The organism is Marmoricola sp. URHB0036, from assembly GCF_000426045.1.
Lineage (GTDB): Bacteria > Actinomycetota > Actinomycetes > Propionibacteriales > Nocardioidaceae > Marmoricola.
In genome coordinates this window covers 1-55437 of the sequence record NZ_AUEP01000006.1, presented here as the reverse complement: position 1 = coordinate 55437, position 55437 = coordinate 1, and the positions used below count along the sequence as shown (strand labels likewise).

58 protein-coding genes, 1 tRNA gene and 1 pseudogene are annotated in these 55437 nt (G+C 70.2%); 32 read left to right on the top strand and 28 right to left on the bottom strand.

Annotation, left to right across the window (positions count from 1 at the left end; all coding sequences use genetic code 11):
- Positions 1–91: 91 nt before the first annotated feature.
- Both H976_RS0107140 and H976_RS0107135 read left to right on the top strand, forming a co-directional pair.
- Entirely contained in the window at positions 92–2209 is a 2118-nt protein-coding gene (locus H976_RS0107140; RefSeq protein ID WP_231388820.1) for a UvrD-helicase domain-containing protein, read from the top strand.
- A gap of 2 nt (positions 2210–2211) precedes the next feature.
- Complete coding sequence (locus H976_RS0107135) at positions 2212–2841, top strand: FMN-binding negative transcriptional regulator (protein ID WP_027860979.1); 630 nt, start codon at positions 2212–2214, stop codon at positions 2839–2841.
- 9 nt (positions 2842–2850) lie between these two features.
- Here the strand turns inward: H976_RS0107135 and H976_RS0107130 are convergent, their stop codons facing one another.
- Complete coding sequence (locus H976_RS0107130; protein ID WP_027860978.1) at positions 2851–3327, bottom strand: cupin domain-containing protein; 477 nt, start codon at positions 3325–3327, stop codon at positions 2851–2853.
- 66 nt (positions 3328–3393) lie between these two features.
- Between H976_RS0107130 and H976_RS0107125 the strand changes: the two genes are divergently transcribed.
- Genes H976_RS0107125 through H976_RS25035 form a run of 4 tightly spaced genes read left to right on the top strand, consistent with a single transcriptional unit; the run spans position 3394 to position 7703 of the window.
- Positions 3394–4002 carry a TetR/AcrR family transcriptional regulator gene (locus tag H976_RS0107125; protein WP_036225290.1) on the top strand — a complete coding sequence of 203 codons (609 nt, stop codon included), beginning with the start codon at positions 3394–3396 and terminating at the stop codon, positions 4000–4002.
- Positions 4003–4015: 13 nt separating this feature from the next.
- Entirely contained in the window at positions 4016–5908 is a 1893-nt protein-coding gene (locus H976_RS0107120; protein ID WP_027860976.1) for a chorismate-binding protein, read from the top strand.
- Positions 5905–6465, top strand: a complete 561-nt coding sequence (locus tag H976_RS0107115; protein ID WP_027860975.1) for an aminodeoxychorismate/anthranilate synthase component II — start codon at positions 5905–5907, stop codon at positions 6463–6465. Before H976_RS0107120 ends, H976_RS0107115 begins: the two co-directional genes overlap by 4 nt.
- Positions 6462–7703 carry an anthranilate synthase component I family protein gene (locus H976_RS25035; RefSeq protein WP_051276385.1) on the top strand — a complete coding sequence of 414 codons (1242 nt, stop codon included), beginning with the start codon at positions 6462–6464 and terminating at the stop codon, positions 7701–7703. The genes H976_RS0107115 and H976_RS25035 overlap by 4 nt, the downstream gene beginning before the upstream one ends.
- An 18-nt stretch (positions 7704–7721) precedes the next feature.
- Here H976_RS25035 and H976_RS0107105 read toward each other — a convergent pair whose 3' ends face one another.
- The 10 genes from H976_RS0107105 to H976_RS0107060 form a co-directional block, all read right to left on the bottom strand.
- Positions 7722–8345: a hypothetical protein gene (locus H976_RS0107105; protein WP_027860974.1), complete on the bottom strand. Its 624-nt coding sequence runs from the start codon at positions 8343–8345 to the stop codon at positions 7722–7724.
- Positions 8346–8529: 184 nt separating this feature from the next.
- Positions 8530–9945 (bottom strand): S1C family serine protease, encoded by a 1416-nt coding sequence (locus H976_RS25030; RefSeq protein ID WP_081682732.1) that lies wholly within the window; start codon positions 9943–9945, stop codon positions 8530–8532.
- A gap of 45 nt (positions 9946–9990) precedes the next feature.
- Entirely contained in the window at positions 9991–11349 is a 1359-nt protein-coding gene (locus H976_RS25025) for a cell wall metabolism sensor histidine kinase WalK (protein WP_231388819.1), read from the bottom strand.
- A 35-nt stretch (positions 11350–11384) separates the two neighbouring features.
- Entirely contained in the window at positions 11385–12095 is a 711-nt protein-coding gene (locus H976_RS0107090) for a response regulator transcription factor (RefSeq protein WP_027860973.1), read from the bottom strand.
- A 50-nt stretch (positions 12096–12145) separates the two neighbouring features.
- Positions 12146–13000 (bottom strand): fructosamine kinase family protein, encoded by an 855-nt coding sequence (locus H976_RS0107085; RefSeq protein WP_027860972.1) that lies wholly within the window; start codon positions 12998–13000, stop codon positions 12146–12148.
- A 181-nt stretch (positions 13001–13181) separates the two neighbouring features.
- The gene (locus tag H976_RS0107080; protein WP_027860971.1) at positions 13182–13754 is read right to left on the bottom strand and encodes a TIGR03086 family metal-binding protein; all 573 of its coding nucleotides are present in this window, start codon (positions 13752–13754) and stop codon (positions 13182–13184) included.
- Positions 13755–13757: 3 nt separating this feature from the next.
- On the bottom strand, positions 13758–14774 hold the full coding sequence (locus H976_RS0107075) for a sigma-70 family RNA polymerase sigma factor (RefSeq protein ID WP_027860970.1): 1017 nt from the start codon (positions 14772–14774) through the stop codon (positions 13758–13760).
- A 69-nt stretch (positions 14775–14843) separates the two neighbouring features.
- Positions 14844–15359 (bottom strand): low molecular weight protein-tyrosine-phosphatase, encoded by a 516-nt coding sequence (locus H976_RS0107070; protein ID WP_036225179.1) that lies wholly within the window; start codon positions 15357–15359, stop codon positions 14844–14846.
- Positions 15356–15736 carry a phage holin family protein gene (locus H976_RS0107065; RefSeq protein ID WP_027860968.1) on the bottom strand — a complete coding sequence of 127 codons (381 nt, stop codon included), beginning with the start codon at positions 15734–15736 and terminating at the stop codon, positions 15356–15358. The genes H976_RS0107070 and H976_RS0107065 overlap by 4 nt, the downstream gene beginning before the upstream one ends.
- A 24-nt stretch (positions 15737–15760) precedes the next feature.
- Positions 15761–16441 (bottom strand): GntR family transcriptional regulator, encoded by a 681-nt coding sequence (locus tag H976_RS0107060; RefSeq protein WP_027860967.1) that lies wholly within the window; start codon positions 16439–16441, stop codon positions 15761–15763.
- 111 nt (positions 16442–16552) lie between these two features.
- On the opposite strand from H976_RS0107060, the gene H976_RS0107055 reads away from it, so the two are divergent.
- The 3 genes from H976_RS0107055 to H976_RS0107045 are packed head-to-tail and all read left to right on the top strand — an operon-like array spanning position 16553 to position 19525.
- Entirely contained in the window at positions 16553–17440 is an 888-nt protein-coding gene (locus H976_RS0107055; RefSeq protein WP_027860966.1) for a dimethylarginine dimethylaminohydrolase family protein, read from the top strand.
- 16 nt (positions 17441–17456) lie between these two features.
- Positions 17457–18536 carry a histidinol-phosphate transaminase gene (gene hisC / locus H976_RS0107050; RefSeq protein ID WP_027860965.1) on the top strand — a complete coding sequence of 360 codons (1080 nt, stop codon included), beginning with the start codon at positions 17457–17459 and terminating at the stop codon, positions 18534–18536.
- Between the two features lie 50 nt (positions 18537–18586).
- Positions 18587–19525, top strand: a complete 939-nt coding sequence (locus tag H976_RS0107045; protein ID WP_027860964.1) for a glutathione S-transferase family protein — start codon at positions 18587–18589, stop codon at positions 19523–19525.
- Positions 19526–19527: 2 nt separating this feature from the next.
- Here the strand turns inward: H976_RS0107045 and H976_RS25020 are convergent, their stop codons facing one another.
- Entirely contained in the window at positions 19528–21195 is a 1668-nt protein-coding gene (locus H976_RS25020; RefSeq protein ID WP_081682731.1) for an MFS transporter, read from the bottom strand.
- Positions 21196–21305: 110 nt separating this feature from the next.
- Here H976_RS25020 and H976_RS28595 point away from each other — a divergent pair, with 110 nt between their 5' ends.
- The 4 genes from H976_RS28595 (at position 21306) to H976_RS0107020 (ending at position 24730) form a co-directional block, all read left to right on the top strand.
- Positions 21306–22208 (top strand): MarR family winged helix-turn-helix transcriptional regulator, encoded by a 903-nt coding sequence (locus H976_RS28595; RefSeq protein WP_051276383.1) that lies wholly within the window; start codon positions 21306–21308, stop codon positions 22206–22208.
- A gap of 77 nt (positions 22209–22285) precedes the next feature.
- Positions 22286–23965: an APC family permease gene (locus H976_RS0107030; RefSeq protein WP_027860963.1), complete on the top strand. Its 1680-nt coding sequence runs from the start codon at positions 22286–22288 to the stop codon at positions 23963–23965.
- Positions 23962–24447: a histidine phosphatase family protein gene (locus H976_RS28590; RefSeq protein ID WP_081682729.1), complete on the top strand. Its 486-nt coding sequence runs from the start codon at positions 23962–23964 to the stop codon at positions 24445–24447. The genes H976_RS0107030 and H976_RS28590 overlap by 4 nt, the downstream gene beginning before the upstream one ends.
- 58 nt (positions 24448–24505) lie before the next feature.
- Positions 24506–24730, top strand: a complete 225-nt coding sequence (locus H976_RS0107020; RefSeq protein ID WP_027860962.1) for a PF20097 family protein — start codon at positions 24506–24508, stop codon at positions 24728–24730.
- On the opposite strand, the gene H976_RS0107015 is transcribed toward H976_RS0107020, so the two are convergent.
- A complete protein-coding gene (locus H976_RS0107015; RefSeq protein ID WP_027860961.1) occupies positions 24719–25282 on the bottom strand; it encodes a sugar O-acetyltransferase in 564 nt (187 codons plus the stop codon). The two genes, H976_RS0107020 and H976_RS0107015, sit on opposite strands and share 12 nt — an antisense overlap.
- Before the next feature lie 149 nt (positions 25283–25431).
- On the opposite strand from H976_RS0107015, the gene H976_RS25005 reads away from it, so the two are divergent.
- From H976_RS25005 to H976_RS0106980, 7 genes are all read left to right on the top strand, one after another.
- Positions 25432–25998 (top strand): hypothetical protein, encoded by a 567-nt coding sequence (locus H976_RS25005; RefSeq protein WP_051276379.1) that lies wholly within the window; start codon positions 25432–25434, stop codon positions 25996–25998.
- A gap of 65 nt (positions 25999–26063) precedes the next feature.
- On the top strand, positions 26064–26339 hold the full coding sequence (locus tag H976_RS0107005; RefSeq protein WP_155918038.1) for a hypothetical protein: 276 nt from the start codon (positions 26064–26066) through the stop codon (positions 26337–26339).
- Positions 26340–26537: 198 nt separating this feature from the next.
- Complete coding sequence (gene pdhA / locus H976_RS0107000) at positions 26538–27686, top strand: pyruvate dehydrogenase (acetyl-transferring) E1 component subunit alpha (protein ID WP_036225174.1); 1149 nt, start codon at positions 26538–26540, stop codon at positions 27684–27686.
- Positions 27683–28678 (top strand): alpha-ketoacid dehydrogenase subunit beta, encoded by a 996-nt coding sequence (locus H976_RS0106995; protein ID WP_027860958.1) that lies wholly within the window; start codon positions 27683–27685, stop codon positions 28676–28678. Before pdhA ends, H976_RS0106995 begins: the two co-directional genes overlap by 4 nt.
- A gap of 10 nt (positions 28679–28688) precedes the next feature.
- Complete coding sequence (locus H976_RS0106990; RefSeq protein WP_027860957.1) at positions 28689–30119, top strand: dihydrolipoamide acetyltransferase family protein; 1431 nt, start codon at positions 28689–28691, stop codon at positions 30117–30119.
- 75 nt (positions 30120–30194) lie between these two features.
- Positions 30195–30881 carry a CDP-alcohol phosphatidyltransferase family protein gene (locus H976_RS25000; RefSeq protein WP_155918036.1) on the top strand — a complete coding sequence of 229 codons (687 nt, stop codon included), beginning with the start codon at positions 30195–30197 and terminating at the stop codon, positions 30879–30881.
- Positions 30878–31354, top strand: coding sequence for a VTT domain-containing protein (locus H976_RS0106980; RefSeq protein WP_051276375.1), 477 nt, complete (start codon positions 30878–30880; stop codon positions 31352–31354). Before H976_RS25000 ends, H976_RS0106980 begins: the two co-directional genes overlap by 4 nt.
- 34 nt (positions 31355–31388) lie before the next feature.
- On the opposite strand, the gene H976_RS0106975 is transcribed toward H976_RS0106980, so the two are convergent.
- The 4 genes from H976_RS0106975 to H976_RS0106960 all read right to left on the bottom strand — a co-directional run bounded on the left by H976_RS0106975 (position 31389) and on the right by H976_RS0106960 (position 35560).
- Positions 31389–32825, bottom strand: a complete 1437-nt coding sequence (locus H976_RS0106975) for a hypothetical protein (protein ID WP_231388818.1) — start codon at positions 32823–32825, stop codon at positions 31389–31391.
- 68 nt (positions 32826–32893) lie between these two features.
- The gene (locus tag H976_RS0106970; RefSeq protein ID WP_027860954.1) at positions 32894–33667 is read right to left on the bottom strand and encodes an SDR family oxidoreductase; all 774 of its coding nucleotides are present in this window, start codon (positions 33665–33667) and stop codon (positions 32894–32896) included.
- Positions 33664–34515: an LLM class F420-dependent oxidoreductase gene (locus H976_RS0106965; RefSeq protein ID WP_027860953.1), complete on the bottom strand. Its 852-nt coding sequence runs from the start codon at positions 34513–34515 to the stop codon at positions 33664–33666. Before H976_RS0106965 ends, H976_RS0106970 begins: the two co-directional genes overlap by 4 nt.
- Positions 34516–34582: 67 nt before the next feature.
- Positions 34583–35560 carry an NAD-dependent epimerase/dehydratase family protein gene (locus tag H976_RS0106960; protein ID WP_027860952.1) on the bottom strand — a complete coding sequence of 326 codons (978 nt, stop codon included), beginning with the start codon at positions 35558–35560 and terminating at the stop codon, positions 34583–34585.
- Between the two features lie 92 nt (positions 35561–35652).
- On the opposite strand from H976_RS0106960, the gene H976_RS0106955 reads away from it, so the two are divergent.
- Complete coding sequence (locus H976_RS0106955; RefSeq protein ID WP_155918034.1) at positions 35653–36261, top strand: hypothetical protein; 609 nt, start codon at positions 35653–35655, stop codon at positions 36259–36261.
- Here H976_RS0106955 and H976_RS0106950 read toward each other — a convergent pair.
- From H976_RS0106950 to H976_RS0106935, 4 genes are all read right to left on the bottom strand, one after another.
- Entirely contained in the window at positions 36258–36734 is a 477-nt protein-coding gene (locus H976_RS0106950; protein ID WP_051276373.1) for a GNAT family N-acetyltransferase, read from the bottom strand. The two genes, H976_RS0106955 and H976_RS0106950, sit on opposite strands and share 4 nt — an antisense overlap.
- Entirely contained in the window at positions 36731–37690 is a 960-nt protein-coding gene (locus H976_RS0106945) for an oxidoreductase (RefSeq protein ID WP_027860949.1), read from the bottom strand. Before H976_RS0106945 ends, H976_RS0106950 begins: the two co-directional genes overlap by 4 nt.
- A complete protein-coding gene (locus H976_RS0106940) occupies positions 37687–38517 on the bottom strand; it encodes a maleylpyruvate isomerase family mycothiol-dependent enzyme (protein ID WP_027860948.1) in 831 nt (276 codons plus the stop codon). The genes H976_RS0106945 and H976_RS0106940 overlap by 4 nt, the downstream gene beginning before the upstream one ends.
- 86 nt (positions 38518–38603) lie before the next feature.
- The gene (locus H976_RS0106935) at positions 38604–38828 is read right to left on the bottom strand and encodes a DUF6458 family protein (RefSeq protein ID WP_027860947.1); all 225 of its coding nucleotides are present in this window, start codon (positions 38826–38828) and stop codon (positions 38604–38606) included.
- 120 nt (positions 38829–38948) lie between these two features.
- On the opposite strand from H976_RS0106935, the gene ssuE reads away from it, so the two are divergent.
- On the top strand, positions 38949–39536 hold the full coding sequence (gene ssuE, locus H976_RS24995; RefSeq protein WP_196803995.1) for an NADPH-dependent FMN reductase: 588 nt from the start codon (positions 38949–38951) through the stop codon (positions 39534–39536).
- Positions 39533–40678 (top strand): LLM class flavin-dependent oxidoreductase, encoded by a 1146-nt coding sequence (locus tag H976_RS0106925; protein WP_027860946.1) that lies wholly within the window; start codon positions 39533–39535, stop codon positions 40676–40678. The genes ssuE and H976_RS0106925 overlap by 4 nt, the downstream gene beginning before the upstream one ends.
- A 118-nt stretch (positions 40679–40796) precedes the next feature.
- Here the strand turns inward: H976_RS0106925 and H976_RS0106920 are convergent, their stop codons facing one another.
- On the bottom strand, positions 40797–42671 hold the full coding sequence (locus tag H976_RS0106920; protein ID WP_027860945.1) for an acyl-CoA dehydrogenase: 1875 nt from the start codon (positions 42669–42671) through the stop codon (positions 40797–40799).
- Positions 42672–42908: 237 nt separating this feature from the next.
- Between H976_RS0106920 and H976_RS0106915 the strand changes: the two genes are divergently transcribed.
- Both H976_RS0106915 and H976_RS0106910 read left to right on the top strand, forming a co-directional pair.
- On the top strand, positions 42909–43367 hold the full coding sequence (locus tag H976_RS0106915; protein WP_027860944.1) for an Rrf2 family transcriptional regulator: 459 nt from the start codon (positions 42909–42911) through the stop codon (positions 43365–43367).
- 71 nt (positions 43368–43438) lie between these two features.
- Complete coding sequence (locus H976_RS0106910; RefSeq protein WP_027860943.1) at positions 43439–44500, top strand: hypothetical protein; 1062 nt, start codon at positions 43439–43441, stop codon at positions 44498–44500.
- A gap of 15 nt (positions 44501–44515) precedes the next feature.
- Here the strand turns inward: H976_RS0106910 and H976_RS0106905 are convergent, their stop codons facing one another.
- Positions 44516–45127 carry a dihydrofolate reductase family protein gene (locus H976_RS0106905; RefSeq protein WP_027860942.1) on the bottom strand — a complete coding sequence of 204 codons (612 nt, stop codon included), beginning with the start codon at positions 45125–45127 and terminating at the stop codon, positions 44516–44518.
- 86 nt (positions 45128–45213) lie between these two features.
- Between H976_RS0106905 and H976_RS0106900 the strand changes: the two genes are divergently transcribed.
- Positions 45214–45669, top strand: coding sequence for a nuclear transport factor 2 family protein (locus tag H976_RS0106900; RefSeq protein ID WP_027860941.1), 456 nt, complete (start codon positions 45214–45216; stop codon positions 45667–45669).
- Positions 45670–45730: 61 nt separating this feature from the next.
- Here the strand turns inward: H976_RS0106900 and H976_RS0106895 are convergent, their stop codons facing one another.
- The 3 genes from H976_RS0106895 to H976_RS0106885 all read right to left on the bottom strand — a co-directional run bounded on the left by H976_RS0106895 (position 45731) and on the right by H976_RS0106885 (position 47259).
- On the bottom strand, positions 45731–46366 hold the full coding sequence (locus tag H976_RS0106895) for a DUF2461 domain-containing protein (RefSeq protein ID WP_027860940.1): 636 nt from the start codon (positions 46364–46366) through the stop codon (positions 45731–45733).
- Positions 46366–46441: transfer RNA gene (locus tag H976_RS0106890), tRNA-Gly, on the bottom strand. Before H976_RS0106890 ends, H976_RS0106895 begins: the two co-directional genes overlap by 1 nt.
- Before the next feature lie 38 nt (positions 46442–46479).
- Positions 46480–47259, bottom strand: coding sequence for an SGNH/GDSL hydrolase family protein (locus H976_RS0106885; protein ID WP_027860939.1), 780 nt, complete (start codon positions 47257–47259; stop codon positions 46480–46482).
- Positions 47260–47325: 66 nt separating this feature from the next.
- On the opposite strand from H976_RS0106885, the gene dcd reads away from it, so the two are divergent.
- The 6 genes from dcd (at position 47326) to H976_RS0106855 (ending at position 52874) form a co-directional block, all read left to right on the top strand.
- Complete coding sequence (gene dcd, locus H976_RS0106880; protein ID WP_027860938.1) at positions 47326–47901, top strand: dCTP deaminase; 576 nt, start codon at positions 47326–47328, stop codon at positions 47899–47901.
- A 96-nt stretch (positions 47902–47997) separates the two neighbouring features.
- Positions 47998–49023: an iron-siderophore ABC transporter substrate-binding protein gene (locus H976_RS0106875; RefSeq protein WP_027860937.1), complete on the top strand. Its 1026-nt coding sequence runs from the start codon at positions 47998–48000 to the stop codon at positions 49021–49023.
- A complete protein-coding gene (locus tag H976_RS24990) occupies positions 49020–50048 on the top strand; it encodes an iron ABC transporter permease (protein ID WP_051276371.1) in 1029 nt (342 codons plus the stop codon). The genes H976_RS0106875 and H976_RS24990 overlap by 4 nt, the downstream gene beginning before the upstream one ends.
- Positions 50045–51079 (top strand): iron chelate uptake ABC transporter family permease subunit, encoded by a 1035-nt coding sequence (locus H976_RS0106865; RefSeq protein WP_027860936.1) that lies wholly within the window; start codon positions 50045–50047, stop codon positions 51077–51079. The genes H976_RS24990 and H976_RS0106865 overlap by 4 nt, the downstream gene beginning before the upstream one ends.
- Positions 51079–51915 carry an ABC transporter ATP-binding protein gene (locus H976_RS24985; RefSeq protein WP_051276369.1) on the top strand — a complete coding sequence of 279 codons (837 nt, stop codon included), beginning with the start codon at positions 51079–51081 and terminating at the stop codon, positions 51913–51915. The genes H976_RS0106865 and H976_RS24985 overlap by 1 nt, the downstream gene beginning before the upstream one ends.
- Positions 51912–52874 carry a siderophore-interacting protein gene (locus H976_RS0106855; RefSeq protein ID WP_036225169.1) on the top strand — a complete coding sequence of 321 codons (963 nt, stop codon included), beginning with the start codon at positions 51912–51914 and terminating at the stop codon, positions 52872–52874. The genes H976_RS24985 and H976_RS0106855 overlap by 4 nt, the downstream gene beginning before the upstream one ends.
- Before the next feature lie 101 nt (positions 52875–52975).
- On the opposite strand, the gene H976_RS24980 is transcribed toward H976_RS0106855, so the two are convergent.
- Entirely contained in the window at positions 52976–54850 is a 1875-nt protein-coding gene (locus H976_RS24980; protein WP_051276367.1) for a CocE/NonD family hydrolase, read from the bottom strand.
- Positions 54851–55016: 166 nt separating this feature from the next.
- Positions 55017–55437 (bottom strand): annotated as a pseudogene (locus H976_RS30305) (hypothetical protein); the annotation flags it as partial.

The following is a 55437-nucleotide window of genomic DNA, read 5'->3' as shown; positions in this document are numbered from 1 at the left end:
GTTCGTCCCACGAGGGCTCGGAGGCACCAGTAGAATCAGTTCTTCGCTTTGTTCGTTCCCCATCGAAGGGCACCCGGCGTTGAACAATGACGTGGCCGCACGCGAGATCGCGAGCGAGCAGGAGTACGTCGACACCGTCTACGCGCAGCTCGAGAAGGCGTCTGTCTCCGCCCAGGAGCTGGCGAAGGAGGGGCTGGCCCGCGGCCGGATCGGCAACGAGGGCGGTCTCGTCGAGCGCGACGCGATGGTCTTCCAGGCGGCCCGCCGGATGGCCACCCTCGACGCCGCCCACGAGGGCCTCGTCTTCGGCCGTCTCGACCTCCGCCCGGACGTCAGTGGCATCCCGCGCTACATCGGCCGCATCGGGCTGCGCGACGACAACTACGACGTGATGCTGATCGACTGGCGCGCCCCCGCCGCGGCCGTCTTCTACCAGGCCACGCAGGCCGACCCGCAGGGCGTCATCCGTCGCCGGATCCTGCGCAGCAAGGGCGTGCACGTGCTCGGTGTCGAGGACGACCTGCTCGACGCCGAGGCCGAGACCGACCTGCCGATCGTCGGCGAGGGTGCGCTGCTCGCCCAGCTGACCCGCGCCCGTGACCGCTCGATGCACTCGATCGTGGCCACCATCCAGGCCGAGCAGGACCGCGCGATCCGGGCCCCCAACAAGGGCGTCGTCTCGATCTCAGGAGGCCCAGGCACCGGCAAGACGGTGGTGGCGCTGCACCGCGCGGCCTACCTGCTCTACGCCGACCGACGTCGCTACGAGACCGGCGGCGTCCTGGTCGTCGGCCCGTCGGGCGTGTTCATGCGCTACATCGAGCGGGTGCTGCCCTCGCTGGGTGAGACCGCGGTCGCCCTCCGCTCGCTGGGCGAGGTCGTCGACGGCGTCCGCGCCAGCCGGCGCGACGACCCGGCGGTCGCGGAGGTCAAGGGCTCGCTCGCGATGGCCGAGCTGCTGCGTCGTACGTCGCGCCAGGCAGTACCCGACGCGCCCCGCGAGTTCCGGGTCTTCTACCGCGACGACGTGATCCACCTCGGGCCTCGCGAGCTCGGCTCCATCCGGCGCCAGCTGCTGACCATGGGCCGCCGCAACCGCTCGACCACCAAGGTCGCCTCGACCCTGATCGACGCCATGTGGCGACAGGTCACGAGCGAGCGCGGACGCGAGCGCACCAAGGAGGACTTCGCCGCGGAGATGCGCACCAGCGACGAGTTCCTCGAGTTCGCCGCCGCCTGGTGGCCGGTGCTCGACGCCGCGACGGTGCTCGGCTGGCTGCGTGACCCCGACCTGCTGACCCGGGTGAGCGAGGGAGTGCTGGACGACGAGTCGGTGCGTCTGCTCGCCAAGTCGTGGGGCGACCAGCTCTCGGTCGACGATATCGCGCTGCTCGACGAGCTGCGCTACTTGCTCGGCGACCCGCCGATCGTCAACACCGGCTCGGTCGACGACGAGTACCTCGCGGCCGAGGACGCCTCGCTCCACGAGGTGTTCACCGCTTCCGACCGGGAGTACGCCGGCCCGCGTGGCTGGTCCCCGCCCACCAACCGGGTCGAGGACGACGGGTTCGCCCACGTGCTCGTCGACGAGGCCCAGGACCTGACGCCGATGCAGTGGCGGATGGTCGGGCGCCGCGGGCGGGCGGCGACCTGGACCATCGTCGGCGACCCCGCCCAGTCCTCCTGGCCGGTCCCGGCTGAGGCTGCGCGGGCGAGGGCCGAGGCGCTCGCGGACAAGCCGCGCCACGACTTCCACCTCTCCACCAACTACCGCAACAGCTCGGAGATCTACGACTTCGCGGCCGCCTACGCCTCCCGGGTCGGTCTCGACGCCGACCTCCCCGACGCGGTGCGCTCGACCGGGGTATCACCGGAGGAGCGGCACGTCGACGAGCTCGAGTCGGCCGTCCGGTCCGCGCTCTCGGAGCTGGCCGGTTCGGTGGAGGGCACGGTCGGTGTGGTCGTGCCGGTCGCTCGCCACGGCGAGGTGAGTCGCTGGGTCTCGTCGTGGCCGGAGTTCGCCTCCGACTTCGGGACCCTCGAGTCGCGGCTCGTCGTACTCACGGGGCTGGACACCAAGGGCCTCGAGTTCGACGGCATCGTCGTGGTCGAGCCGCAGGAGATCGAGGACGAGTCACCGACCGGTCGGGCCACCCTGTACGTCGTCTACACCCGAGCCACCCAGCGCATGATCACGCTCACGAGCTGACCGTGCTGATCCATCCCTGGGACGAGGCGACCCGCGAGGAGTGGCAGGGGGTGCTCGCTCGAGCGGACTTCGGCCAGCTCATCACCGCGGGCCACGTCGACGGGTACCCGGTCGTCGTACCCACCCACTTCCTGTACGACGGCGACTCCACCGTCCTCCTCCACCTGGCGCGACCAAACCCGGTCTGGAAGGCCCTCGCCGCCGACGAACACGTCGTGCTCGCCCTCACCGGTGACTACGCCTACGTCGAGGCGGCCTGGAACGCCACCCCCGACACCGACCCCGACCGCGGCGTGCCCACGTCGTACTACACCGCCGTGCAGCTGCTCTGCCGGGCCGAAGTCGTCGACGACCCCGACGAGAAGGCCGCGATCCTCGCCGAGCAGCTCACCCACTTCGAGCCGCCCGACTCCACCCGTGCCACCCCCAGCGCGGATGACGAGAGCGACCGCCGCCAGCTCCCCGGCATCCGCGGCCTGCGCCTGCACGTCGAGGGTGTCCGCGCCAAGATGAAGTACGGCGGCAACAAGCCCCCCGAGCACCGACTCGAGATCGCCGACCACCTGACCGAACGCAACGGCCCCATGGACGCCGCCGCCCGGGACCACCTGCTTCGTCGGTTGGAGGAGTAGCGCGATCGATCAGAACGGCGGCGGACCGACGATCGTCATGGTCCCCGTCGCGGCGGCAGCCTGTCGGATCCTGTCGAAGTCGACGGGCAGGGCCGGCTCCCCGGTCACCACCGGTTCGCTCGCGGTCCGGTAGAAGGACTCGCCGCCACCAGGTGTGTGCAGGCACAGCATTCGCGCGCCGTGGTCCTGCGCCATGAACGCGTGCGGCACGCCGCGCGGGACCACGGCGACCCCGCCAGTGCGGACCTGGTGCTCGACCCCGTCGACGTGCAGCAGCATCGAGCCTGCCAGCAGGTAGAAGGTCTCGTCGGCATCGGGATGGGCGTGCAGCGGGGTGCGCTTCCCCGGATCGACGGTGTCCTCGAAGAGCAGGAACCCGTCGCCGACCTCGTGCTCGCGGACCAGCCAGCTGTGCAGGCCGCCCCCGTAGAACCAGCGCTTCTCGGCATCCTCGGCATTGCGGACGAGGCAGGTGCTCGTGGTCATGGGAGTTCCTTCCCGACCGTTCGTGGGACTCAAGTCCCATGACGAAACTAGGGTACCGTGAAGGCGATGTCAACGGCGTACGAGGAGACCGGGCGTTCCCGGCAGAAGCAACGCACCCGCGCCGCACTGGTGGCAGCCGCGCGACAGCTCGTGGCCGAGGGCGGGAGGCCCCCCACCGTCGCCGAGGCCGCCGAGGCAGCGGCCGTCTCGCGCACCACGGCCTATCGCTACTTCCCGACCCAGCACGCGCTCCTCGTCGCAGCCCATCCCGAGATCGAGACGACCTCGATGCTGCCGGCGGAGGTGGGCAGCGATCCCGAGACCCGGATCGAGGCGGCTGTCCGCAGCTTCATGGCCATGGTGGTCGACACCGAAGAGCAGCAGCGCACGATGCTCCGTCTCTCCCTCCAGCGCGACGCGGCGTCGCGCGAGCTGCCGCTGCGGCAGGGACGCGCCATCGGCTGGTTCACCGAGGCTCTCGATCCGTTGGCCGACCGGCTCGGCGCGGACGGGGTGCGTCGTCTCGCCGTCGCGATCCGCGCCGTCTGCGGGGTGGAAGCGCTGGTGTGGCTGACCGACATCGCCGGCCTGAGCCGGGAGCAGGCCGTCGAGCAGATGGCGTGGTCGGCGGTCGCGCTCGTACGACGGGCGAACGACCAACCCCACGCGCTCTAGTAGCGTTCCCGACATGCCTGAGACCCCCTCCGCCACCGCAGCCCTCGAGGAGCTGATGGGGCACGAGGCGTGGGCGGTGATCCGGCTGCGGGACAGCCCGACCGTCACGCTGGTGGGTGGGGCGTTGAGCCGGCTCGACCGGCTCGCGGACATCCCGCTGGAGGAGGGGGTGCCGGAGAACGGGCGGAGGTTCGACCGGCTGGTCGCCGTACCTTTCCGGCAGGTCACCGAGCGCGGGTTCCTGGCCCACGACGACGGCACTCCGCTGGCCGTGGTCGACATCGCCACGGAGAGGGAAGTCCCCCTCGAGGAGCTCGTGGAGGCGCTGCCCGACGAGCCGGTGAACTTCGCGGACGAGGGCGGGTTCGAGACCAGCGACGAGGACTACGCCGCCGTCGTCGAGCGGATCATCCGGGACGAGATCGGCAACGGCGAGGGCGCCAACCTGGTCGTCGGTCGTCACTACCGGGCCCAGCTCAACGACTGGAACGCGGCCAAGGCACTGACCGTGCTGAGGCGGCTGCTGACCGCCGAGCGCGGTGCCTACTGGACCTACTGCTTCTGGACCGGCGACCGCTTCCTGATCGGCGCGAGCCCCGAGCGGCACGTCAGCGTGCACGGCGGTGACGTGCGGATGAACCCGATCTCCGGGACCTTCCGCCTGCGCGGACTCGACCCGGCCGAGCGCAAGGAGCGGCTGCTGGAGTTCCTCGCCGACGAGAAGGAGATCTTCGAGCTCTTCATGGTGGTCGACGAGGAGCTGAAGATGATGTGCGACATCTGCCACGAGGGTGGCCAGGTGCTCGGACCGTTCCTCAAGCCGATGACCCACCTGGTGCACACCGAGTACCTCCTGGCCGGCCGCACCCGCTCCGACGTCCGCGACGTGCTGCGCGACACGATGTTTGCCGCGACGGTCACCGGCGCGCCGGTGGAGAACGCCTGCCGCCTGATCCACGAGTACGAGTCCGAGGGTCGCGGCTACTACGCCGGCGCCCTCGCCCTCATCGGGCGCGACGAGCAAGGCGCTCCGACCGCCGACTCGCCCATCGTCATCCGCACCGCCGACGTCAGCCCCGAGGGTGCGATGAAGGTGACCGCGGGGGCGACGCTGGTGCGCGACTCGAACCCGGAGTACGAGGTGGCCGAGACGCTGGCCAAGGCCGGCGGCATCCTCTCGGCCTTCGGGCTGACCGCCGGAGCCTCGGGTACGCCGACCCCGATCGCCGACCTCACCTCCGACGAGGACGTGCTGATCGCGCTGAACTCGCGCAACCAGCGGCTCGCCAAGTTCTGGCTGACCGACCAGGCCGGTGCACCGCCGGCACCCACGCTGGCCGGTCGCACGATCGGGATCCTGCACGGCGAGGACGACTTCGTGAACATGCTGGCCCACGTGTTCTCCGTGCTCGGCATGGGCTCACGCGTCGTACGCCACGAGGACTACGAGGAGGGGGTCTTCGACGACGTCGACCTCGTGGTCGTCGGTCCCGGGCCCGGTGACCCGCGCGAGCACGACCACCCGAAGATCGCTGCCTACCGCCGGGTGATCGATGCGCTGCTCGAGTCGGGCAAGCCCTTCCTCGCGGTGTGCCTCGGCCACCAGGTACTGTGCGACCGGCTCGGGATTCCCCTTGCCTACAAGGACATCGTCTTCCAGGGCACCCAGTCCTCCGTCGAGATCGACGGGCGTCAGGAACGGGTGGGCTTCTACAACACCTTCGTCGGTCGCGCCGGTGAGGGCGACGTCCCGGCCGGGGTGAAGGTCGACGCCGACACGGCCACCGGCGACATCCACGTGGTGGCGGGCCCGCACTACCGCGGGGTGCAGTTCCACGCCGAGTCGATCCTCACCGAGAACGGGTTCGCACTGCTCCGGGGCTTGTTGCTGGAGCTCGTCGGGTGAGTTTCCTTCGGGTGCTGGTGGTCGACCACTACGACTCCTACACCTGGAACCTCGTGCACCTCGTCGCCTCCGTCACCGGCGAGCTGCCCGACGTGGTCGAGCACGACGCTGCCGGCGTCCTCGACCGGGCGGCCGCTGCCACCCACGTCGTGCTGTCGCCCGGTCCCGGGCACCCGTCGGACCCGGACGACTTCGCCCTCGGCAGCGAGGTGTTCGAGCTCGACGTACCCGTCCTCGGCGTGTGTCTCGGCATGCAGGCGCTCGTGACGTCGTACGGCGGGACGGTGGAGCGGATCGAACCGGCCCACGGCGAGGTGGCGAGCGTGACCCACGAGTCGGTCGGCGTCCTGCGGGGCATCCCGTCGCCCTTCGACGCCGTGCGCTACCACTCGCTGGCCGCCACCGAGGTGCCCGACGGGCTCGAGGTCACGGCCACGTCCGACGGCGTGGTGATGGCGGTGCGCCACAAGGACCTCCCGCACCAGGGCGTGCAGTTCCACCCCGAGTCGATCCTGTCGCGCCACGGCGCCGAGCTGATCGACAACTTCCTCAGATGAACGACCCCGCCCTCGACGCCGTGCGGGAGGGTTTCGCCCGCAGCGACAGGGTGTTCTGGCTCGACGGGGGCGGCTCGCGCGAGTGGTCGGGACGCCGCTCGCTGGTCGGCGTACTCGATGACGACGACGTCTCGCTCAGCTTCGACGCTGCCCGGCGCGAGGTGACCCGCCACCAGGGCGACCGTGACGAGGTCGTGGGGAACGACATCTTCGCCGTCCTCGAGAGCGAGATCGCCGTCGACGCCGGCGACACCGACGTGCACTGGGTCGGCTGCTTCGGCTACGCCTCCCGGCCCGATCTCGGTGCCACACCGTGGGGGATCGGTCCCGACGCGATCTGGATGCGCTCGCGCGACGTGCGGTTCTTCACCCACGACCCGCCGCCGCCTCCCGAACCGGTCGAGGTGAGCGGCTCGGACGGGCCGGCTCCGAGCTGGTACCGCACTGCCTTCGCCGAGGTGCAGGAGCAGCTGCACGCCGGCAACTCCTACGAGGTGAACCTGACCTACCGCGAGCGGGCGGGCACGGTCGACCCGCTGACGGCGTACCTCCGGCTCCGCGCCACCAACCCGGCGCCGTACGCCGGACTGCTGAGCCACCGCGGCACGCACCTCCTGAGCAGCTCACCCGAGCGCTACGCCACCATCGACCGCGACGGCTGGATCGAGACCAAGCCCATCAAGGGCACCACTCCCCGTGGCGAGACCGAGGTCGAGGACGACCAGCGGGCCCACGAGCTGGCCACCGACCCGAAGTACCGCGCCGAGAACCTGATGATCGTGGACCTGCTGCGCAACGACCTCTCCATGGTCTGCGAGGTCGGCTCGGTGACCGTGCCCAGCCTGATGGCGGTGGAGTCCTACCCGAGCGTGCACCAGCTCGTGTCGACGGTGCGGGGACGGCTGCGCGGGGACGTCAGCACGCTCGGCGCCTTGTGGGCGCTGTTCCCGGCGGGATCGATGACCGGCGCGCCCAAGCTGCGCACCATGCAGGTCATCGACGACGTGGAGGCGACACCGCGAGGGCTGTACGCCGGCGCGTTCGGCTGGGTCTGCGCCGACGGACGGGCCGACCTCGGTGTGGTGATCCGCTCGCTGTACGGCGCCCCCGACCGCAGCTGGTGGCTCGGCACCGGTGGGGGGATAACGGTGCGCTCGGACGTGGACGAGGAATGGGCGGAGACCCTGCTGAAGGCGCTCCGGCTGCGAGCAGCCGCCCCCGTGGAACGCCCTCGGTAAGAGTCTCCGCCCTGGTCCTCAGGCCCTCCCGGCCCCGGCCGCCCGCGAGGAGAACCACGGGTGACGCAGGTCGAGGTAGGTGACGTCCTGCATCACCGAGAACTCCTCCTCGACCTGGGCGCGCATGTCCTCGGGCATGGCAGTCGACTCGCCCTTGCGGGCGGCCTCCTCGCTCGTGAACGCGATGGTCTCGGTGAAGGTGCCGTCGGGCTCGATGGCGATGGTGCCGCCGAGGATCTCAGGGCGGGCCTCGTGGAGCGCGTCCATCGGCTGTGACATGAACCGCCGGAAGCGGTCGGCATCGCTGAGCCTGCCCTGGATCACCTGCACGAAGCCGGCGTCGTCCGAACCGCCGCCGAGGAACAGCATCGCGTCGTCGCAGTCGTGGAAGGTGACCTCACCCTCGAAGCACTCCTGCATCTTGCTCCACCACGCGCCCTGCTCGGGTCGCGTGGAGTTCTGCATCGCGGCCTCCCGCGACTCGAACCGTACGACGGCCACGAACTGTCCGTCGTCGGTCACGCCGTAGGTACCGCCCAGCCAGCCTGCTGCGGAGGAGCCGAGGGTGTCGCGCCATTCATCACTGAGCTGGTGGAGCCGGTCCGCGTCGCGGCACCGACCCTGGATGACCTGGATGAACATGGCGAAACCCTCTCTCCCCCGAGAGGCCGCCCCCTGCTGGGCGGTGCGGGAGTGACGTTACGCCGAGACCGCGGATCCGGCACGGGCTGGTGCAGACCGGTCCGGTATGGGGGGAACGAGGACGGGCCGGCCCGCTCATTCGCCCCAGCGGACCGGCCCGATTCCCCTCCCGGTCCCAGGCCGGTCAGGAGTCCTTGGTGGTGGCGTCGGACCCGAGGTCGGTGCTGACGGTGTGGCTCTTGCCGTCGCGCAGGTAGGTGACCTGGACGCTGTCACCGGGCCGGTGGCCGCGGATGGTGGCGACCAGCGACTCCGAGCCGTCGATGACCTGGTCGTCGACCTTGGTGATCACGTCGCCGACCTTGAGCCCGGCCTTGGCCGCCGCACCGCTGTTCTCGATCGAGCGCAGCTGGGCTCCCTGGGTGAGGGTGTTGCCGCTGACGTCGCTCACCGAGACTCCGAGGCGGGCGTGCGTGGGGTCCTGGTGGTCGGTGATCTGGTTGACGATCGGCAGCACCTCGTCGATCGGGATCGAGAAGCCCAGGCCGATGGATCCGCCCTGGGCGGTGCTGTTGTCGCTCGCCGTACGGATGGAGGAGTTGATGCCCACCACCCGCCCGGACATGTCGACGAGCGGGCCGCCGGAGTTGCCGGGGTTGATCGCAGCGTCGGTCTGGATGGCGGGGTACGTCGTGCTCAGGTCCTGCTGGCCCTGCTGTTGCTGCTGCTCGGGGGCACCGAAGGGCAGCTGCTGCGGGGTCTCCTCCGACTGGGAGACCGAGACCGGACGGTTCAGCGCGCTGACGATGCCGGTGGTCACGGTCGCGTTCAGGCCGTACGGCGACCCGACGGCCACCACGGTCTGACCCACCTTGAGGCCGCCGGAGTTGCCGAGAGCAGCGGGGGTGAGGCCGGAGGCGCCCTCGGCCTGGATCACGGCGACGTCGGTGACCGGGTCGGTGCCGATGACCTTGGCCTTCTTCGTGGTGCCGTCGTTGAAGTTGACGGTGATCGTGCCGTTGTCGCCGGCACCCGTGACCACGTGGTTGTTGGTCAGGATCTTGCCGTCCTTGCTCAGGATGATCCCCGAGCCGGAGCCGGCACCCGAGCTGCTGGTCACGTTGACCTTGACGACCGAGGGCAGCACCGACTGGGCGACCTTCTCCACCGTGCCGTCCTGCACGACGGTGGTCTTGGTGGCCTGGAACGGGCTGGAGGAGTTGCTCGGCGTACCGGTGGTGCCGTCGTCGTTGAAGGCGTGGAAGATGGCCGACCCGCCGACTCCCGCGGCACCGCCGAGGACGAGCGCACCCGCGAGCACTGCGGCGGTCAGGCCGCGGCCGCGCGAGGTCTTCGACGGCGCCGGGGTGGGGGCGTAGCCGGGGGCCCACGGTGCCGGCGGCTGCTGGTAGGAGGGGATGGGGCGGGTCGGCTCGGGGCTCCGCTGGCCGTAGTCGCCGAACCAGCTCTGCGAGGTGTCAGCGGAGCTCGAGTCGGGTGCCGAGTCGGGCGCCGGGCCCGAGCCGACGGGCGTCTGGGGCTGCGTGTTGTCGTCGCGGTCGCCCTGGGAGTCGTGTGGGTACTGGTTCTGCTCGTCCATGACTCCGATTCTGGGGAATCATCCTGAGAGCGACCTTTGAACCCGCTACGACCGTGCCAAGACCTCGGGAGGAGCCATCGTGCCGGGCACGTGGAACCAGAAGGCGGCCCCGCCCTCGGGACCGGTGCCGGCCCGCACGTTGCCGCCGTGGCGGTCGGCGACGGCCTTGACGATGGAGAGTCCGAGCCCCGAACCGGGCATGCCGCGCGACTCCGCGGACCGGTAGAAACGGTCGAAGACACGGGGCAGGTCGGCATCGGAGATGCCCCGGCCCTGGTCGGAGACCATCACGGTGCCCTGCTTCAGCTCCACGGTGACGCAGCCACCCTGCGGGCTCCACTTGGCGGCGTTGTCGAGCAGGTTGGTGATCGCCCGCTCCAGGGCGGCCGAGTCGCCGGTGACCCACCACGGCTCGGTGTGTACGACGAACTCGACGGTGGTCGTCCGTCGCCGGACGCGGGTGACGGCCTGGGACACGACGGCGGCCAGCTCGACGGGCTCGACCGAGGGCGTCGCCGGGTCCTCGCGGGCCAGCTCGACCAGGTCGCCGATCAGCGTGGTCATCTCGGTGATCTGGGCGCGCACGTCGTCGAGCAGCTCCTTGCGCGACGCCTCGGAGAGCTGCGCCGAGGCATCGGCCTGGGCGAGCAGGTCGAGGTTGGTGCGCAGCGAGGTGAGTGGCGTGCGCAGCTCGTGACCGGCATCCGCGACCAGCTGGCGCTGTCGCGCCTGCGACGCGGAGAGCGCGGTCAGCATGGCGTTGAACGCCTGGGCCAGCCGGGCCACCTCGTCGTTGCCCTCGACGGGGATCGGGTCGAGGCGCTCGGTGCGGGCGATGTCCTCGACGGCAGTCGTGAGGCGGCGTACGGGACGCAGTCCGTTGCGCGCCACTGCCCAGCCCGCCAGGCCGGCGCTGATCATGCCGGCCAGGCCGAAGAGCAGCATCACCAGGCCGAGACGGTCGAGCATCTGGTCGGTCGGCTTGAGGGACTGGGAGAGGATCAGTGCCTGGTCGTCGCCGACCGGCACCGCCACTGCGCGGTAGCGCACCCCCCTGATGATCACGCTGTGCGCGGACCAGGACCGCGCGCCCGTGGCCACGAGGAAGTCCGTGCCACCGACCACCCCCGCTGCGGCTCCGTCGGTCCAGCCGACGGCCTGGCGGGCGCTGGCGTCGATCAGCACCAGCTTGACGTCGCCCGCGCCGAGGGCCCAGGCGGGCAGCTGCTGGCTCTGCAGGGCGGCCAGGGTATCGGGGTTGGCGGCCGCCAGCGCCCGGGTGTGCAGCGAACGGTCGATGCTCTCCATGCTCTGCATCCGCACCGTCGCGTACGCCGCGAACGCGACCGCCGTGACGGCGATGCCCACCGCCATCGTGGTGAGCAAGGTGACGCGACTGGCCAACGACCGCCGGTAGTGCGGAGGCGCCCAGCGACCCACTACGCCGGCGTCTCTCGCAGCACGTAGCCGACGCCGCGCACGGTGTGGATCAGTCGCGGCTCGCCCTCGGCCTCGGTCTTGCGGCGCAGGTAGCCGACGTACACCTCGAGGCTGTTGGCCGTCGTGGGGAAGTCGAAGCCCCAGACCTCCTCCAGGATGAACGAGCGCTCGAGCACACGGCGCGGTCGACGGAGGAAGAGCTCGAGCAGGGTGAACTCGGTGCGGGTCAGCTCCATCAGCCGGTCGCCGCGGCGCACCTCCCGGGAGGCGAGGTCCATGCTCAGGTCGGAGAACGCCAGATGCTCGTCGGGGTCACCGGCCTCGGGGGAGACCCGACGCAGCAGCGCCCGGAGGCGCGCGAGGAGCTCCTCGAGGGCGAACGGCTTGGTCAGGTAGTCGTCGGCGCCGGCATCGAGACCCTCGACCCGGTCGCCGACGGCGTCACGCGCGGTGAGCACCAGGATCGGGACGCTGTTGCCGACCTTGCGCAGGGCGCGGGTGGTCTCGAGGCCGTCGAGCCGCGGCATCATCACGTCCATCACCACGGCGTCGGGGTTGATGCCGCTGATGCCGGCGAGGGCCTCGGCCCCGTCGGAGGCCGTCGAGACGTGGTAGCCGTTGAACTCCAGGGACCGCCGCAGGGACTCGCGGACAGCACGGTCGTCCTCGACGACGAGGACGTGCTGGCGCTGGGCTGCTTCGGGGTTCACGGGACAAGGGTGCCACCGACGGCTGAGCAATGGCTGAGACGTGGCGCCTCTCAGAGCCGCGCGGCGGCCTCGGCGGCGCGGTGGCCGTAGTGGCCGCCGAAGAGAGCGGCGTGCACGAGCAGGGGGAACAGCTGGTGCAGCGGTTGCCGCTCCTCCCACCCGTCGGCGAGCGGCTGCTCGTCGCGGTAGGCGTCGACGAGCCGTTGCAGGTGCGGTAGCCCGAACAGCGCGAGCATGGCCAGGTCGGTCTCCCGGTGGCCGCCGTGCGCGGCCGGGTCGATCAACGTGCCGTGCTCGCTGGACCAGACGACGTTGCCCGACCACAGGTCGCCGTGCAGCCGGGCCGGCGGCTCGTCCGGGCCGGCGAGGTCCACGATCTTCCCGACCACGCCCTCGACGGCCTCGACCTCGGCGGGCTCGACGTGTCCGCGGTCGGCGGCCAGCTTGAGGTACGGCAGCACTCGACGGGTCGCGTAGAACTCCGGCCAGGTCGGTGCGGTCTTGTTCGGCAGGGGAAGCGAGGCGATGAACCCGTCCTCCTCGGCGCCGAATTGGTCGGCCCCGCTGGCGTGCAGCCGCGCCAGCGACCGGCCCAGCGCGGCGGCGGTCTCCGCCGTCGGTCGCGCCGGCTCGATCCACCGCAGCACCAGGCAGTCGTGCTCGACGGCGAGTACCTCGGCGACGTCGACGGCACCCGGCTCGGCCAGCCAGCGGAGTCCGCGCGCCTCGGCCTCGAAGAACCCCTCCGGCGCGCCCGCGCGGGTCTTCACGAGTGCGGAGGTCCCGTCACTGAGCCGGACCCGGGTGGAGGTGCAGATGTCCCCGCCGGCGACGGGAGTGGTGGCGACGACCGCCTGGCCGAGAAGGTGCTCGACCCGCTCGGCGATCCCACGCATCCGCGCCATCGCCCCAGACTGCCGTGCTCTGGGGTGCCGGTCCAGAGTGGTCTCGATTCGGCTGGCAGGCCGACCGGGTCGGCGTACGGAACGAAACGGGCGGGGCTGGCGGGTGATTCTGGAGGCGGGGGGCCGAAGTATCGCCCGACCGCCTCCAGTTTCCCCGGGCGCCCGGGGAAACCGCCGGCCCCTACCCAGCCCGCCCCAGGTGCCCCAGCAACCGGGTGCTGGCCGAGGCGTTCCCGGGCACGGGGACGGGTGGTCCGAAGCGGGTGCCGCGCTCGTCGGGGGTGACCACGACCGTCGCGACGGGATACAACCGGGCGGCCAGGTCCTCGGGAATCGGCCGGTCGACGCCGACCGTCTGGGCGACGTCCCAGCCGTGCACCGCGATCTCCAGGGCTCCCACCATCGCGAGGGTGTCGCGACCGAGGGTCAGGTCACCGACGGTGATGGGCGCCGAGGTGAGCCGGTGCAGCCAGGCGGCCCGCATCGTGCAGGCGCGCTGCACCAGACGGTTGATCGTGCGACCCGGATCCTGCACCCCGGCCAGATCCGTGACGCGGATCCGACCCACCTCGGCCGCTTCGCCGAGTGCCTCGAGTGAGTCCTCCATGTGGGCGAGGAGGTCGCCGAGGTTCCAGCCCGAGCACGGCGTGGGCAGCGTCAGGTCGCTGGTGCGGGCGAGCTGCAGGCAGCTGTGCGTCCAGGTGACGGCACTGTCGAGCACCGCCACCGACGCCGGCGGCGAGGTCGTGGACATGTCTCAGGCCGGCGCGAGTGCGTACGACGCGGGCAGCGAGGCCGGCAGTCCGAAGGTCTCGAACAGCTCGGTCTCGAAGAACGCGATCACGTGCTGCACGCGCCCGTCGACGACCTGCAGCACCTGCAGCTGGAACGGCTCGAAGTGACCGTCGGACTGCCGCATGTAGAGGCCGTACGCCGGCTGCCCGTTGGCCGAGGTCCGGATCATCGGCATGTCGTGGGCACCGCCCGGGCACTGGTGGTCGATCAGCGCGACGATGTTCTCCGCGCCGGCGTACCACCCGGTGAACGGCGGCATCTCCCAGATCGCGTCGTGCGCCAGCATCGTCACCAGGGCGTTGACGTCCTTGTCCCAGAACGCCTGCACGTAGCGGTCGAGCATCGACTCGAGCTCAGGGGTCAGGTCGTCCTCGACGGTGCCCTGGGTGAGCTGCTTCTCGGCCAGCTGGGCGTGGGCCCGCTGGAGCGCGCTGTTCACGGCGGCGACCGTGGTGTCCAGCGCCGTGGCCGTCTCCTTGGCCGACCAGCGCAGCACGTCGCGGAGGACCAGCACCGCCCGCTGGCGGGGAGGCAGGTGCTGCAGCGCGGCGACGAACGCGAGCCGGATGGAGTCGCGGTTGCCGACCACCTGCGCCGGGTCGACGTTGGCCACGTCGACCATCACGTCGGGCACCGGCTCGAGCCACGGCACCTCGGTGGCCTCGACCAGCTCGTCGCCGGCCTGGGCTCCGGGCATGCCGAGCCCGGTCGGCAGGGGACGACGACCCTTGTTCTCCAGGTTGGTCAGGCAGACGTTGGTGGCGATCCGGTAGAGCCAGGTGCGCACCGAGGAGCGCCCCTCGAAGTCGTCGTAGGCCCGCCAGGCCCGCAGGTAGGTCTCCTGCACCATGTCCTCGGCGTCGTAGACCGAACCGGTCATCCGGTAGCAGTGCGCGGTGAGCTCGCGACGGTACTGGTCGGCCACCTGCGGGAAGTCGGCGGTGGCGGTCGCCGGGGTCTGGTTGTCGAGCGTCGTCATGGGTGCTCCTCCGGGTCCAAGGGTAGGCACAGGTAGTGACCTCGGGCGAGCACAGAACTCATCGGTGTCCTAGAGATCGAGTGCCTGGAGCCCGGTCAGGATGCGTCGAGAGGTGCGTTCGACGATGCGGATGACGTCGACGAAGCCCTCGTCGCCGCCGTAGAACGGGTCCGGCACGTCGAGGTCGGCCGGGTCCTCGGAGTCGTCGACGAGCGGGTCGAAGGAACGGAACATCCGCACCCGGTCGCTGACCCCGCGGCCCTCGGTGATGTCGGCCAGGTTCTTGGCATCCATGGCGAGCACGAGGTCCTGCTCGAGCCAGTCGGGGTCGAACTTCTTCGCCCGGTGGGCCGACGCGTCGTACCCCTCCGCCATCAGCTGTACGGCGGCCCGCGGGTCCATCGGCTCACCAAGGTGCCAGGTGCCGGTGCCGGAGCTGGACACCTCGACCTTCGAGGCCAGGCCCGCGTCGTCGACCAGCTGGGAGAGGATCACGTCGGCCATCGGCGAGCGGCAGATGTTGCCGAGGCACACGAACGCGATCCGGTACGGCGTACCCGTCGGCGCCGGCAGGTCGGTCGTCATCGGCGCGACGGGCTGGGGAAGACGGCGTTGAGCACCATCGAGGCGATCGAGATGACGATCGAGCCCCACACCGCCGTCCAGAAGCCGTCGACGTGGAAGCCGAGGTCGGTCGACTCGGCGATCTTGCTGGTGAGGAGGAGCATCAGGGCGTTCACCACGATCAGCATCAGACCGAGGGTGAGGATGATCAGCGGCAGCGACAACAGGTTCACGATCGGCCGCACGATCATGTTGATCGCCCCGAAGATCGCGCCCACGATCACCAGCTGCACGACCTTGTCGGTGTCGCTGTCACCGGTCAGGGTGATGCCGTCGAACAACCAGACGGCGACACCGAGAGCCAGTGCGTTGACCGCCAGCCAGACGATGATCCTCATGCGAGCAGGGTAGTCATCCAGTCGTCAGCGGCTGCGGCGCCCGACCTCCTCGATCATCGATTCCTCGGCCTCCGCGAGGTGCGCGGTCAGCTCCTCCGCCGCTTCGTCCAGCCGCCCGTCCTCCATCAGGTCGAGCAGGTGGCTGTGCGAGTGCACCTGCTCGGCGGCGTTGCCCCGGGCCCGGTCGACCTCCGCGAGCGCGAGCCGCACCTCGGAGTGCAGTCCTTCGACGGCGGCGACCAGACGGGCCGAGCCGGTGAGGCCGGCGAAGGCACGGTGGATCTCGAGGTGGGCAGCGGTGAACTCCGCCGTGGTGCAGTCGCTGCCGCGGAGCTCGGAGTACGCCGCCAGCGCCCGTCGTACGTCGTCCCGGGCCTGCTCGCCGGCCTCGTCCCAGCCGCGCACCCCGGCCGTCTCGATGACGGTGCGGGCGCGGCACACGTCGCGCACCTGCTCGGCGTCGAGGCGGCGTACCTGGGTGCCCTTGTTGGGGACGCGGACCGCGATGCCCTCGGCGACCAAGATCCCGAGCGCCTCGCGCACGGTCGAGCGGGAGACGCCGAGCGCCTCGGCCAGCGCCATCTCGCGCAGCGCCGTACCCGGTGCGAGCTCACCCTCGAACAGCGATCGCCGCAGCTCCTCGGCCACGCGGTCGACGGTGGAGACCGGTTCGAGGTGGAGGGCGGAGAAGGGGGTGTTCGACACAACACCAGATTGTCAGACAATTCTTTGCCTGCGGCACGGTTGATGACGCACACTGGGATTGTCCGACAATCCGACAGTTCTGTGGGAGCGGGTCAATCCGAGGAGGCGAACATGAACGACGCACTGACGTGGGGCCGTCACTACCTGATGGTCGAGCCCAACCACTTCCGGGTCGACTACGCGATCAACCCGTTCATGCACCTCGACGACCAGCCGGACCCGATCCGGGCCCGCGAGCAGTGGCTCGGGCTGGTGGCGGCGATCGAGGCCGCCGGCGGCACCGTCGAGGTCCTGCCCCAGCTGCCCGACGCCCCCGACATGGTCTACGCGATGAACCTCGGCCTCGCCCTCGAGGAGACCGATGGCCACGGCTCGCGCGTCGTGCTCTCGCACATGCGCTACCCGCAGCGCCGGATGGAGACGCCCGAGGCGGACACGTGGTTCGCCGGCCACGGCTTCGCCCGACGGGGCATCGGTCGCGACGGGGTCGGTGCCCACTTCGAGGCCGGCGACGCCTTCGCTTGGCGCGGCGAGCTGGTGGTGGGCTACGGCCCGCGCACCGAGGAGCTGGCGCTCAAGCACCTCGCCACCGACCTCGGGGTGAGCGTGCGCGGCATCCGGATCACCCACCCCGGCATGTACCACATGGACATCGGCTTCTGCCCGCTCGACGAGTCGCGCGCGATGGTCTGCCCGGCGGCGTACGACGAGGCCTCAGCTGCGGCCCTGCTCGCCCTGGTCCCCGAGCCGCTCGTCCTCACCGAGGAGGAGGGCCTGGCCTTCTGCGCCAACTCGATCGTCATCGGCCGCACCGTCCTGATGCCCGCGTGCTCCGACCGGGTCCGCGCCCAGCTGGAGGAGTGGGGCTTCGACGTCGTGGTCGTCGAGGTGGGCGAGTTCCTCAAGGGCGGTGGCGCCGTGCGCTGCATGACCAACCCGCTCGACGTACGCCTCGGCCGCGACCTCGCCCTCACCGGGAGCCGGGTCCTGCTTCCGTGAGTCCTAGGGTGGCCCGGTGAGCAGCACACCACCTCGTCCTCGCGACACCATCGCCGCCATCCCGGCCTACGTGGCGGGCAAGCCGCCGACCCCCAGGCCTGGTCAGCAGGTCTACAAGTTGTCCTCCAACGAGAACCCGCACGACCCCCTGCCCGGCGTCGTGGAGGCGGCGATGAAGGCCGTCGGGCAGATGAACCGCTATCCCGACATGGGCAACAGCGCGTTGTACGCCGCGCTGGCCGAGCGGCTCGGCGTACCCCAGGAGCGGCTGGCCGCCGGCACCGGGTCGGTGGCCGTGCTCTACCACCTGCTCCAGGCGTTCTGCGACCCCGGCGACGAGGTCGTCTACGCGTGGCGCTCCTTCGAGGCCTACCCGATCGCGGTCTCCGCGGCCGGTGCCATGTCGGTCCAGGTCCCGGTCGACGCCGACGGCCGCCACGACCTCGACGCGATGGCCGCGGCGGTGACCGACCGCACCAAGGTCGTCATCGTGTGTACGCCGAACAACCCGACCGGTCCCTCCGTAACCGACGCCGAGCTGCGCGCCTTCGTGGAGCGGGTGCCCGACCACGTGCTGGTGGTCGTCGACGAGGCCTACCGCGAGTTCGTCCGCGAGGAGGACCCGGTCGACGCGCTCGCGCTCGCGGGCGACCACGCCAACGTCACGGTGATGCGCACCTTCGCCAAGGCCTACGGGCTGGCCGGCTTCCGGGTCGGCTACGCGATCGCCCACGAGGACGTGGCCGCGGCCGTGCGTGCCTGCGCCCTGCCCTTCGGGGTCTCCAGCGTCGCCCAGGCCGCCGCCGTGGCGAGCCTCGATGCCGAGGAGGAGCTGCTGGAGCGCGTCGACGCGATCGTCGCCGAGCGTGACCGCGTCGTTGCCGGGCTGAGGGACCGCGGCTGGGTCTTCCCCGAGCCGCAGGGCAACTTCGTCTGGCTGCCGCTCGGTGAGCGGACGGAGGAGCTCGTCGCCCTGGCCGAGGAGGCCGGTATCACGGTGCGTCCGTTCGTGGGGGAGGGCGTGCGCGTGAGCATCGGCGAACCCGACGCCAACGACATCTTCCTCGCGGTCGCGGAGAGCTTCCAGCTCGGCTGACCCACGGGCCGCGCAGGATTGAAGCCGGTCCGTGCGGGCACCCTCCTGGCATGGCACAGCGCAACTCGACGTACGTGGAGCAGGGCGAGTCCTTCGACCGCGACATGGACTACATCCCCGACCGGATCACCCGTGACAGCACCACCTGGCCGGTCGAGCCCGGCCGCTACCGACTGGTGGCCGCGCGGGCCTGCCCCTGGGCCAACCGCTCGATCATCGTGCGCAAGCTGCTCGGGCTCGAGGACGTGATCTCGATGGGCCTGTGTGCGCCCGTGCACGACGAGGACAGCTGGACCTTCGACCTCGACCCCGACGGCGTCGACCCGGTGCTCGGCATCCACCGCCTCAAGGAGGCCTATGACGAGCGGGTGCCCGGCTACCCCCGCGGCATCACCGTGCCGGCGATGATCGACATCCCGACCGGACAGGTGGTCACCAACGACTTCCCCTGGATCACCCACGACCTGTTCTTCGAGTGGCAGGAGTTCCACCGCCCCGACGCGCCGAACCTGTGGCCCGAGGAGTGCCGCGAGGAGATGGACGAGGTGATGCAGCGGGTGTTCACCGAGGTCAACAACGGCGTCTACCGCTGTGGCTTCGCCGGCTCGCAGGAGGCGTACGACGAGGCCTACGACCGCCTCTGGGCGACCATGGACTGGCTCGAGGAACGGCTGGCCGATCGCCGCTACCTGATGGGATCCACGATCACCGAGGCCGACGTACGCCTGTTCACCACGCTGGCGCGCTTCGACGCCGTCTACCACGGCCACTTCAAGTGCAACCGCAACAAGCTGACCGAGCTGCCGAACCTGTGGGGCTACGCCCGCGACCTCTACCAGACGCCCAGCTTCGGGGAGACCATCGACTTCGAGCAGATCAAGCAGCACTACTACGTCGTGCACAGTGACGTGAACCCGTCGGGCATCGTGCCCAAGGGCCCGGACACCGACGTCTGGCTGCAGCTGCACGACCGCGCCCGCCTGGGCTGAGGTCAGCCGGCCGGGACCTCGGCGGCGTGCTTGCCGCCGGGGCCGCGCGGCGCTGCGGCCTCCTCGGGGGGCGGGCCACCTCGCACGACGAAGTCCTTCTGGCGAATCAGGAACAAGCAGAGCACGGCCGAGACGAACGCGATCCCGGAACCGATCAGCGTCACGTGGTTGAGGGCGTCGACGACGCCGCTGGTGCCGACCTGGTTGACGAGGTCGAACGCCTGCTGGCCGGCGGTCTGTCCCCCCGCGGCCGACGCAGCCTGCTGGGCACCCTCGGCCGCGGCGTGCACCTGGCCTCCGGACAGGGCGGCGGTCAGGCCGTCCAGAGCGGAGGAGGGCACCTTGCCGGACAGGTCGGGGCGTACGGCGGCGGCCACCTGCTGGCTGAAGATCGACCCGAGGGCCGCGATGCCGGTCGCGATGCCCACCTGCCGCAGGGTGGAGTTGGCGCCGCTGGCCATGCCGGACCGCTCGACGGGTACGACGCCGACGGCGGTCGAGGCCAGGGGCGGGTTGATCAGCCCGATCCCGACACCGGCGACCAGCAGACCCGGGATCAGGTGGGTCCACGACGAGTCGTCCTGGATGCCGTGGATCAGCAGCAGGCCAGCGCCCACGAGCACGAAGCCCGGGGCGATCAGCCACTTCACGGGCATCTTCTCGGTCAGGCGCCCGGCGAACGCTGCGGCGAAGAACGAGGCCCCCGAGAGGAACAGGAAGCGGACACCTGTCTGGACGGCGGAGTAGCCGAGCACGTTCTGCACGTAGATCACCAGGTAGGTCAGGAGCGAGAAGATCGAGGCCGAGACCCCGAAGGCGGCGATCAGGCCGCCGGTGAAGGTCGGCTTGCGCAGGAGACCCAGGTCGAACATCGGGTCGCGCTGCAGCGCCTGGCTGACGACGAAGACGACCAGCAGCACGGCCGAGACTGCCAGCGAGAGGACCACCTTCTGCTCGCCCCAGCTCTTCTGGCCCGCCTCGATCAGTCCGTAGACCAGGGCGCCGAGCGCCAGTGAGAAGGAGACGAAGCCGAACCAGTCGGGTCGGCCGGCGCGCGGGTCGTGCGACTCCTGCACCTTGATCATGGACACCGCGATCGCGACGATGCAGATCGGGATGTTCACGAAGAAGATCCAGCGCCACGAGAGGCCGCTGGTCAGCACCCCGCCGAGCACCGGCCCGATCGCCACGGCCACACCGGTGGTCGCGCCGAACACGCCGAACGCGGTGCCCCTGTCCTTGCCATGGAAGGCGCTGGCCAGCAGGGCCAGGGCGGTGGCGAACATGGCCGCTCCGCCGATGCCCTGGAAGGCACGCGAGATCGTGAGGAAGAAGATGTCCTGCGCCGAACCACACGCGATCGACCCGAGGGTGAAGAGCACCGTGCCGATCACGAAGACCCGGCGGCGTCCGAAGAGGTCGGCCAGCGAGCCGGCGGTCAGCAGCAGGGCGGCGAGGCTGAGCGCGTAGGCGTCGATCACCCACTGGAGGTCGGAGAGCGAGGCGTCGAGCTCGGTCTGGATGTCGGGGAGCGCGACGTTCACGATCGTGATGTCGAGCAGCAGCATGAAGACGCCGAGGCAGACGGCCGTGAGCGTCCACCACTTCGGGTCCCGTCCTGGCGCCTCGGTCGTGGTGGCGGCGTGTGCGGGAGTCGGCTGGTCGGCCATGGCTGTCCTTCTCACTCGTCGACAATCATCAACAGGTTAACGATTACCTTCTGTACGATACGCGGACAGGCGCTATCGTCAAGTGGCTAACGATTAGGGAGGGGCGAACAGTGGGTGAAGCCAGTGACAGCAGGGAGCTGCTGCCGGCGCTCGCCGCCCTGCCCGGCCACCTGTTCTGGCGTGCCCACGCCCGCGTCGCGGTGGCCCTCGGCGAGGTACTTCCCGCCGGTGTGGACATCCACGCGTACGCCGTCCTGCTGGCCCTGTCCGGCGGAGCCACCCGCTCGCAGCAGTCGCTGTCACAGACGATCAGCGTCAGCCGCACGACCATGGTGCGCGTGGCCGCCGACCTCTCGGCCCAGGGCCTGGTTGCGCGGGTCCGCAACCCGGAGGACCGGCGCTCCTACGCCTTGACGCGGACGCCGGAGGGGGCGGCCGCCGCCCGGCGCTGGCGTCGGCACGCGGAGGACCTGGAGGACTCGATCACCGGCAGCTTCACGCTGGAGGAGCGTGAGGAGCTGCGCACCCTGCTGTTGCGCGTGGCCGAGACCGACCTGGCGCCCGACGTTCCCGAGCCCCTCCGCGAGAGCATCGGCTTCCTGATCACCCGCATCCACACCCGGATGCACCGCGAGTACATGGCTGCCCTGGAGCCGCTTCGGATCGAACCCCGGGACTTCGGCGCCCTGACCGCGCTGCAGGCGACGGGTCCGGTCTCCCAGGCGGAGCTGGCCCGCCACCTCGGGGTCAGCGGCGCCAGCATGGTGCAGATCGTGGACGACCTCGAGAAGCGCGGACTGCTCGAGCGTCGCCGGCTCCCCGCCGACCGACGGACCCAGGTGCTGCACCTGATGCCGGAGGTCCCCGACGTCCTGGCCGCGGCCGGCCGCCTGGCCGGCGACCTGATCGGCACCATGTTCGGTGGCCTGTCGAAGGCTCGCATGAAGCGCCTGGTCGTGCTGCTGCAGCGCTTCGTGACGGCACCCGCTACTGAGTCGCGCAACAGTAGCTGACGCGCGTTGCTCGTATCCCCGATCCCTGCGCCCTAGTCTGGTCGCAGATCTCTCGGGCCGGGGAACGGAGCAACGTCATGACGGCCACCCAGCAGGAGGAACGGGAGAGCAAGGGCCTGCGTGCAGGGGCCATCGGGCTGGTCGGCAGCGTCGTGGTCGGTATCGCATCGACCGCGCCGGCGTACAGCCTCGCCGCCAGCCTCGGCTACGTCGTCATCGTCCAGAACGGCGACGGCATCGTCGGGGTCAAGGCGCCGTTGATCATGGTGCTGGCCTTCATCCCGATGTACTTCATCGCGGTCGCCTACTCCGAGCTCAACAAGGCCGAGCCCGACTGCGGCACCACCTTCACCTGGGCGGCGCGCGCGTTCGGCACCCGCACCGGCTGGCTCGGCGGCTGGGGGATCATCGCCGCTGACGTCATCGTGATGGCGAACCTCTCGCAGATCGCGGGGTCCTACACGTTTGCGCTGTTCGGCTTCGACACCCTGGCGGCGAGCGTCTTCTGGAGCACCGTCGCCGGGATCATCTGGATCATCGTCATGACCTACATCTGCTACCGCGGGATCGAGGTCTCCGTGCGGTTGCAGTACGCCCTGCTCGGGGTCGAGATCGTCACCCTGGTGGCGTTCGCGCTGTTCGCCCTGGTCAAGGTCTACTCCGGCGACGCGCCCGGCGGGATCAAGCCCTCGCTGAGCTGGCTCTCCCCCGCAGGGATGAGCGGTACGGCGATCGTGACCGCGACCCTGATCGCCGTCTTCATCTACTGGGGCTGGGACACCGCCGTCGCCACCAACGAGGAGTCCGACGACCCGGCCAGGACGCCCGGCCGTGCGGCCGTGATCTCGACCGTGCTGCTGCTCCTGATCTACGCCCTCGTGTCGGTGGCCACGATCGCCTTCGCCGGCATCAGCGAGCACGGCATCGGCCTGGGCAACGTCAACAACGCCGACGACGTGTTCGCGGCCATGGGGCACCAGGTCTTCGGCGGCGGTGCTATCGGCTGGATCATGGTCCACCTGCTCGCGATCTGCGTGCTCACCTCGGCGTCCGCGTCGACCCAGACCACGATCCTGCCGACCGCCCGGACCAGCCTGTCGATGGCGGCGTTCGGGGCGATCCCCAAGCGGTTCGCGCGGATCCACCCGAAGTACCTCACGCCCTCGGACTCGACGCTCTGGATGGGCGGGGTCTCGATCATCTTCTACGTCGGTCTCACCCTGATCAGCAACGACATCCTCGCCGACACGATCGCGGCGGTCGGCCTGATGATCGCCTTCTACTACGGGCTCACCGGCTTCGCCTGCGTCTGGTTCTACCGCAAGACCATGTGGGCCAAGCCGCGCGACATACTGATGCAGGGGCTGCTCCCGATCCTCGGCGGGATCCTGCTCGTGGGCTTCTTCTTCAAGGCCTGCTACACCTACGCCGATCCCGACTACGGCTACACCAGCATCGGCAGCATCGGCGGGGTGTTCCTGATCGGGGTCGGGTCGCTCCTCCTCGGCCTCGTGCTGATGTTCGTCTACCAGGCAATGGCGCCGGCGTACTTCCGTGGCGAGACCCTGCCCAAGCGCGACTCCGGCGACCTCGTCCTGGTCGGCGGTGGCGATCACCCGGTCGGCGTACGCCTCCCGGACAGTCGTGAGCAGACCGTGATCGCTCCCGACCTGTCGAACCTGCCGCCCGGCCAGGAGGCCATCGACCCGGCCACCGGTGAACGCATCCACCGGCCCGACGACTCGAAGGACGACTGACCACGCGTCACACGCTGATCCTGCTGCGGCACGCGAAGTCGGACTGGTCCGGCGACGAGCCGGACCGACTCCGACCGCTCGCGCCGCGAGGTCGACGCCAAGCACCCGAGGCCGGACGCTGGCTGGCCGATTGCGGAGGTCGTCTCGACCTCGCCCTCGTGTCGAGCGCGACGAGGGCCCAGCAGACCTGGCAGCTCGCGTCGGCCGAGCTGGCCGACCCGCCGCCGGTGCGCACCGAGGACGGCGTGTACGCCGCGTCGGTCGGCGAGCTGCTCGACGTCGTGCGTGACCTCCCTGACGAGGTCGGCACCGTGGTCATGGTCGGGCACAACCCCGGTTTCGAGGACCTGGCGACGGCGCTCAGCGGCCAGCCGGTCCCGATGCCGACGTCCGCACTGGCCGTCCTCGACCTGGCCGGTGACTGGAGGACGGCTGGCATCCTCGAGGCGCACCTACGGACTTCCGGACGGCCGCCGGGCTAACCGTCCGGAGGTGCCCGGTCGGCGCGCTCCCAGGTTGCGGCTCTGCCAAGATCGCCCCATGCAAGCGCAGCCGATGCCGTGTCCGCAGTGCCAGGGCGAGATGAGCGCCGGGGTGGTGGTCGGACGCTCTCCCGGGGTCAAGTTCAAGAGGGCCCGTGGGTTGGCCGGCGACCTCACCGGGATCGCGCTCACCCGTGGCTTCTTCAACCACAGCGTCGAGGCGCTGCGCTGTGACTCCTGCGGGACGGTCGTCATCCCCGGTCGCTCGACCTCAGGGCTCTGAGTCGCCCCACTCCAGCTGCTTGCGTACGACGTGACCGGCACCCGTCACGACGGTCATCGGCGGGACGTCCTTGGCCACCACCGTGCCGGCCCCGATGACCGAGCCCCGGCCGATCGTGACCCCGGGCAGGACGGTGGCCGCCGCACCGACCCACACGTCCTCCTCGATGACGATGGGCGCCACGGTGAGGAAGTCGTAGCGCTCGGCGAGCTCGACCGGGTGCCCCTCGGTCACGAGCGTGACCTTCGGCGAGATCATCGTCCGGGCGCCGATGGTGATGCCGCCGAGATCGAGGAACGAGCAGGCCTGGCCGACCGACGTCCGCTCGCCGAGCTCGGTGCCGAGGCCGTAGGTGCAGTAGAACGGCGGGTGCACGATCGCCCGGTCCGGGAGCGGCTTGCCGAACAGCTCGGTGAGCAGCGCGTTGCGGGCGTCGTGGTCGCCGAACGGCAGCACGTTCAGTCGCGAGGTCAGCGCCATCGCGATCTGGATGCGCTCGTAGAGAGTTCGCCACTCCGGCGTCCGCGGCCGGATCCGTCGCTCCTCCCACATGCGTCGCATGCTGGCACAACCAGTCCCACCCGCCCCAGCAGGTCGCAGGCGGCGACAGGGATACGGACTGAGGAGTTCCGTTTGGTTCGCGAATAACGGGCTCCGACGCGGGGTACGAGATCTGGTGGCCATGAACCGAGGGAGGAACCATGGAACCGGAAACGACTGAGACCACCACCGTCTACCGCGAGGACCGCGCTCGCGCGAAGTTCGGCGGGGCCAACCTGGGCGCCGCGTGCTTCGGCTGGCTGGTGGCGGTCGGCATGACCGCGCTGCTCACGGGAGTCCTGGCGGTCATCGCCACCGCTCTCGACTACAGCGGGAACGTCACCCAGTCCGACGTACAGCGCGCCGCAGGGTCGGTGACCCTCGTGATCGCCCTGGTACTGCTGGCCGTCCTCCTCGTGGCGTACTACGCAGGCGGGTACGTCGCCGGACGGATGTCGCGCTTCGACGGCGGCCGTCAGGGGGTGGCCGTGTGGTTCGTCGGGCTGCTCGTGACGGTGGCTGCCGCTGTGCTCGGCTGGATCGCCGGCGACCAGTACAACCTGCTGGACCGCGTCGACGTACCCCGCATCCCGATCCCGACCGACGACGTGACCCTGGGCGGCATCGTGACCGGCATCCTCGTGCTGCTGGGCACCTTGTTCGCTGCGATCGCGGGGGGAATCGTCGGGCGCCGCTACCACGACCGCGTGGACCGCGCCGCCCTCTGAGCACCCGGTCGGGGGAGGGCCGAGCGCCGGCAGAAACTGTCGGTGCTCGGCCCTAGTGTCGACCCATGATGGCCTCGACGACCAGCCCTCGCAGCACCGCCTTCATCGACGGCTACCAGGTGCGTGCGGGCCTACGGATCCCGTGGGACTCCAACCACGAGCGGTTGTCGTTCTCGTTCTTCACGGTCTGCGACGAGGCCACCCCACCGATGTGGCACGGCGAGGTCGTGCTGGCCGGTCAGGTGCTGCACCGCACGGGCTCCTTCGACTCCCACCACCTCGCCGGCCGGGCGGCGGAGCGCGCCCTGGTCGAGCGCCTGGTCACCCTGTTCTCCTGGTGAGCCCGGCGGGCGCGGACACCGCGCTCGATTGGGCGCAGGTGGTCCTCGTCCGCTACCTTTTGCCTGAGACCTGTGGCCTCCGTCACAAGGTGTTTCGACCATCGAGTCTCCCGATCGCGCCACCCCTGCGACCTGGAGGCCCACTGCATGCCACGCGACGCGGAGACCCCGCATTCGCCCGGACACAGGGAGTGTTGAATGCCCGATTTCGGTCCTGACCTCGTCGAGGTCTTCGGCCCCTCGCAAGCCGACGGCGGCCCCGAGCTGATCCAGCTGCTGACGCCGGAGGGCGAGCGCGTCCACCACCCCGAGTTCGACCTCGACTTCAGTGCGGAGCAGCTGCGCGGTTTCTACCGCGACATGGTCCTCACCCGGAGGATCGACACCGAGGCCACCGCGTTGCAGCGCCACGGCGAGCTCGGCATCTGGGCCCAGCTCCTCGGCCAGGAGGCCGCACAGATCGGCGCCGGCCGCGCCCTGCGCACCCAGGACTACGTCTTCCCGACCTACCGCGAGCACGGCGTCGCCTACTGCCGCGGGGTCGACCCGCTCAACCTCCTCGGGCTGTTCCGGGGCGTCGACCACGGCGCCTGGGACCCCAAGGACTTCAACTTCGGGCTCTACACGATCGTCATCGGGGCCCAGGCCCTGCACGCGACGGGCTACGCGATGGGCATCCAGCGCGACGGTGCCGTCGGCACCGGTGACACCGAGCGTGACGCCGCGGTGATCGCCCACTTCGGCGACGGCGCCAGCAGCCAGGGCGACGTCAACGAGGCGTTCATCTTCGCGGCCTCCTACAACGCCCCGGTCGTGTTCTTCTGCCAGAACAACCAGTGGGCCATCTCCGAGCCGATCGAGCGCCAGACCCGCATCCCGCTCTACCAGCGCGCGCTCGGCTTCGGCTTCCCGGGAGTCCGGGTCGACGGCAACGACGTGCTCGCGACGTACGCCGTGACGCAGGCGGCGCTCAACCGGGCCCGTGAGGGCAGTGGTCCCACCCTGGTGGAGGCCTACACCTACCGGATGGGCGCACACACCACGACCGACGACCCGACCCGCTACCGGCTCTCCGACGACGTCGAGCACTGGAAGCTGAAGGACCCGATCGCGCGGCTGGAGGTCTACCTGCGCCGCAACGGCCTCGTCGACGACGGCTTCATCGACGCGCTCAAGCAGGAGGCCGACGAGCTCGGCCACCACCTGCGCGAGGGCGTCAAGGCGCTGCCCGACCCCCAGCCGCTGGACATGTTCGCGCACGTCTACGCCGAGGAGACCGAGGAGCTGCGGGTGCAGCGCGAGGGTTATGCGGCGTACCTCGAGACCTTCGAGGGGGCCCAGCGATGAGCACCGGCACGACCACGCAGAAGATCACCTTGGCCAAGGGCCTCAACATGGGCCTGCGCAAGGCGATGGAGGACGACCCCAAGGTCCTCATCATGGGCGAGGACGTCGGCAAGCTCGGCGGCGTCTTCCGCATCACCGACGGCCTGCAGAAGGACTTCGGTGAGGACCGGGTCATCGACTCGCCGCTCGCCGAGTCCGGCATCGTCGGCACCGCGGTCGGGCTCGCGCTGCGTGGCTACCGGCCCGTGGTCGAGATCCAGTTCGACGGGTTCGTCTACCCGGCGTACGACCAGATCGTGTGCCAGGTCGCGAAGATGCACTACCGCTCCAAGGGTCGCTCCCCGATGCCGATGGTCATCCGGATCCCGTTCGGTGGCGGCATCGGCGCGGTCGAGCACCACTCCGAGAGCCCCGAGGCGCAGTTCGCGCACACCCCGGGGTTGAAGGTGGTGGCCTGCTCGAACCCGATCGACGGCTACTGGATGATCCAGCAGGCGATCGCCTCCGACGACCCGGTGATCTTCCTCGAGCCGAAGCGCCAGTACCACGCCGACAAGGCCGACCTCGACGAGGCCGAGACGCCCGAGCCGCTGTTCACCAGCCGCGTGGTCCGGCGCGGCACCGATGCGACCGTGCTCGCCTACGGCCCGACCGTGAAGACCGCGATGAAGGCGGCCGAGGCGGCGGCGACCGAGGGCACCTCGCTCGAGGTGATCGACCTGCGCACGCTGAGCCCGCTCGACATGGGTCCGGTCTTCGAGTCCGTACGCCGCACCGGCCGCGCGATCATCACCCACGAGGCCCACGTCAACCTCGGCATCGGGTCCGAGGTGACCGCGCGCATCCAGGAGCAGTGCTTCTACTCGCTGGAGTCGCCGGTGCTCCGGGTCGGCGGGTTCGACACGCCGTACCCCGCCTCCCGGATCGAGGAGGACTACCTGCCCGACCTCGACCGGCTGCTCGATGCCGTCGACCGATCGCTCGAGTTCTGAGGAGAAGCGCGTGGCTGACTACCTGCTCCCCGACGTCGGAGAGGGCCTGACCGAGGCCGAGATCGTGGCCTGGCGGGTCAAGGAGGGCGACACCGTCCAGATCAACGACATCGTGGTCGAGATCGAGACCGCGAAGTCGCTGGTGGAGCTGCCCTCGCCGTACGCCGGCGTGGTGACGGCCCTGCTGGTGCCCGAGGGCGAGACCGTCCCGGTCGGCACCGCGATCATCTCGATCGGCGACCCGTCCGAGAAGCCCGCGGGCGCCCCTGCCCCGGCCGACATCGGCGAGATCGACCTGTCCAACCCGGCCGCCTCCGGCGGCGGTGAGGGCGAGAGCCTGGTCGGCCGCAACAAGGCCGACCGCGGGCCGATCCGCCGTCCCCGCAAGGGATTAGCGTCACCGACCACCGAAGCAGCCGCGGCCACCCAGATGCAGCTCCAGGGTGCCTTCGCGCCCGGCGGTGCACAGTCTCAGGCCGTGGTCGAGTCCGACGAGCCCGCCGTCCCCGCCCACACCGTGACCGACGAGCCGGCTCCCGTCGGTGACGCCCGGGCGCTCGCCAAGCCACCGGTGCGCAAGCTGGCCAAGGACCTCGGCGTCGACCTCTCGACCGTCACCGCCACCGGTCCCAACGGCTCCATCAGCCGTGAAGACGTGCAGGCGGCGGTCGGTTCCACCAGGACGTCATACGAATCGGCTGCTGTGGCGACCACTTCGTATGACGCTGCCGAGCGCGAACGCCGCGAGCCGATCAAGGGTGTCCGCAAGATGATGGGGCAGGCGATGGTCGACTCGGCCTTCTCCGCGCCGCACGTCACCGAGTGGGTCACGATCGACGTCACCCGCACGATGGAGTTCGTCGAGCGGCTGAAGAGCCGGCGTGAGTTCCGCGACGTCAAGGTCTCGCCGTTGCTGGTGCTGGCCCGGGCGTGCATGCTCGCGATGCGGCGTACGCCGGAGATCAACTCGTTCTGGGACGAGCCGGCCCAGGAGATCGTCTTCAAGAGCTACGTCAACCTCGGCATCGCCGCGGCCACGCCCCGTGGGCTCGTCGTACCCAACATCAAGGACGCCGAGCGTCTCTCCCTGCTCGAGCTCGCCGGCGCGCTCAACCAGCTCGCCGCGACCGCCCGCGAGGGGAAGACCCAGCCGGCCGAGATGAGCGGTGGCAGCTTCACGATCACCAACGTCGGGGTCTTCGGCGTCGATGCCGGCACGCCGATCATCAACCCCGGTGAGTCGGCCATCCTGTGCTTCGGCGCGGTGAAGAAGCAGCCGTGGGTGGTCTCCACCGACTCTGGGGAGGAGATCGTCGTACGCCAGGTCACCCAGCTCGCGCTCTCCTTCGACCACCGGCACGTCGACGGCGAGAAGGGCTCCCGGTTCCTCTCCGACGTCGCCGCGATCATGGAAGACCCCGCTGCGGCGCTGCTCTTCTGACCAAGGGTCGGGACTGGGGGTGCGTCAGGGGGATGCCTGACGCGGGTCCCGGGCTGGCGCCGATAGCCTGCAGACATGGTGAAACCCGGTCGGGTCCTGGCGGACCCTGCGCGCGAACGCATCGGCACGCCCGCGACCATCGTCACCTTCATCCGCACGGCGGCCTCGATCACGCTCTCGGCGTACGCCGCCAGCCAGGGGAGCAAGACCCTGCTGGTCGTCGCGCTGCTGGTGCACTGGGTCGGTGACTCCCTCGACGGCCAGATCGCCCGGATGTTCGACTGCGAAACCCGCACCGGCGCCGTCCTCGACATCCTCAGCGACCGGCTGTGCGCGGCGGCGTTCTACATCGGGCTGGCCTGGCTCGACCCCAGCCTCTCGCCGGCGATCTTCGTCTACCTCGCCGAGTTCATGGTCATCGACGGCTTCCTGTCGATCTGCTTCCTGGCGTGGCCGATCACCAGCCCCAACTACTTCTACGTCATCGACCGCCGGCTCTGGCTGCTGAACTGGTCCCACCCCGGCAAGGCCGTGAACTCGGGCCTGTTCGCGATCCTGCTGCTGGTCACCGGCTGGATGTGGGTCGGGCTGGCGATCGCGCTCGTGCTGCTGACGCACAAGATCATCTCGCTGTCGCACCTGATGAAGCTGGGGATGCCGCTCTCCGGCGCCCCGCTGCCGCACCTCGTCGAGGCCGAGGAACGGTTCGGGATGGACCTCGGCTCAGCATCGCTGGCCGAGGGCGCTCCGGTTCGCCCGTGAAGCTGATCCTGACGACGTTAGTCGTCGCGTTCGGCTCCGCCATGATCCCGTTCATCAACATCGAGGCCTACCTGGCCGCGGTGGCTGCGGCCATCCAGGACGTCGGTGTCTGGTACGTCGCGGCGGCGGCCGCCATCGGCCAGACCACCGGCAAGGTGGGCCTCTACTACGCGGCGGACTGGGCGATGCGGCTGCCGTGGATCCGGAAGAAGATGGCGACGCCGAAGTGGGCCGAGTCCTACGCCCGCTGGTCCAGGCGGATCCACGAGCACCCCAACCAGACCGCCCTCTTGCTGTTCGCCTCCGCCTCCCTCGGCTTCCCCCCGCTCTACGTCATCGCCGTGCTGGCCGGCCAGCTCAAGGTGAACATCTGGCTGTTCGTGACCACCTGCCTGGTCGGCCGCTACATCCGCTTCCTGGTGATCCTGGGTGCGGCGGACTGGTTCATCCACCTGTTCCAGACGTGGTTCTAGGTTTCACGACACGTGTTGTGAAACTGCAGTCCGCTCAACCGTCCGCGAACCGCACCAGCCCAGCCATCGTGGGCATGTACGCCGCACCGTCGGGACCGAGGTAGATCGAGGCGTAGTGGTTGTTCCACTGGATGCCGTTGCCGGTGCGCTGCTGCCACTGGGTACGCCCGGTGCGGACGTCGATCGCGGTGAAGTACCAGCTGTCGTCGAGGAGGGTCGACGCCTTCTTGGCGTACACGTAGACCAGTCCGTTGCCCAGCGAGACCTTCGGCACCGACGTCGGGGCGGTCACCGGCGAGGTCCAGGCGACGCGGCACCTGGTGCCGTCCAGGACCACGCGGGCGACGCCTGGTGACGTGGTCCTTCCGCCGATGGTCGACTGCGGTCCCTCGTAGCCGTAGTTGTTCTCCACGATCACCGAGCGGCCGGCAGCGACCAGGCTGTTCTCGGTGGCCGAGGCGCCGGCGCCGAACACCGGCGCCTTGCAGATCAGCCGGTTCTTCGGGTTGCCGTCGCGCTTGTAGAAGAGGACGTTCATCCGCGGCTCGGCGTTGTCGGTGATCGCGACCAGGTCCTTGCCGATCAGGGTGGGCGTCGTACCCGACCCCTGCGAGAGCTGCCCGGGCTTCTGCCGCGTGCCCCGGTCGTACGGCGCTGCCCACCGCACCTGCGGCATGCCACTCCGGTCCGCCGCGAGGGCGAGCAACCGGTGGTCGGTGACGATGTAGACAGCACCGGTCTCGTCGGTCGCCATCGAGTTGAAGATCGCCTCGCCGGGGAACGTCCGGAGCTTCGAGGCGCCGGTGGCAGGGTCGATGGTGCCGACCCGGCCGCCCTTGGTGGCGAAGAAGATGCGGCCCTTCCAGTCGGGCATGGTCGCGATCATGCAGTCGCCGTCGGGGATCGTCGGCGCGTACGTCTTCGTGTGCGACAGCGCGGTCGCCCCGATCGTCACCTCCCACAGCTGGTTGCCGGTGGTGAGCACGTAGGCGTGGTGGTGCCGGTCGAGGTAGAAGTAGGTGCCGCCGCACAGGTCGCTGAGCGGGTTCGCTCCCGAGGTCAGGTCACGAGCCGGCATGTCCAGGGAGGCGATCTGGGCCAGGGTGGTCGGGTCGATCAGCCGCATGGTGAAGCCCTGGGCGCCGCCACAGAGCCCGACGATCCGGTGGCCGGCGTCGAAGCCCATGGTGGCGCACTCCGAGACGCCGTAGCTCGCCGAGCGCACCTGCAGGTCGCGGCCGAGCGGGCCGCTGACCGTGTAGGCGTCCGAGGCGTAGGCGTCGTCGTGCATCGAGCTGGTGCCGTTGGCCGACAGGTACGGGTGCGACGGGATCGTCGGGTGCGCGATCGGCTGCTTGACGGCCGGCGTGCCGGTGAACGACTCGCTGAGCAGGTCGGTCGGCAGCGGCGGGATCGGTGGCGCCGGCGCGGGGTCGGCGTGCACCGTGGTCGGCAGCAGCAGGGCGGCCACGGCCACCAATGTCGACACGATCACTCGAGTTCGGCGCATGCCCGGTCAACGAAGCGAACGGTCGGGGGTTACATGCCCTCCGGGCGGTGCGGGTGCAGCAAAGCGTCGGTGCCGCCGTCGGCGAAGACGACCGAACCGACCAGCAGGCTGGCGTCCTCGGAGAGCAGGAACGCGACCAGCGCCGCCACCTCTTCGGGGCGTCCGGGCCGGTTGAGCGCCGTGGGGTAGGCGTCGGCGAACACGCCGAGCTCGGGGTCCTCGCGCAGCCGATCGGTCATCGGGGTCGCAATCAGTCCGGGTGCCACCGCGTTCACGCGGATCCCGGCGCCGGCCCACTCGGGCTTGATGCCCTCGCGACGGGCCCAGTAGGCCAGCGCCGCCTTGGTCGCCGGGTAGATCTGTACGGCGGCCTCGGTGGCCGCGAGTCGGCGCGCCTTCTCCTCGTCGTCGTCCAGGCAGGCAGCGGCGACCTCGGTGCTCCACCCCGGCTGGCAGGTCACCGAGTTGGAGCTGACCAGCACCACCGAGGAGCCCTCGACCATCAACCGTCTCAGCCCGGTCACCAGCGCGAGCGCGCCGAAGTAGTTCAGCGAGACGACCAGCCCTGGATCGGTGTCGGTGAGCCCGGCCACCCCGGCGCACGGGACCACGCCGTCGACCCGGTCGGTCAGCTGCCCGATGGCGGCGACGGCCGACTCACGTCCTGACGTGGTGGCCAGGTCGCCGACGACGTCCGCGTCGTGCAGGTCGACGGTGATCACGGTGTGCCCGTCCGAGCGCAGCCGGGCGGTGAGGGCGGCTCCGATGCCCGAGGCGGCGCCGCTGACGACGTAGCTGCTCATGCCGTCGCGGTCAGCCGCGCGCCCATCTTGCCGATGAACGCGCGGACCTCCTCGGCGCCCTTGTCCGGCAGGCCCATCATCACCTCGTCCACCCCGAGCTCCTGCCAGCGCTCGAGCTGGCCCGGCTCGAGCCGGCTGGTGAGGAGTACGACGACCCGTGGCTTGCCCTCGCGACCCTTGGCCGACCATGTCTCGGTGAGGCCGGCCACGCGCTCCTCGATGTCGGTCTCGATCGGGGTGGTGATCCAGCCGTCGGCGTTGGCGGAGATCCAGTCGAAGTTCTTCGGGGTGCCGCCGGCCCCGACCAGGATCGGGATGCGCGGCTGCTGCACCGGCTTGGGGTAGGCCCAGCTCGGCTTGAGGTGCGCGAACTCCCCGTCGTACGACGCCACCTCCTTGCTCCAGAGCTCGCCCATCAGCTCGAGGTACTCGCGCAGCACGGTGCGACGCTTCTTGCCCGGTACGCCGTGGTCCTCGAGCTCCTCGACGTTCCACCCGAACCCGACGCCGAGCGTCACCCGCCCGCCGGAGAGGTGGTCGAGGGTGGCCAGCGTCTTGGCCAGCGTGATCGGGTCGTGCTCCATCGGCAGTGCCACCGCGGTGCCCAACCGGATGGTGCTCGTGACGGCGGCCGCGGTCGCCAGCGAGACCCAGGGGTCGAGGATGCGCAGGTAGCGGTCGTCGGGGATCTCACCGCCGGTCCCCGGGTGCGCCGAGTCACGACTGGTCGGGATGTGCGAGTGCTCGGGCACGTAGAAGGCGTGGAAGCCCGCGTCCTCGGCAGCCTTCGCCGCGTCTGCCGGGGTGATGCCCCGGTCGCTCGTGAACAGCACCACGGAGAGATCCATGGGGGTCATTCAAACTGAAACACGTTCTAGTGTCGAGCGAGTGTGAGGCAGCCGTGACTCGAGGGCCCTAGCCGTTGACCGTGTACCAGTCGTCGAGCAGGTCCTGCTCCTCCGCCCTGCTGAGGCCGGTGCGGGGAGCGTCGGGGTTCTCGCGCAGCCAGGCCAGCGTGTCGGCGGCGGTCTCGCCGACCGGGCGAGTGGTGAGGCCGGCGTCGAAGGCGGCGCTCACGTCGTGCGAGGTCATCCCGCGGGCGTCGTCGGGCAGCCACAGCGGGAGTGCCCGCGGACCGGCCCAGTAGGTGACCTCCCGCTCGAGCAGGAAGTCGGCCGGGGCCCAGATGACCGTGGCGTCCCCGCCGACGGCCTTGCTCACCTCGTCGACGAGGTCGCCGAGCCGCTGGACGCGACCGGTCGCGTCGTACACGCCGGTCAGCCGGTTCTCGGCGCCGGTGACGATCCACGCCGCCAGGTCGCGTACGTCGATCGCCTGGGTGTCCCGGTCAGGAGACTCCGGCGCGAGCACCTCCCCGCCCTCCGCGAGCCGCTCGGGCCAGTAGCTGAACCGGCCGCTCGGGTCTTCGGGCCCGATGATCAGCCCCGGTCGCACGATGAACGCCTCCCGGGCCCGGGCCTGCACGTCCTGCTCGCACGCCACCTTGCTGGATCCGTAGGCCTCGGCCGAGTCCTGCTCGACGTCTTCGGTGATCGGCGGGAGGAGCGGCAGCGTCTCGGGGGTACCGCCGGGAGTGGAGTGGTCGGCGTACACGCTGATCGTCGAGACGAACGTCCAGTGGGCTTCGGCCAGGTGGTCGAGTGCCGCGGCCACCCAGCTCGGGGTGCGGGCGACGTCCACGACGGCGTCCCACTCGCCCTCGAGCGCCGTCCAGTCGGGGGCGGTGCGGTCCAGGTGCACGAAGTGGGCACCGTCCGGCACGGTGCCGGACTCCCCGCGGGCCGCACAGGTGACGTCGTGGCCGCGCGCGACCGCGTCGGCCGCCACTGCACGGGACAGGAACATGGTGCCGCCGAGAACGAGAATCCGCATTCCCCCAACCTGACCCCATCCCGCCCGTCAGGCAAGCCACGGTTGGGACAAGCGCTGTGCGCGGAGTGCGTTCGCACCCTAGGGTTTCGCTCGTGAAGAGATGGTTGGCGGTTCTACTACTCCTCGGGTCCGTGCTCCTGGCCGCACCCGCCGCGCCAGCCTCGTCCGCCACGCCGCCGTGGAAGGCAGTGGTGACCTTCGACAAGAACCCGCACAACCAGTTCTACTCGCGGGTGATCTGGCGGCTCTACCAGCGGCAGGCCGGCGCCTGGAAGCTGGTGCAGACGAAGAGCTGGCGGGCCGGGTCGGGTCTGCCCGGCAAGGTGGGCCGCAACTCGTGCGCGACCTCGAAGGGCTGGCTGCCCAACGGCACCTACCAGATGAGGCAGTACGACAACTACCACGGCAACGTGATCAAGGGTCGGGCCTTCCGGCTCGACGACAAGGCCTGCTCGAGCGGTCACGTCCGGCACGACCTCTTCATCCACACCGAGCAGGGCGCCGGCAACCGCCAGTGCACCGACCGCAAGGGCGACCAGCCGTGCCGCTGGGAGTACCCGAGGATCAACGACTACAAGTCCTACGGCTGCATCAAGATGGCGCCTCGTGACCTCGCCGAGCTGGTCCGGCTCTACCACCAGCACTTCGGCGCCGGCGTGCGCTACCCCAAGGGCCGCGTGGTGCTGCGGGTCATCAGCTAGAGCTGCTTGACCATCAGCGCGACCAGGTGGCCGCTGGCATCGCTCTGGCCCACCTCGGTGAAGCCGCGCGCCCGGTGGAACGCCAGGGACGGCTCGTTGGGCGGGTCGATGTTGACCTCGAGCGCGAACGCCGGTCGGTCGCAGCTGCCCTCGAGCTCGTCGTAGGCGAAGGTGCCGAGGCCGCGACGCTGGAACTCCTCGTGGATCACGATCCGGTCGAGGTAGCAGTAGTCCTCGTAGCGTTCGCCGAACCAGGCGAAGTGCGCCCCGTCGTACGCCGCGCCGGCGGCGAAGGTGATCACGAAGCCGGCGAACTGCCCGTCCACGTCGATGACGTCAGCGTGCTCGGCGGCGGCCGCGAGCTCGGCGAGCCGGGCCTCATCCATCGGCGCGGTCAGCTCGACGTGTCGGTCGTTGAGCGCCACCACGGCGGCGTGGTCGTCGGGGGTGATCGGACGCAACCGGGCGCTCACCGCTCGCGGGCCTTCTCGTCCAGGAACGTGACGCCCGTGGTCTTCTCGCTGAGCTCCCACAGCTCGCGCTGGGCCTCCCGGTCGTGTGCGAGTCGGCGGGCGTTGACGATCTGCGGATGGCCCTTGAACTGGAGCAGCCCGTCGGGTCCGACGTACGTCGAGCCGGGCAGGTCGGCCGTGGCCGCCATCAGGGTCGGCAGCGCGCCGAGGGAGGCCGGCTGGCCGACCGCGGCGAACACCGCCTGCAGGATCGTCGCGGTGAACCGCATCTTCTCCCGGGTGTTGCCGGTGTTGCGTCCGGTGCCCATGAGGCCCGTGGCGGAGTACCCCGGGTGGGCGGCGAGTCCCTTGACGGGCACGCCCTGCTCGCGGCAGCGGCGGTCGAGCTCGAAGATGAACAGGAGGTCGGCGAGCTTGGAGGCGAAGTACGCCTGCCACTTGCCGTAACGGCGCGACTGGTCGCGCGGGTCGTCGAGCGGTGCGCGGCGAGCCATCCTGCTGCCCTGGGAGCTGACGGCGACCACGCGGGCGTCGCCGGAGTCGGCCAGCCGGGGGAGCAGGAGCCCGGTGAGTGCGAACGGTCCGAAGTAGTTGGTGGCCATCTGGAGCTCGAGTCCGTCGGAGGTGCGCTGGTGCGGCGTGGCCATCACGCCGGCGTTGTTGACCAGCAGGTGCAGCGGCTCGGTGACCTCGGCGGCGGCTCGTCGTACGGAGGAGAGGTCGGAGACGTCGATGGCCAGCGGGCGCAGGGCTGCCCCCGGGACCTCCTTCTCGATCCGGGCGATGGTGGCCTCGAGCTTGGCCGGGTTGCGCGCTCCGAGGATGACCTCGGCGCCGTGGCGGGCCAGCTCGAGCACGGTGGACTCGCCGATCCCGCTCGTCACTCCCGTGACCAGGGCGCGCCTGCCGGTGAGGTCCGGGATGTCGTCGATGGTCCAGTCGGCCCGCCCGGTCACGGGGTGACCGCCAGTGCCTCGAGCACGCGGTGGGCGAGCTTCTCGTCGCCGGTCACGCGGGGTTCCGTCTCAGCGACCGTACGGCGACCTCCGGCGAGGACGACGTAGTCCTCCGGACGCAGTGCCACCGTGGCCGAGGGTTTCGCACCGTCCTCCACCAGGGCCCCGCGGCCGTCGTCGCCGACTCGAACGCTCCAGGCCAGCCCTGCCTCGGGGATCTCGAGCCGGACGGTGGTGCCCGGCGGCGGGGCCACCCGCTTGCCCACCACCATGGGCAGGCCGCGACCGAAGGTGCGCAGCACGTGGGCCGCTGCGGCACAGTCGTAGCCACCGGGTCGGCCGGTGGCGCGACGGATGTCCTGCTCGTGCATCCAGACGTCGAGTGGTCGGTTGTTCAGCAGGGTCTGGAAGTCCCAGGGGACGTCACCGGGCGTCTTCGGCGGTGCGGCCCTCGGGTCACTGGGCGGCTCGGCCTGCAGGGCGGCGTAGCGGGAGGCGACTGCCTCCTCGATCTCGTCGGCGAGCGCGGCCATGTCGCGGTCGCGGCGCGCGAGCACGCCCTGCTCGGTGTAGTAGCTCATCAGGCTCTTCAGGTGCGGCGCCTCCGCGACCTCGATCGTCTCCTCGGGAGTGCCGGCCAGGACGGCCTCGAGGTGGGCGGTGTGGGCGACGTTGTCCTTGACGCTCCAGCCGTCGAGGTCGGTCGGCAGGTCCCACTCCTTGCGCGGGATCTCGCGGGCCAGGGCCACGAACCGGGTGCAGGCTCCGTGCCAGGTCTCGACGAGCTCGGCCAGGCGCGCGTCGGCGGGCTGGTCAACGGCAGTCATGGCGGACAGCGTACGGCGGCCCGGCCACCCTCGTTGACGGAGTCAGGAGAGCGGACGGACCGCCGTACGGAGGTCCAGCTGGTGTCTCAGACGGGCGGGTCGACGCGCCGTTCCTCGACGACCCGGGTGCTGCGGGTGCGCTGGCTGTTCATCACGAGGGCGAGGACGATCGCCAAGGCCCCGACGATGATCAGGATCCAGCCGAGCGTGTTGGTCGCCACGACGTCATCGATGCTCGCCGGCAGGTCGATCACGCCGAAGGCGAAGATGAGGCCGAGCAGCAGGAGGACGACTCCGAGTCCGATTCCCATGGCAGTGCTCCCTTCAATGGCCCCTGGTGGGCTGTCCCGAGTGTTCCCCAACCGGGTGTGGTCCATGCCTCTCCCACGAGGCGGACACGGAACGGCATTAAATGTGTAAAACCTAGTGACTTGATAGAGTTATCTGAGTCCACCACCGAGGAGCCGCACCTTGTCCCACGTACTCGCCGTCTCCGGCAGTCCGATGAAGGTCGCAGCGCCGTACTGCTGGGCCACGTCACCGGGATCCTCGAGGAGCACGGCCACACCGTCGACACGCTCACCCTGCGCGACCTGCCGGCCGAGGCGCTGATGCACGCCGACTTCGACGACCCGGCCATCGTCGACGCCGCTGCGCGGCTGGAGAAGGCCGACGGCCTGATCGTCGCGACACCGGTCTACAAGGCGGCCTTCTCGGGGCTGCTCAAGACCTGGCTCGACCTGCTGCCGCAGTTCGGGCTGGACGGCAAGGTGGTGCTGCCGCTGGCCACGGGTGGGAGCGTCGCGCACGCGCTGGCCCTCGACTACGCGCTGCGGCCGGTGCTCACCTCGATGCAGGCGCGGCACGTGGTCAACGGCTTCCTGGTCCTCGACCAGTTCATCGAGTCCCCGACGACCGGCCACCTCTCCGCCATCCACGAGGACGCCGAGCCCGCCCTCGGCAAGATCGTCGAGGGCTTCCTCGAGGGCCTCCAGGTCGTGAAGGTGGTGGCGGCATGAGTCTCACCTTCCACTGGTTCCTGCCGACCTACGGCGACTCCCGCAACCTGATCGCCGGCGGGCACGGCAACGCGATGCACGGCGACCGGCCCGCGACCCTGCAGTACCTCAACCAGGTCGCCGCGGCCGCCGAGCAGGCGGGCTTCGAGTCGGTGCTCACCCCGACCGGAGCCTGGTGCGAGGACGCGTGGCTGACCACCGCGATGCTCGTGCAGGAGACCGAGAAGCTGAAGTTCCTGGTGGCACTGCGCCCCGGCCTGATGAGCCCGACCCTCGCCGCGCAGATGGCCTCGACGTTCCAGTGGCAGTCCGAGGGCCGACTGCTGCTCAACGTCGTGACCGGCGGCGAGCCACAGGAGCAGCTGGCGTACGGCGACTCACTGAACAAGGCGGACCGTTACGCACGGTGCGGCGAGTTCCTGAGCGTCGTACGTCAGCTGTGGGCCGATGACGCCCCGGTCAGCTTCCGCGGCGACCACGTGTTCGTCGAGAACGCCACCCTGCAGCGGCGCCCCGACCCGGTGCCACCCATCTACTTCGGTGGCTCCTCGCCCGAGGCCGGCGTGGTCGCGGCCGAGCACGCCGACACCTACCTGACCTGGGGCGAACCGCTCCCGGCAGTCGCCGAGAAGGTCGACTGGATCCGCAAGTTGGCCACCCAGGCCGGCCGCTCGCTCTCCTTCGGCATCCGGCTGCACGTGATCTCCCGCGACACCAGCGAGGAGGCCTGGGCCGAGGCCGACCGCCTGCTCCGCGGCATCGACGAGAGCGAGATCGAACGCGTCCAGGGCGGCCTGGCCAAGAGCGAGTCCGAGGGCCAGAAGCGGATGCTCGACCTGCACCGCGGCAGGTCTCGCGACCTGCGCTCGCTCGAGGTGGCGCCCAACCTGTGGTCGGGAGTCGGCCTGGTGCGCGGAGGCGCCGGCACCGCGCTGGTGGGCTCCCACGAGGAAGTCTCCGAGCGGATCAGCGAGTACGCCGACCTCGGCATCGACCACTTCATCCTGTCCGGGTACCCCCACCTCGAGGAGGCCTGGCAGTTCGCCGAGGGCGTCGTACCCACGCTCGCGCGGCGCGGGCTGATCAACCGCGAGGCCCCGTCGGACGGCTCGATGGGGGTTCCGTTCGCGGCGTCGTCGTAGGCGGTGTCGGTTTCACAACCGGTGTTGCGAAACCCAGGACGCGTTGGCCCGACGCAACGCGGCCCCGGCCGATCCCGAAGGACCGACCGGGGACGCGTCGTACGTCGGAGCGGAACCGTCAGAAGGAAGCCTCGTCGAGGTCCATCAGCGACAGGTCGGTCGCCTCGGCGATGGCCAGCTCGGCGCTCAGCTTGGGCAGGTTGTGGTGCGCGAAGAACTGCGCGGCCGCGACCTTGCCCTCGTAGAACGCCTTGTCCTTGGCCGAGACCTCGCCGGCGAGCTTCTCCAGGGCCACCTCGGCGCCGCGGAGGAGCAGCCAGGCGCAGACCACGTCGCCGAGCATCATCAGCAGGCGAGAGGTGTTCAGCCCGACCTTGTAGATGTTCTTGATGTCGCCACCCTCGGCGGACTCGTCCGCGCTCATCAGGGTGTTGATCATCAGGCCGACCAGCCCCTGGGCGTCCTCGAGAGCCTTGGCGAGCAGGTCGCGCTCCACCTTGAGGCGACCGTTGCCGGCCTCGCTGGAGAGGAACTGCTCGATCTCCGCGGCCAGGAAGCCGAGCGCCTTGGCCTGGTCCTTGACGATCTTGCGGAAGAAGAAGTCCTGGCCCTGGATCGCGGTGGTGCCCTCGTAGAGGGTGTCGATCTTGGCGTCGCGGACGTACTGCTCGATGGGGTACTCCTGGAGGAAGCCGGAGCCACCGAAGGTCTGCAGCGACTCGGTGCCGAGCAGCACCCACGAACGCTCCGAGCCGTAGCCCTTGACGATCGGGAGCAGCAGGTCGTTGACGCGCATCGCGAGCTCGTCGGTCTCGCCGTTGTGCTCGGCGATCTGGACGCGGTCCTGCCACGAGGCCGTGTAGAGCACCAGCGAGCGCATGGCCTCCGAGAACGACTTCTGCACCATCAGCGAGCGACGTACGTCGGGGTGGTGGGTGATCGTGACGCGCGGAGCCGTCTTGTCGGAGGCCTGCGAGAGGTCCGAACCCTGCACGCGGGTCTTCGCGAAGTCGAGCGCGTTGAGGTAGCCGGTCGAGAGCGTGGCGATGGCCTTGGTGCCGACCATCATCCGGGCGTTCTCGATGACCTGGAACATCTGCGCGATGCCGTCGTGCACCTCGCCGAGCAGGTAGCCGACGGCCGGCTCGCCGCCGCCGACACCCGGGTCGCCGAAGGTGAGCTCGCAGGTGTTGGACACCTTGATGCCCATCTTGTGCTCGACGTTGGTCACGTAGGCACCGTTGCGCTCGCCGAGCTCACCGGTCTCCACGTCGAAGTGGTACTTCGGCACGATGAACAGGCTCAGGCCCTTGGTGCCGGGACCACCGACGCCCTCGACGCCGACCGGCCGCGCCAGCACCATGTGGATGATGTTGTCGCACAGGTCGCTCTCGGCCGAGGTGATGAACCGCTTGACGCCCTCGATGTTCCAGGTGCCGTCGTCGTTCTGGGTGGCCTTGGTACGGCCCGCCCCCACGTCGGAGCCGGCGTCGGGCTCGGTGAGCACCATGGTGGTGTTCCAGCCCTTGTCGACGATGTGCTGGGCGATCTTCTTGTCCCGCTCGTTGCCGTTGCGGTAGACGATCCCGGCGAACATCGGGCCGGCGCCGTACATCCACAGCGCGGGATTGGCGCCGAGCACCAGCTCGCCCAGCGCCCAGTTGAAGCTCGAGGGAGCCGGCGTACCGCCGAGCTCGGCCATGGTGCCCAGGCGCCAGTACTCGGAGTCCATCCAGGCGGCGTAGCTCTTCTTGAACGACTCGGGCAGGGGAGCGGTACTGGTCTGGGGGTCGAAGACCGGCGGGTGCTGGTCGGCGTCGACGAACGACTCGGCCAGGTCCTCGCGGGCCAGCCGGTCCACCTCGCCCAGGATCGACCTCGCAGTCTCCGCGTCGACGTCGGCGAAGGGTCCCTCGCCGAGGATCTCGTCGCGCTTGAGCACCTCGAAGAGGTTGAACTCGATGTCGCGGATGTTGCTCTTGTAGTGGCTCACAGACCCACCTTTTCTCGACGCTGGGAAGGGGGCACGACCAGGAAGCGGACGTGCTACTGACGAGTGCTACCAGCCAGTAACAACCAGTATCTGCCCCGGATGCGCGCTACGCAAGCATTTCGGGGAGGTGTGTGACGAAGGCCAAACCCCCGCCACCGTGGGCCGAAACCGGAGTTGGGGCTGGATCCGGCGAGTCGATCAGGTCAGTAAATCCGACTGATCTGACAGACTTCGGGCATGCGCGTCTCCGCCAAGGCCGACTACGCCCTTCGAGCGCTCATCGAGATCGCCAACCGCGACGACGGTCGGCCGGTGAGCGCCGAGGAGCTCGGCAAGCTCCAGGAGATCCCGCACGGCTTCCTGCAGGCGATCCTCGCCGACATGCGTCGTGCCGGGATCGTGGTCAGCCAGCGCGGACAGTCCGGCGGCTGGCGCCTCGCTGCCAAGGCCGCCGACGTCACGGTCGCCGACGTGATCCGCGCCGTCGACGGCCCACTGGTCAGCGTCTACGGGCTGCGCCCGGAGGCCGTCTCCTACAACGAGTCGGCGGAGATCCTCCAGCACGTCTGGATCGCGGCGCGCACGGCGCTGCGGGAGGTGTTCGAGAACGTCTCGATCGAGGCGCTCGCCGGGCGCAAGCTGCCCAAGGCCGTCGCCGAGCTCACCGTCGACGACGAGGCCTGGAAGCCGCACTGATCCCGGGCAGGACTCCTGCCGGTCACCCGCAGTTCACTGTCGCGTCGGTGACCTGACTGAGGATCAGTGCCATGGCACGACGAAAGCTGATCTGGCACATCGGGCTGGCCCAGGCGCCACGCGCCGTCATCGGGGCGAACCTCACCGAGTACGGCGAAGTCCTCGACGAGGCCGGTGTCCAGGTGGTCGCGACCGCCGAGGACGCCCGGCTCGCCACCCACGAGATCCTGCGCACGCACCGACAGGCCGGCCTGTCCCGCCACGACGTCGAGGGCCGGTGGGCGCGGGTCTGTGACCGGGTGTGGGAGCACAAGGGCGTCTCGGTGCTCTCCACCCCTGACCTGTGCGCGGCCGACAAGGACCAGCTCCGGTTCGCCCTCGACCCGCTGATCGGCCTCGAGGTGCACCTGGTGGTCACCCTCGACTCCTTCTCCCAGCAGCTGTACGGCGGCTGGCTGGCCGAGCTGCGTGCCGGCGGGTCGACCGGTTGGGACAAGTACGTCGGCCGTGTGCTCGACCATGCCGTCGAGGGGACCCGTGAGCGCGCACAGGCCGAGCAGTTCTGGGCCGGCCACGAGCTGGCCTCGATCCTGGCCCGCTGGGGCTGGACCTTCCACGCCGACCGGCTGCACGTCATCGCCCAGCAGGACGTGACCGCGCACTGGCGCGAGTTCGTGGCGCTGGCCGGGCTGTCGGTCGACGAGCTGCCGGGCGTCGTACCTCCCTACGCCGATCCCGCCGGGGTCGCGGTGCTCCGCAAGGTCAACCGCCAGCTCGACGAGCCCGTCGGTCGAGCCACCGTGGACCTGCTGGTGCGCTCCGATCCGGAGCGCACCGCGCTGCCGGTCGCGCCGACGTCGTCCCTGCTGCCGCTGGTCGAGCGGTGGGAGGAGACGCTCACCCACGCGGGGTACGACGTCCGCGGTGACCTCGGCCTGCTCGCCGAGCAGACCGCCGAGCAGACCCTGCCGGGACCTCGCGACCAGCTGGGCGTCGCCGTCGATGCCCTGGCCGACGCGCTCGTGACGAATGCCGGCCTGCGCACCCGCGTGGCCGAGCTCGAGGACGAGCGCGAGCGGCTCGACCGGAAGCGACGCAAGTGGAAGCACCGCGCGCAGGCGGCCCGAGGATGATCAGGGCGCTGGAGCTCAGCGCTTGACGGCGTACGTCGTGTGCGTCGCCCACTGTGAGGAGTGCACGGTGACCTTCTCGAGGTCGATGTCGTGCTCGAAGCCCTCGAAGAGCCGCTTGCCCTTCCCGAGGATCAGCGGTGCGGTCGAGATCTCCAGCACGTCGACGTGTCCGCCGGCCAGGCCCTGTCGGATCATGTCGGCGCCGCCGGCGATCGCCACGTCCTGCTCGCCCGCCGCCTCGCGAGCCAGCGCCAGGGCCTGCTCGAAGCCGTCCACGAAGCGGAATCCGGTCGAGGGGTCGGGGGCGTCCTCCGTGCGATGGGTGACGACGTGCAGGGTGCCGCCGAACGGGTTCGTGCCACCCCACGCCCCGGACGCGTCGTACATCCCGCGGCCGCAGAGCCCGGAGCCGATGCCGGCGACGAACTCGTCGTAGAACTCCCGGTCCTCGGCCGACATCGCGAACGCGTGCTCGCCGTCGTAGGTCCAGGGTCCGCCCATCACCCAGTTGTGCAGGCGTTCGCCGCCGATCCCCAGGCCGTGCTCCGGCCCGTCGTCGGGGCCGGTGATGTAGCCGTCGACCGATGTCGTGATGCCTGCGATCACCTTGCTCGTTCCTGGGCTCATGACTGCCTCCTGTTGGTCACCACATCAGACCAGCGTCAGCAGCGGAACTCATCGCCAAGAAAACTGAAACACGTTACAGTTCTGCGATGATCGAGTCAGAGTTCGTCACCTGGGAAGCACCCGACGGTGACCACCCCGTACGCCGCCTCTCCCAACGCTCCTACGACCTGGTCTCACGCAAGCAGAAGGACGAGTGGCTCACCCTGTGGGCCGAGGACTGCGTCATCGAGGACCCCGTCGGGCCGTCCTTCTTCGATCCCGAGGGCAAGGGCCACCACGGTCCCGAGGGCGTCAGTGCCTTCTGGGACATGGCGATCGCGCCGGTCAAGGAGTTCCACTTCACGATCCGCGACTCCTTCGCCAACGGCAACGCCTGCGCCAACATCGGCACCTTCTCGACCGTGCTCGAGGACGGCAGCCTCGCGGACACCGACCTGATCGCGGTCTACCGCGTCAACGACGAGGGCAAGATGGTCTCGATGGCCGCCCACTGGGAGGTCGAGCGCACGATGGCCACCCTGCGCAAGCCCGAAGACGGATAGTCCAGAACGTTTCACCGCTCATCGACGTGCTCTGGCCGGCTTTTCGTTCTGGACTATCCGGTCAGCCGACGATGTCGACCCGGGCGGCGACCCACTCGACGAGCGGGCGGAGGGCGCGCCAGTCGTCGCGGACTCGGTCGGCCAGGGCCGCGGTGTCCAGGTTCTCGAAGCCGTAGGCCTTGCCGAGCGCCATCGACTTGTAGCGCAGCAGGTCGATCCGGGGGTGGTCGGCGGCATACCCACGGGGCGTGGTCTTGAGCTGTTCGCCGCGGATCTCGAATCCGCCCTTCTCCAGCCGCGCCACGATCCGCGCGAGCTCCTCGCCGGAGTGCTGGGTGTCGATGGCGGTGCGGATCCGGGCCAGGTCGGGTCCGCCGGCGTGGTAGTAGCCACCACCGACACGTACGCCGGGCGAGCCGATCTCGACGTACCAGCCCGTCGCCGGACCGACCGCCACGAAGGCACCCTGGTGGTTCTTGTACGGCGTCTTGTCCTTCGCGAAGCGCACGTCCCGGTAGGGGCGGAACACCTTGGCGGTGCCGAACTCCTCGGCGAGCAGCCCGGTCAGCGCGAGCATCGGGTCGCGGACGGCCGACTCGTAGACGTGCTTGTGCGCCTGCCAGAACGACTTGGTGTTGTCGAGCTCGAGGTCGTCGTAGAAGTCGAGCGCTGCGTCGGGAAAGCCGTTGAAACTCATGGAGCGGATGACGAGATTCGAACTCGCGACATCGACCTTGGGAAGGTCGCGCTCTACCAACTGAGCTACATCCGCGCGTCGTCGGACCGGTTGGCCTGCCGACGCAGGAGAGGTTACCCGACCCGGGAGGCCGGTTCGATCGGGGCCAGCGTCGGTCGCTTGGGCGAGATGCTGTCGCCGGAGGACCTGCCGGTGAGGCGGCGGTGCACCCACGGCCCGAGGAAGTCGCGGGTCCAGGTGGCGTTCTCGCGCAGTCGCTCGCCTCGGGTCAGCACCGGTGGGGTGATCCGCGGCAGCGGCTCCTGGTCGTGCGTCACCCCGAGGCCGGCGAGCACTGCGAGCGCGATGTGCTGGTGGCCGACCGGGTTGAGGTGCATCCGGTCGGAGTCCATCACCTCGGGGATCGCGCGGTCGCGCATCCGCCACATGTCGACGAGGGTGGCGCCGTGGCGCTCGCTGATCTCGCGGGCGAACTCGTTGAAGATCGCCATCCGGCCGCGCACCGCTGCGTAGATCCCGCTGCTGCCCGGGTCGAAGATCGTGAACATCACGACGTGGGCGCCGGTCTCGACGATGCGACCGATGCCTGCGTCGTACGCCGAGGCGAGGTCGTCGAGGTCGACCCGGGGACGCAGCACGTCGTTGCCGCCGGCGTGGATGCTCACCAGGTCGGGACCGAGGGCCAGCGCCGGCTCGAGCTGCTCGTCGAGGATCGGGCGCAGCTTGCGTCCGCGGACGGCGAGGTTGGCGTAGCCGAAGTCGTCGGTCTGCTCCGATAGCACCTCGGCGACACGGTCGGCCCAGCCGCGCAGGCCGTTGGGACGGGTGGGGTCGGGGTCGCCCACTCCTTCGGTGAACGAGTCGCCGAGCGCGACGTACCGCGAAAACTTCATGAGCGCCATTCTGGGACCCCTTCTGCAGGCCTCGGCTGGCGGGTGGCCAGCGGGTAAGTTGTCCGCGTGCTGCTCTCCGACCGCGACATCCTGGCCGAGATCGAGTCGAAGCGTGTCGTCGTCGAGCCCTACGACCCGGCGATGATCCAGCCGTCGAGCATCGACTTCCGCCTGGACCGCTACTTCCGCGTCTTCGAGAACCACCGCTACCCGCACATCGACCCGGCCGCCGACCAGTCCGACCTCACCCGTGAGGTGGAGCCCAATGGGGACGAGCCGTTCATCCTGCACCCGGGCGAGTTCGTGCTGGGTTCCACGCTCGAGGTCGTGACCCTCCCCGACGACCTGGCCGCCCGGGTCGAGGGCAAGTCGTCGCTCGGACGCCTCGGGCTGCTCACCCACGCCACCGCCGGCTTCGTGGACCCCGGCTTCAGCGGCCACGTGACCCTGGAGCTGGCCAACGTGGCCACGCTGCCGATCAAGCTCTACCCCGGCATGAAGATCGGGCAGCTCTGCTTCTTCCGGCTGTCCTCGCCGGCCGAGCACCCCTACGGCTCGGCCAAGTACGGCTCGCGCTACCAGGGTCAGCGTGGCCCGACGCCGTCGCGCTCCTACGCGAACTTCCAGCGCACCCAGATCTGATCCAGCTCTGTTCGGTCCCTAGGACCCTCTTGCCGGGAGCAGGTTCTGTGAGGTTAGGCTAACCTAACTTTCGCCCACAGACCCAAGGATCCCTCCATGAAAAGACTGCGCCACGTCGCTCTCGCCGTCAGTCTCGGAGCGCTCGCGTTGACCGGGTGCAGCACCGGCTCGACCGACGACGACGCCGCCGGCACCACCACCACCAAGGCCGAGGCCGACGCCTTCCCGGTCACCATCAAGACCGCCTTCGGCGAGACCACCATCGACCAGGCGCCCACCCGCGTCGCGACGCTGGGCTGGAGCGACCAGGACCAGGCCGTGGCGCTGGGAGTGGTCCCGGTCGGGGCCACCGAGCTGACCTGGGGCGGCAACGCGAACGGCTCCTCGGACTGGTTCGACGCCGCGGTGAAGAAGATGGGCGCCGAGGCGCCGGTGCGGTACGACGACTCCGACGGCGCCCCGATCGACGAGATCGCCAAGCTGCGACCCGACGTGATCCTCGCGACCAACTCCGGGATCACCCGGCAGGAGTACACCAAGCTCAGCAAGATCGCGCCGGTCGTCGCCTACCCCGAGGCACCCTGGGTGACCCCGTGGCAGACCTCGCTCGAGACCGTCGGCAAGGCACTGGGCCGCTCCGAGCAGGCCGAGGAGGTCGAGGAGAAGACGGAGAAGGAGATCGACGCCACCAGGGCGAGGTACTCCGACCTGGCCGGCAAGTCGATGATCTTCGGCTACCTGACCACGACCGACCTCTCGCAGATCGGCATCTACGCGCCGCAGGACCCGCGGGTCTCCTTCATGCACGACCTCGGCCTGGAGGACGCGCCGGCGGTGGCGAGCGCCATCAAGCCGGGCCAGTTCTACGGGTCGGTCTCGGCGGAGAAGGCAGCGGACCTCGATTCCGACGTGTTCCTGACCTGGTCGGAGAAGCCTGACGACATGAAGACGTTCGCCAGGGACCGGCTGATCGGCAAGGTCCCGGCGATCGCCGACGGGCACGCGTACGCCGAGGGCCAGAAGCCCATCGCCCTGGCCGTCACCAACCCGACACCGCTGTCGATCCCGGTCATCATCAAGGACTTCGTGCCCGAGGTCGCCAAGGCCGTCGCAGGCTCGTGACCGTCCAGACGGCCATCAGCGTCCGGGCCGACCCGCGCTCACCCGCGGGTCGGCCCGGGACGCGAACCGCCGTGGTGCTCGCAGTCCTCGCCCTGGCCACCGCCGGCGTCGCCTCGGTGCTCGTGGGCGCGCGCCTCATCCCTCCCGGTGTCGTGCTCGACCCTTCGGACCCGCTGCATGCGATCGCGGCGGCACGCGTCGACCGCACCCTGCTCGGGCTCACTGTCGGTGGGGCGCTCGGGCTGGTCGGTGCCCTGATGCAGGGGCTGACCCGCAACCCCCTGGCCGATCCCGGAATCCTCGGTGTCAACGCCGGGGCCTCGTTCGCGATGGTGCTGGCCATCTCGGCCTTCGGGGTCACCGACCTGCACTCCTACGTGTGGTGGGCCTTCGCCGGGGCCGCGGTCGCCATGGTGCTGGTGCACGCGGTCGCCTCCGCCGGGCGCGACGGAGCCACGCCGGTGAAGGTCGCGATCGCGGGCGCCGCGCTCACCGCCGCGGTGAGCAGCTGGACGTCGGGCGTGCTGCTCACCGACCGGCAGACGATGGAGTCGTTCCGGTTCTGGCAGGTGGGCACCATCGGCGGCCGGGCGAGCGACGTGCTCCTCGTCGGACTGCCGTTCCTGGCCGTCGGCGCCGTGCTCGCCCTCACCTCGGCGCGGAGCCTGAACGCCCTGGCGCTCGGGGACGACCTCGCCCGTGGACTCGGGCGCCGGGTGGCGCTCGACCGGTTGGTCATCGGGGTGGCGGTGGTACTGCTCGCCGGCGCCGCGACCGCGCTCGCCGGCCCGGTCGCGTTCGTCGGGCTGATCGTGCCGCACGGCGTCCGTGCCGTGGTGGGACCCGACTACCGGCGGGTGCTGCCGCTGAGCCTGGCCTACGGCGCCGTGCTCGTCCTCGTGGCCGACGTGGTCGGCCGGGTCGTGCTGCCACCGGCCGAGGTGCAGGTCGGCATCATGACTGCCGTCGTCGGGGTGCCGGTGTTCCTCCGGCTCGTCCGTCGCGGCCGGATCGGGGCGCTGTGAGTGCGGTGGTGTCACCCGAGGCGGTGGCGGTGGTACGCCGGGCGCGGCGTCGGCCGATCCGTCGTACGCAATGGGTGATCGGGGGACTCTCGCTGGCCCTGCTCGGCGTCGTGGCGGCCCGCACCCTGCTCGGCGACTTCCTGATCACCGTCCCGGACTTCCTCCGCATCGTCACCGGCACCGAGATCCCCGGGGCCAGCTACGTCCTGATGGAGAGCAAGCTGCCGCGGGCCGTGCTCGGTGTCCTGGTCGGCGGGGCATTCGGGGTGGCCGGCGCGATCTTCCAGACCACCCTGCGCAACCCGCTGGCCAGCCCCGACATCGTCGGGGTGAGCGTCGGGGCGAGTGCCTTCGCGGTGTTCTCCATCGTGACCCTCCACCAGTCCGGCCCGATGGTCGCCGTCGCGGCCGTCGCGGGTGCGCTCTTCGTCGCGGTGCTCGTCCGCTCACAGGTCGGCAGCAGCGGTGGCAACCGGCTCGTCCTGGTGGGGGTCGGCGTCAGCGCGGCGCTGTTGTCGGTGATCCAGTACCTGTTCACGCGGGCCGACGTGTGGGACGTGCAGCTGCTGCTGCAGTGGCTGACCGGCAGCCTGAGCCGGGTCGACTGGCCCACGATCCGCCTGCTCGCCGTGCTCCTGGGCGTGCTCGCGCCGCTCCTCGTCTGGCTCGCCCGCTCGGCACGGGTGGCCGAGCTGGGCGAGGACGCCGCCGCCGGACTGGGCGTGACTCCACGCCGCTCGGACGCGCTGCTGCTCGTGGCGGTGCTGCTCGTCGCGGCCGGGGTCGCTGCTGCCGGGCCGATCGCGTTCGTGTCGTTCCTAGCCGGCCCGATCGCGCGAGCGCTGAACGCCGGTCGCAGCACGTTGATCGGGGCCGGCCTGGTCGGAGCGGTGATCGTCGTCGGTGCCGACTACGTCGCGACGTACCTCGTGCCTGACGTCAACTACCCCGTCGGCGTCGTCACCGGCGCCTTCGGTGCCCCGTTCCTGCTGTGGCTGCTCGCCACCGGTCGCGCCCCCAGGAGGTCGTGATGACCAACCCAGCCCACCCCCCGCCGAGCCGGCTCGTCACGCGCGAGGTGAGCCTGGGGTACGACGACAAGCCGGTCGTCGTCGACCTCAGCACCGACCTCCCCGACGGGCAGACGACCGTGATCGTCGGCGCCAACGCCTGCGGCAAGTCCACCCTGCTGCGCGGGATGGCCCGATTGCTGCGACCGAGTGGCGGAGCGATCCTGCTCGACGGCCAGGAGATCGCGACACTGCCGTCACGTCAGGTCGCGCGCACTCTCGGCCTGCTGCCGCAGAACCCGGTCACGCCGGACGGTGTGAGCGTGGTCGACCTCGTGGGTCGCGGGCGCCATCCGCACCAGGGCGCCTTCCGCCGTTGGTCGCGCGGCGACGAGGCGGCCGTCGCCCAGGCACTCGAGCTGACCGACACCATCGATGTCGCCGACCGGCTGGTCGACGAGCTCTCGGGCGGACAGCGCCAGCGGGTGTGGATCGCGCTGGCGCTGGCGCAGCAGACCGACCTGTTGCTGCTGGACGAGCCGACGACGTACCTCGACGTCGCCCACCAGGTCGAGGTGCTCGACCTGCTCGCAGACCTCAACGAGGCGCGCGGCACGACGATCGTGATGGTGCTGCACGACCTCAACCTGGCCGCCCGCTACGCCGGCCACCTGGTGGCGATGCGCGACGGGCGGATCGTGGCCGCCGGGCCGCCGCGCGAGGTGATCACCGAGGACTGCGTGCGCGACATCTTCGGCATGGAGAGCCGGGTCATCGAGGACCCGGTCACCGCCACCCCGATGGTGATCCCGCTGGGTCGCCGCTCCCGAACCCTGCACGACCGGAGGACTGCATGACCACCGAGACCATCGCTCCCAGTGTGCTGATCACCGAGGCCGAGGTGCACTCCGTCACGCGGCTCAGCCCGGCGTTCGTGCGGGTCGAGCTGGCCAGCGCGGCCTTCGTCGACCTCGGCGAGGACGGGTACGACACCCGGTTCAAGGTCGTCCTCCCCGGACCGACCGGCGCGCTGCCGACGATCCCGCCGGTGCCGGAGGAGTACTACTCGGCCCTGATGGCTGCCGGCGACGTCCGCTCGCCGATGCGCACCTACACGATCCGCGACGTCGTCCGCGACGGAGACGACGTCCGGCTGGTGGTCGACTTCGTCGTGCACGAGGAGGTGGGTGGTCATGCCCCGGGGCCCGCCTGTCGCTGGGCACTCGCCGCCCGCCGCGGTGACGTGATCCAGGTGGTCGCGCCGCACCGGCGTTCGTCGTACGGCGGCACCGAGTTCGACCCGGCCGGGCGGACGCACCTGCTGCTGATCGGCGACGAGACCGCCGTACCCGCACTGGGTCGGATCCTCGCGGACGTCGGTCCCGGCCACACCGGTGGGGTGTTCGTGGAGGTGCCGACGGCCGCCGACATCCTCGACCTGCCGGCGCCCGAGGGTTTCGAGATGCAGTGGTTCCCCCGCAACGACGCGGCGTACGGCCGACGGATCGTGCAACAGGTGCGCCGCCATCTCGGCCTGCCGCCGGCGACCGACTTCGAGGCGCTCCCGGAGCTCCCCAGCGACCTCGACATCGACGTCTGGGAGACCCCGCGCTACTCCGCCGCGGGCGAGGACCTCGAGGAGCAGCTGCGCGCCCGCTCGGTGGGCCACGACCTCGAGGACACCTACGCCTGGATCGCCGGCGAGTCCTGGATGGTCAAGGCCCTGCGCCGGACCCTGGTCACCGAGCTCGGCCTCGATCGCGCCCAGGTGGCTTTCATGGGGTACTGGCGTGAGGGTGTGCCGATGAAGGCGTAGGGGGCCGCGGTTTCCCCGGACGTCCGGGGAAACTGGGGGCTGGCGGGCAGTACTTCGGCTGCCACCCCTCAGTTCTGCGCGCCAGCCCCGGGCGCTTTGTCCTAGCGGATGGCCGGGATCGTCAGCACCGACGGGTACTTCGCCGAGCTGTGGATGGTGATCGCGGTCAGCGAGCCGAGGAGCTGGGGCAGCGTCGGCGCGAGGTGAGGTACGTCGAAGGCCTGTACGGCGATCCGGAGCTTGTGCCCGGGTTCGATGGATGCGCCCGTCGGAAACACCTCGACGTCGACCGGCTCGACCGCGCCCGCGGCCAGGGGCTTCTCGGCTGCCTTGGTGAAGGGGTGGAAGGGTTGGATCAGCTTGCCGTCGAGGTAGCGGCTCCTCGAGGTGTCCAGGGCACGGTCGGAGATGACCTGCCAGCCACCGGTCAGGCGCTTGACGGTGCCGTCCGGGGCGACGTCCTCGACGGCGACCGAGAGCATCCCGTTGCCGCCGACGCTGTCGACGTACAGGTGGGCGTTGATCGGGCCCTGGAAGCGGACCGCCCTGGTCACCGGGGCCGAGTCGAAGGTGACGCCGGCCAGGTCGTTGACGCGGTTGTCGTCGAGGCACGGGTTCGGCAGCGGGCTCTGGCCCATGATGCCGGCGGTCCACTGGTTGGTGGACCGGGTGCACAGTCCGGCGACCGGGATCGGGAGCACCGTCGCCGTACCGTCCTGAGTGGCGCCGGTGGTCAAGCTGCCGGGCGTCCCGTTGCTGGCGTTGCCCGACAGCTTCCAGGTCGAGGCGACCCGGTCGCTGCCGACCCAGCTGCTCGTCTTCTTCCAGGAGTCGGTGCCCTGCTCGTAGTACGTCAGCGGCGCGATGTCGGAGTCGAGGGTCTTGTCGGGCATGCCCTTGACGTAGTGGTCGAACCAGCGCAGCTGCAGCTCGTTGAGCGGCCCGTAGCCGGCGTTGCCGACCTCGGCGCCCGACGAGCCCTTGAGGTGGTCCCAGGGACCGATGATCAGCTTGGTCGGGATGCCGCGCTTGCGGAGGTTCTCGAACAGCAGGGGGGTGCCGCGCTGGAACAGGTCGTACTCGCCGCTGACCAGGAACGTCGGCACGTTGACCTTGGAGATGACGTTGATCGGTGAGCGCTCGGCGTAGAAGGGTCCGTCGTACGCCGTGTCCTGGCCCGCGATCGCCTTGACCAGCGTGGGGCCGGTGAAGGTACCGACCGCACCGATGTGCGAGGCCAGCGCGCCGATGCCCGACTGCGGGTCGGTGCCCGCGACCGCGGGCGGGATCACGCTGGTCGCCGTGACCAGGCCGAGCCACAGGGGCATGAAGCCGGAGTCGATCTGGCCGCCGGAGGCGACCACGTCGCGGTAGACGTCAGCAGCGGGGACCTGCGGGAAGATCGCCTTGAGCCCGGCGGGTCGCCCGGCCGCCGCGAAGATCTGGGCGATGCCCATGTAGGAGGCACCCGTCATCGCGGTGTTGCCGTTGGACCACGGCTGCTGGTGCGCCCAGGTCATCACCTCGGCGCTGTCCTGGTCCTCGCGCTTGTCGAAGGCGTTCCACTGGCCCTCGCTCGAGCCGGTGCCGCGGGCGTCGACGGTGAGCTGGGCGTAGCCGCGCTTGACGAGGTACGCCGGGTCGGCGCCCGCCAGGGTCCCGCCGAACCCGCCGGCGATGACGGTCTTGTTGTAGGCCGTGATGGTCACGATGACCGGCACCTTCGCCCCGATCGGGGTGCCGTCGGCATTGGCGGGCAACGTCAGGTCACCGCGCAGCTTCACGCCGTCCGACATCGGGATGGCGAGGTCCTTGATCGTGGTGGTCTGCGTGTACTGCGCCGGACGTGGCTGCCAGGTGCTCACGGTCGCCGTACTCGAGGCCGCCTCGGCCGGTGTGACCGCCAGTGGAGCGGCCACGAGGGCTCCTGCGGCGACGGCGGCGAGCAGCACTCGGACGAGCGGGCGTGACGACATCGAGGTTCCTCCCGTAGCTGTTGCTGGGTGCAACGACCGGAGGTGGAACCGGTTACAGCTGGTGACGCGGGTCACAGGGGGCCGGGGTGGTCCCATGCGTCACAGGAGAGTCGTCCCGGCCGCCCAGGAACAGCACTGGTGTGACACGAGCGGCGTCGGCTGGGCCTCAGAGGTCGAAGAGGGAGCCGCCCTCGCCGATCTCGGCGTCGGTCCGGGGCTGGTGGGTCTCGCCCGCGGACGCCGGCTTCGGCTTGTCCTCGTCCGTGGCCTCGTCCTCGGCCGGAGCCTCGTCGGCTTCGTCGGTCTCGTCCTGCCGCTCGGGCTCGGGCTCGGGCGCCTCGGTCGACTCCTCGGTCGCTCCGGAGTACTTCGCCTTGATGTCCTTCAGCGAGGTGATGCCGGCGTCGTCGGACTCGGTCTGCGGCTCGGCCTCGGACTCCTCGGACTCGTCCTTCGTCTCGGTCTCGGGCTCTTCCGGGTCCTCGTCCTGGGCTACGTCGGTGTCGGCGTCGTCCTGGCTGCGGTCGACGCCTTCGCCGGTGTCCTCGGTGGAGGGTTCGGCCGGTTCGGGGGTGGCGACCTCGTCC

Bases quoted from the DNA above. Each gene is read 5' to 3' on its own strand.
- H976_RS25000 (WP_155918036.1), top strand. From the start codon at position 30,195: ATGGTGAAACCCGGTCGGGTCCTGGCGGACCCTGCGCGCGAACGCATC.
- H976_RS0107015 (WP_027860961.1), bottom strand. From the start codon at position 25,282: ATGTGGGAGGAGCGACGGATCCGGCCGCGGACGCCGGAGTGGCGAACT.
- H976_RS25035 (WP_051276385.1), top strand. From the start codon at position 6,462: ATGAACGACCCCGCCCTCGACGCCGTGCGGGAGGGTTTCGCCCGCAGC.
- H976_RS0107055 (WP_027860966.1), top strand. From the start codon at position 16,553: ATGAACGACGCACTGACGTGGGGCCGTCACTACCTGATGGTCGAGCCC.
- H976_RS0107070 (WP_036225179.1), bottom strand. From the start codon at position 15,359: ATGACGACCGACCTGCCGGCGCCGACGGGTACGCCGTACCGGATCGCG.
- pdhA (WP_036225174.1), top strand. From the start codon at position 26,538: ATGCCCGATTTCGGTCCTGACCTCGTCGAGGTCTTCGGCCCCTCGCAA.
- H976_RS25020 (WP_081682731.1), bottom strand. From the start codon at position 21,195: ATGGCCGACCAGCCGACTCCCGCACACGCCGCCACCACGACCGAGGCG.
- H976_RS25030 (WP_081682732.1), bottom strand. From the start codon at position 9,945: ATGGACGAGCAGAACCAGTACCCACACGACTCCCAGGGCGACCGCGAC.
- H976_RS0106895 (WP_027860940.1), bottom strand. From the start codon at position 46,366: ATGAGTTTCAACGGCTTTCCCGACGCAGCGCTCGACTTCTACGACGAC.
- H976_RS0107075 (WP_027860970.1), bottom strand. From the start codon at position 14,774: ATGACGACGCTCGACAACCAGACCCCGGCGACCGCCACCGCCGACTTC.
- H976_RS0107080 (WP_027860971.1), bottom strand. From the start codon at position 13,754: ATGTCCACGACCTCGCCGCCGGCGTCGGTGGCGGTGCTCGACAGTGCC.
- H976_RS0106915 (WP_027860944.1), top strand. From the start codon at position 42,909: ATGCGCGTCTCCGCCAAGGCCGACTACGCCCTTCGAGCGCTCATCGAG.
- H976_RS0107120 (WP_027860976.1), top strand. From the start codon at position 4,016: ATGCCTGAGACCCCCTCCGCCACCGCAGCCCTCGAGGAGCTGATGGGG.
- H976_RS0106900 (WP_027860941.1), top strand. From the start codon at position 45,214: ATGATCGAGTCAGAGTTCGTCACCTGGGAAGCACCCGACGGTGACCAC.
- H976_RS0106855 (WP_036225169.1), top strand. From the start codon at position 51,912: ATGACCACCGAGACCATCGCTCCCAGTGTGCTGATCACCGAGGCCGAG.
- H976_RS0107030 (WP_027860963.1), top strand. From the start codon at position 22,286: ATGACGGCCACCCAGCAGGAGGAACGGGAGAGCAAGGGCCTGCGTGCA.
- H976_RS25005 (WP_051276379.1), top strand. From the start codon at position 25,432: ATGGAACCGGAAACGACTGAGACCACCACCGTCTACCGCGAGGACCGC.
- H976_RS0107065 (WP_027860968.1), bottom strand. From the start codon at position 15,736: ATGAGGATCATCGTCTGGCTGGCGGTCAACGCACTGGCTCTCGGTGTC.
- H976_RS0106995 (WP_027860958.1), top strand. From the start codon at position 27,683: ATGAGCACCGGCACGACCACGCAGAAGATCACCTTGGCCAAGGGCCTC.
- H976_RS0106910 (WP_027860943.1), top strand. From the start codon at position 43,439: ATGGCACGACGAAAGCTGATCTGGCACATCGGGCTGGCCCAGGCGCCA.
- H976_RS0107105 (WP_027860974.1), bottom strand. From the start codon at position 8,345: ATGTTCATCCAGGTCATCCAGGGTCGGTGCCGCGACGCGGACCGGCTC.
- H976_RS24985 (WP_051276369.1), top strand. From the start codon at position 51,079: ATGACCAACCCAGCCCACCCCCCGCCGAGCCGGCTCGTCACGCGCGAG.
- H976_RS0106875 (WP_027860937.1), top strand. From the start codon at position 47,998: ATGAAAAGACTGCGCCACGTCGCTCTCGCCGTCAGTCTCGGAGCGCTC.
- H976_RS0107005 (WP_155918038.1), top strand. From the start codon at position 26,064: ATGATGGCCTCGACGACCAGCCCTCGCAGCACCGCCTTCATCGACGGC.
- H976_RS0106935 (WP_027860947.1), bottom strand. From the start codon at position 38,828: ATGGGAATCGGACTCGGAGTCGTCCTCCTGCTGCTCGGCCTCATCTTC.
- H976_RS0107130 (WP_027860978.1), bottom strand. From the start codon at position 3,327: ATGACCACGAGCACCTGCCTCGTCCGCAATGCCGAGGATGCCGAGAAG.
- H976_RS24980 (WP_051276367.1), bottom strand. From the start codon at position 54,850: ATGTCGTCACGCCCGCTCGTCCGAGTGCTGCTCGCCGCCGTCGCCGCA.
- H976_RS0107020 (WP_027860962.1), top strand. From the start codon at position 24,506: ATGCAAGCGCAGCCGATGCCGTGTCCGCAGTGCCAGGGCGAGATGAGC.
- H976_RS0107045 (WP_027860964.1), top strand. From the start codon at position 18,587: ATGGCACAGCGCAACTCGACGTACGTGGAGCAGGGCGAGTCCTTCGAC.
- H976_RS0106885 (WP_027860939.1), bottom strand. From the start codon at position 47,259: ATGAAGTTTTCGCGGTACGTCGCGCTCGGCGACTCGTTCACCGAAGGA.
- H976_RS0106960 (WP_027860952.1), bottom strand. From the start codon at position 35,560: ATGCGGATTCTCGTTCTCGGCGGCACCATGTTCCTGTCCCGTGCAGTG.
- H976_RS0107085 (WP_027860972.1), bottom strand. From the start codon at position 13,000: ATGGCGCGGATGCGTGGGATCGCCGAGCGGGTCGAGCACCTTCTCGGC.
- H976_RS0106905 (WP_027860942.1), bottom strand. From the start codon at position 45,127: ATGAGCCCAGGAACGAGCAAGGTGATCGCAGGCATCACGACATCGGTC.
- H976_RS0106970 (WP_027860954.1), bottom strand. From the start codon at position 33,667: ATGAGCAGCTACGTCGTCAGCGGCGCCGCCTCGGGCATCGGAGCCGCC.
- H976_RS0106925 (WP_027860946.1), top strand. From the start codon at position 39,533: ATGAGTCTCACCTTCCACTGGTTCCTGCCGACCTACGGCGACTCCCGC.
- H976_RS0107125 (WP_036225290.1), top strand. From the start codon at position 3,394: ATGTCAACGGCGTACGAGGAGACCGGGCGTTCCCGGCAGAAGCAACGC.
- H976_RS0106965 (WP_027860953.1), bottom strand. From the start codon at position 34,515: ATGGATCTCTCCGTGGTGCTGTTCACGAGCGACCGGGGCATCACCCCG.
- H976_RS0106940 (WP_027860948.1), bottom strand. From the start codon at position 38,517: ATGACTGCCGTTGACCAGCCCGCCGACGCGCGCCTGGCCGAGCTCGTC.